The 57671-nt window shown below is 32.4% G+C and carries 49 protein-coding genes, 1 rRNA gene and 1 riboswitch (1 of these 51 running past the window's edge); of the genes, 45 read left to right on the top strand and 5 right to left on the bottom strand.

Annotated elements, in window-relative coordinates; all coding sequences use genetic code 11:
• The 28 genes from T537_RS0106890 to T537_RS0106745 all read left to right on the top strand — a co-directional run.
• Positions 1–696 carry the final stretch of a UDP-N-acetylmuramoyl-tripeptide--D-alanyl-D-alanine ligase gene (locus tag T537_RS0106890; protein ID WP_031556867.1) on the top strand. The gene continues 696 nt to the left of window position 1, outside the view, so the window shows 696 of its 1392 coding nt (coding positions 697–1392); its start codon lies off the left edge, out of view; it ends in the stop codon at positions 694–696.
• A 347-nt stretch (positions 697–1043) separates the two neighbouring features.
• Complete coding sequence (locus tag T537_RS0106885; RefSeq protein ID WP_081823264.1) at positions 1044–1490, top strand: DUF4143 domain-containing protein; 447 nt, start codon at positions 1044–1046, stop codon at positions 1488–1490.
• A gap of 144 nt (positions 1491–1634) precedes the next feature.
• Positions 1635–1710: riboswitch (cyclic di-GMP riboswitch) on the top strand.
• 334 nt (positions 1711–2044) lie between these two features.
• A complete protein-coding gene (locus tag T537_RS0106880) occupies positions 2045–3130 on the top strand; it encodes a hypothetical protein (protein WP_031556863.1) in 1086 nt (361 codons plus the stop codon).
• A gap of 110 nt (positions 3131–3240) precedes the next feature.
• Complete coding sequence (locus T537_RS0106875) at positions 3241–4587, top strand: InlB B-repeat-containing protein (protein ID WP_031556861.1); 1347 nt, start codon at positions 3241–3243, stop codon at positions 4585–4587.
• A 65-nt stretch (positions 4588–4652) separates the two neighbouring features.
• Positions 4653–5972, top strand: coding sequence for a hypothetical protein (locus T537_RS0106870; RefSeq protein WP_031556859.1), 1320 nt, complete (start codon positions 4653–4655; stop codon positions 5970–5972).
• Positions 5973–6416: 444 nt separating this feature from the next.
• Positions 6417–7544, top strand: coding sequence for an AAA family ATPase (locus T537_RS0106865; RefSeq protein ID WP_031556858.1), 1128 nt, complete (start codon positions 6417–6419; stop codon positions 7542–7544).
• Positions 7545–7850: 306 nt separating this feature from the next.
• Positions 7851–8450 carry a DUF1653 domain-containing protein gene (locus T537_RS0106855; RefSeq protein ID WP_031556856.1) on the top strand — a complete coding sequence of 200 codons (600 nt, stop codon included), beginning with the start codon at positions 7851–7853 and terminating at the stop codon, positions 8448–8450.
• Between the two features lie 18 nt (positions 8451–8468).
• Positions 8469–9842, top strand: coding sequence for a citrate/2-methylcitrate synthase (locus T537_RS0106850; protein WP_027438387.1), 1374 nt, complete (start codon positions 8469–8471; stop codon positions 9840–9842).
• Between the two features lie 76 nt (positions 9843–9918).
• Positions 9919–10956 (top strand): D-alanine--D-alanine ligase family protein, encoded by a 1038-nt coding sequence (locus tag T537_RS0106845; RefSeq protein ID WP_031556853.1) that lies wholly within the window; start codon positions 9919–9921, stop codon positions 10954–10956.
• Between the two features lie 68 nt (positions 10957–11024).
• The gene (locus T537_RS0106840) at positions 11025–11360 is read left to right on the top strand and encodes a DUF5640 domain-containing protein (protein WP_031556851.1); all 336 of its coding nucleotides are present in this window, start codon (positions 11025–11027) and stop codon (positions 11358–11360) included.
• A gap of 346 nt (positions 11361–11706) precedes the next feature.
• Entirely contained in the window at positions 11707–15780 is a 4074-nt protein-coding gene (locus T537_RS0106835) for a polysaccharide lyase domain-containing protein (RefSeq protein WP_031556849.1), read from the top strand.
• 222 nt (positions 15781–16002) lie between these two features.
• A complete protein-coding gene (locus T537_RS12855) occupies positions 16003–16179 on the top strand; it encodes a hypothetical protein (RefSeq protein ID WP_155895242.1) in 177 nt (58 codons plus the stop codon).
• Between the two features lie 11 nt (positions 16180–16190).
• The gene (locus tag T537_RS0106825; protein ID WP_051637179.1) at positions 16191–17231 is read left to right on the top strand and encodes an ATPase, T2SS/T4P/T4SS family; all 1041 of its coding nucleotides are present in this window, start codon (positions 16191–16193) and stop codon (positions 17229–17231) included.
• Positions 17232–18698: a hypothetical protein gene (locus tag T537_RS0106820; protein WP_031556845.1), complete on the top strand. Its 1467-nt coding sequence runs from the start codon at positions 17232–17234 to the stop codon at positions 18696–18698.
• A 286-nt stretch (positions 18699–18984) separates the two neighbouring features.
• Positions 18985–19326, top strand: coding sequence for a hypothetical protein (locus T537_RS0106810; protein ID WP_031556843.1), 342 nt, complete (start codon positions 18985–18987; stop codon positions 19324–19326).
• A 49-nt stretch (positions 19327–19375) separates the two neighbouring features.
• Complete coding sequence (locus T537_RS0106805) at positions 19376–19786, top strand: hypothetical protein (protein ID WP_031556841.1); 411 nt, start codon at positions 19376–19378, stop codon at positions 19784–19786.
• A gap of 54 nt (positions 19787–19840) precedes the next feature.
• Positions 19841–20464: a phosphatase PAP2 family protein gene (locus tag T537_RS0106800; protein ID WP_031556840.1), complete on the top strand. Its 624-nt coding sequence runs from the start codon at positions 19841–19843 to the stop codon at positions 20462–20464.
• A gap of 166 nt (positions 20465–20630) precedes the next feature.
• Positions 20631–22109, top strand: a complete 1479-nt coding sequence (gene xylB / locus T537_RS0106795) for a xylulokinase (protein WP_031556838.1) — start codon at positions 20631–20633, stop codon at positions 22107–22109.
• 21 nt (positions 22110–22130) lie between these two features.
• Positions 22131–22784 (top strand): fructose-6-phosphate aldolase, encoded by a 654-nt coding sequence (gene fsa / locus T537_RS0106790; protein WP_027438395.1) that lies wholly within the window; start codon positions 22131–22133, stop codon positions 22782–22784.
• 19 nt (positions 22785–22803) lie between these two features.
• Positions 22804–23991 (top strand): ROK family transcriptional regulator, encoded by a 1188-nt coding sequence (locus tag T537_RS0106785; RefSeq protein WP_031556836.1) that lies wholly within the window; start codon positions 22804–22806, stop codon positions 23989–23991.
• A 121-nt stretch (positions 23992–24112) separates the two neighbouring features.
• Positions 24113–25306, top strand: coding sequence for a pyridoxal phosphate-dependent aminotransferase (locus T537_RS0106780; protein WP_031556834.1), 1194 nt, complete (start codon positions 24113–24115; stop codon positions 25304–25306).
• Positions 25307–25317: 11 nt separating this feature from the next.
• On the top strand, positions 25318–26370 hold the full coding sequence (hisC, locus tag T537_RS0106775; protein ID WP_031556832.1) for a histidinol-phosphate transaminase: 1053 nt from the start codon (positions 25318–25320) through the stop codon (positions 26368–26370).
• Entirely contained in the window at positions 26370–26996 is a 627-nt protein-coding gene (locus tag T537_RS0106770; protein WP_027438399.1) for an epoxyqueuosine reductase QueH, read from the top strand. The genes hisC and T537_RS0106770 overlap by 1 nt, the downstream gene beginning before the upstream one ends.
• A gap of 107 nt (positions 26997–27103) precedes the next feature.
• Entirely contained in the window at positions 27104–27760 is a 657-nt protein-coding gene (locus tag T537_RS0106765) for a hypothetical protein (protein WP_242839166.1), read from the top strand.
• 3 nt (positions 27761–27763) lie between these two features.
• The gene (locus T537_RS0106760) at positions 27764–28447 is read left to right on the top strand and encodes a hypothetical protein (RefSeq protein WP_027438401.1); all 684 of its coding nucleotides are present in this window, start codon (positions 27764–27766) and stop codon (positions 28445–28447) included.
• Positions 28448–28499: 52 nt separating this feature from the next.
• Entirely contained in the window at positions 28500–29042 is a 543-nt protein-coding gene (yfcE, locus tag T537_RS0106755) for a phosphodiesterase (protein WP_027438402.1), read from the top strand.
• A 170-nt stretch (positions 29043–29212) separates the two neighbouring features.
• Positions 29213–29617 carry a hypothetical protein gene (locus tag T537_RS0106750; RefSeq protein WP_031556827.1) on the top strand — a complete coding sequence of 135 codons (405 nt, stop codon included), beginning with the start codon at positions 29213–29215 and terminating at the stop codon, positions 29615–29617.
• 111 nt (positions 29618–29728) lie between these two features.
• Positions 29729–31804 (top strand): EAL domain-containing protein, encoded by a 2076-nt coding sequence (locus tag T537_RS0106745; protein ID WP_031556826.1) that lies wholly within the window; start codon positions 29729–29731, stop codon positions 31802–31804.
• A gap of 94 nt (positions 31805–31898) precedes the next feature.
• On the opposite strand, the gene T537_RS0106740 is transcribed toward T537_RS0106745, so the two are convergent.
• Together T537_RS0106740 and T537_RS0106735 are read right to left on the bottom strand one after the other, a co-directional pair.
• Complete coding sequence (locus T537_RS0106740; RefSeq protein WP_027438405.1) at positions 31899–32222, bottom strand: cupin domain-containing protein; 324 nt, start codon at positions 32220–32222, stop codon at positions 31899–31901.
• Between the two features lie 18 nt (positions 32223–32240).
• On the bottom strand, positions 32241–33095 hold the full coding sequence (locus tag T537_RS0106735; protein ID WP_031556823.1) for a patatin-like phospholipase family protein: 855 nt from the start codon (positions 33093–33095) through the stop codon (positions 32241–32243).
• 166 nt (positions 33096–33261) lie between these two features.
• Here T537_RS0106735 and T537_RS0106730 point away from each other — a divergent pair, with 166 nt between their 5' ends.
• From T537_RS0106730 to T537_RS0106720, 3 genes are all read left to right on the top strand, one after another.
• Entirely contained in the window at positions 33262–34398 is a 1137-nt protein-coding gene (locus T537_RS0106730) for a glycoside hydrolase family 88/105 protein (RefSeq protein ID WP_031556821.1), read from the top strand.
• Positions 34399–34597: 199 nt separating this feature from the next.
• Positions 34598–35410, top strand: a complete 813-nt coding sequence (locus tag T537_RS13065) for a J domain-containing protein (protein WP_242839165.1) — start codon at positions 34598–34600, stop codon at positions 35408–35410.
• Positions 35411–35521: 111 nt separating this feature from the next.
• Positions 35522–36736, top strand: coding sequence for an LL-diaminopimelate aminotransferase (locus T537_RS0106720; protein WP_027438409.1), 1215 nt, complete (start codon positions 35522–35524; stop codon positions 36734–36736).
• Positions 36737–36882: 146 nt separating this feature from the next.
• Here T537_RS0106720 and T537_RS0106715 read toward each other — a convergent pair whose 3' ends face one another.
• Together T537_RS0106715 and T537_RS0106710 are read right to left on the bottom strand one after the other, a co-directional pair.
• Positions 36883–37707, bottom strand: coding sequence for an exodeoxyribonuclease III (locus T537_RS0106715; protein WP_031556819.1), 825 nt, complete (start codon positions 37705–37707; stop codon positions 36883–36885).
• A gap of 46 nt (positions 37708–37753) precedes the next feature.
• Positions 37754–39031 carry an HlyC/CorC family transporter gene (locus T537_RS0106710; RefSeq protein ID WP_027438411.1) on the bottom strand — a complete coding sequence of 426 codons (1278 nt, stop codon included), beginning with the start codon at positions 39029–39031 and terminating at the stop codon, positions 37754–37756.
• 176 nt (positions 39032–39207) lie between these two features.
• Between T537_RS0106710 and T537_RS0106705 the strand changes: the two genes are divergently transcribed.
• The 5 genes from T537_RS0106705 (at position 39208) to T537_RS0106685 (ending at position 45744) form a co-directional block, all read left to right on the top strand.
• On the top strand, positions 39208–40215 hold the full coding sequence (locus tag T537_RS0106705; RefSeq protein WP_031556816.1) for a deoxyguanosinetriphosphate triphosphohydrolase: 1008 nt from the start codon (positions 39208–39210) through the stop codon (positions 40213–40215).
• 35 nt (positions 40216–40250) lie between these two features.
• Positions 40251–42011 carry a DNA primase gene (gene dnaG / locus T537_RS0106700; protein WP_031556815.1) on the top strand — a complete coding sequence of 587 codons (1761 nt, stop codon included), beginning with the start codon at positions 40251–40253 and terminating at the stop codon, positions 42009–42011.
• A 234-nt stretch (positions 42012–42245) separates the two neighbouring features.
• On the top strand, positions 42246–43355 hold the full coding sequence (gene rpoD / locus T537_RS0106695; RefSeq protein WP_027438414.1) for an RNA polymerase sigma factor RpoD: 1110 nt from the start codon (positions 42246–42248) through the stop codon (positions 43353–43355).
• Between the two features lie 24 nt (positions 43356–43379).
• Positions 43380–44093 carry a class I SAM-dependent methyltransferase gene (locus T537_RS0106690; protein WP_051555001.1) on the top strand — a complete coding sequence of 238 codons (714 nt, stop codon included), beginning with the start codon at positions 43380–43382 and terminating at the stop codon, positions 44091–44093.
• Positions 44094–44133: 40 nt separating this feature from the next.
• The gene (locus T537_RS0106685) at positions 44134–45744 is read left to right on the top strand and encodes a nucleoside kinase (RefSeq protein ID WP_027438415.1); all 1611 of its coding nucleotides are present in this window, start codon (positions 44134–44136) and stop codon (positions 45742–45744) included.
• Between the two features lie 67 nt (positions 45745–45811).
• Here the strand turns inward: T537_RS0106685 and T537_RS0106680 are convergent, their stop codons facing one another.
• On the bottom strand, positions 45812–46672 hold the full coding sequence (locus T537_RS0106680) for a prephenate dehydrogenase (RefSeq protein ID WP_051555002.1): 861 nt from the start codon (positions 46670–46672) through the stop codon (positions 45812–45814).
• A 233-nt stretch (positions 46673–46905) separates the two neighbouring features.
• On the opposite strand from T537_RS0106680, the gene T537_RS0106675 reads away from it, so the two are divergent.
• The 9 genes from T537_RS0106675 to T537_RS0106635 all read left to right on the top strand — a co-directional run.
• Positions 46906–48015 carry a bifunctional glycosyltransferase family 2/GtrA family protein gene (locus T537_RS0106675; RefSeq protein WP_027438416.1) on the top strand — a complete coding sequence of 370 codons (1110 nt, stop codon included), beginning with the start codon at positions 46906–46908 and terminating at the stop codon, positions 48013–48015.
• Positions 48008–48991 carry a phosphodiester glycosidase family protein gene (locus tag T537_RS0106670; protein WP_081775493.1) on the top strand — a complete coding sequence of 328 codons (984 nt, stop codon included), beginning with the start codon at positions 48008–48010 and terminating at the stop codon, positions 48989–48991. The genes T537_RS0106675 and T537_RS0106670 overlap by 8 nt, the downstream gene beginning before the upstream one ends.
• Before the next feature lie 27 nt (positions 48992–49018).
• Positions 49019–50098: a hypothetical protein gene (locus tag T537_RS0106665; protein WP_027438417.1), complete on the top strand. Its 1080-nt coding sequence runs from the start codon at positions 49019–49021 to the stop codon at positions 50096–50098.
• Between the two features lie 194 nt (positions 50099–50292).
• Complete coding sequence (locus T537_RS0106660; RefSeq protein ID WP_031556807.1) at positions 50293–51849, top strand: putative polysaccharide biosynthesis protein; 1557 nt, start codon at positions 50293–50295, stop codon at positions 51847–51849.
• A gap of 102 nt (positions 51850–51951) precedes the next feature.
• The gene (locus T537_RS0106655) at positions 51952–54414 is read left to right on the top strand and encodes an ATP-dependent Clp protease ATP-binding subunit (RefSeq protein WP_027438419.1); all 2463 of its coding nucleotides are present in this window, start codon (positions 51952–51954) and stop codon (positions 54412–54414) included.
• Positions 54415–54500: 86 nt separating this feature from the next.
• Positions 54501–54914: a hypothetical protein gene (locus tag T537_RS0106650; RefSeq protein WP_027438420.1), complete on the top strand. Its 414-nt coding sequence runs from the start codon at positions 54501–54503 to the stop codon at positions 54912–54914.
• 90 nt (positions 54915–55004) lie between these two features.
• Positions 55005–56375 carry a DNA repair protein RadA gene (radA, locus tag T537_RS0106645; RefSeq protein ID WP_027438421.1) on the top strand — a complete coding sequence of 457 codons (1371 nt, stop codon included), beginning with the start codon at positions 55005–55007 and terminating at the stop codon, positions 56373–56375.
• Between the two features lie 21 nt (positions 56376–56396).
• Positions 56397–57032, top strand: a complete 636-nt coding sequence (locus T537_RS0106640) for a methyl-accepting chemotaxis protein (protein WP_027438422.1) — start codon at positions 56397–56399, stop codon at positions 57030–57032.
• Positions 57033–57513: 481 nt separating this feature from the next.
• Positions 57514–57671: ribosomal RNA gene (locus T537_RS0106635) — 16S ribosomal RNA — on the top strand; the annotation flags it as partial.

Here is a 57671-nt window from a genome sequence, read left to right as displayed (position 1 = left end):
GTAGAGGAAGTAAAGGGAACTAAGCCTATTTTCTTTGGTAAGGATAAGTCTAATGATATTTATGCTGATGAGATAGAAAGTCTTGGACTTGATGGTACAAGATTTAAGATGCACAATTTAAAGACATCAGATAATGTCAGTGATATTACTGTAGTTGTTCCAGTTCCAGGAAGTCACATGGTATTAAATTGTTTAGCAGCGGCAGCAGTCGCTTGTGAATTTGGTTTAAGTTCTAAGGAAATTATTGAAGGAATTGCGAATTTAAAGACAATAGCAGGTAGAAATAATATTATTAAGACAGAAGATTTAACAGTAATTGATGATTGCTATAATGCTAATCCTGTGTCTATGAAGGCCTCAATTGATGTAGTTAATATGGCTATAACAAGAAAGGTTGCAATTCTTGGGGATATGTTCGAACTAGGAGAAGACGAAAAAGAGCTTCATTACGGCGTTGGTGAATATATTAAGGATAAGGATATAGATATTGTAATTACAATTGGTGATTTAGCTAAGAATATCTATGATGGTATAGGCACTGATTCTAGTACTAAGGCTTATTATTTTAAGAATAAGGATGAATTTAACAAAGAAATCACTAATATCTTAAAGAAGGGTGATAGTATCTTAGTTAAGGCATCTCACGGAATGCATTTTGAAACAATAGTTGAGGACTTAAAGACTTTTAAATTTTAAATAAGGCGCAAAATTATGATGATCTAAAAGAAAGTTATTAGCTAAATAAAAAGGAAAGTCGGCTAGAGAAATCTAGTCGGCTTTTTTTGTTGTTAGAGATGGAGTGATATACATATTTTTACAATATTAATCTTCTATTTTTAGGATTATTTTAATAATTTTATGGGGATTTATGTATATTTTGGCTTTTTCAATATGGGGATTTATGTATTTTTTAGAGTTTTCAATATGGGGATTTGTGTATTTTTGAGCTTTATTAATATGGGGATTTGCGTTATAATAAAATCATAAGGAGGCTCAAACCATGAAGAATACTATCTTTACGTGCAAATGATCCTAATGTCGGAATGTCTTTAGACAAAGATTTGAAACGGTTTAAATTGTTTGCTTCTGATGTTGGATTATTTATAACACTAGCGTTCAAAGATAAGAAATATACGGAAAATATTATATATAGCAAACTACTTTCAAATAAGCTAGAAACTAATTTAGGATATATTTATGAAAATGTTGTTGCTCAAATACTAAGAACGAAAGGTAATAATTTATTTTATTATACTATGGAAAATACAACATCAAATCATATTTATGAAATAGATTTTCTTATCTCTGTTGGTAACAAAATATGTCCTATTGAAGTAAAATCAGGTAATTATAGAGCACATAAATCATTAGATATGTTTTGTGATAAATTTAGTAGAAGAATAAAGGATAAATATGTAGTTCATACAAAAGATTATAAACGTGAAAATGGAATAAACTATATTCCAATTTATATGTTACCATTTTTATAATTATTTATAAGATTAAATAGTAGAAATCTATCTATAAGTAAATCACAAAAATGCTCTCGGCTATATATAATATATAGTCGTGGGCATTATTTTTTATTTCTTGACATCCACCTTCCATCTCTATATAATATCTTTGCTAAGTAAATATATAAAAGGTAAAATAAAGGAAACTTTATGACACAAAACTAAAGGGGCTTTAAAATGCCAGCCAGTTGCTATAGATAAAAGTTCGCACATATTTTTATTAACACTAATAGCTTTTTACGTCATGGGTTCATGGCGTTTTTTTTATTTATCTAGTAAATTTATTTTGGTGAAATAAAAACCCACCACTAAGTTTACAAGAAGACTTAGAAAACCCACCACTAAGTTTACAAAAAAGTCTAAAAGGCAAAAAAGCTATATATAACTTTCTATCTTTCGCATTCAAAGTCAACTAGAGAAATCTAGTCGATTTTTTTTAGATATTTTTCAAAATCCACCAAAAAAACTTATATATTTAATGCAGAAAAGAACAAAACAGTTCTTTACAATATAATTATAAGGAGAAATTTATGAGAAAGAAAAAATTAATAACAACACTTTTAATTTCCACACTTGCCCTATCAAGTCTTTTAACAGCATGTGGAACAAAGAAAAATACATCAGAAAATGTAACAGAAGTTGTAACGGAAACAACTCCTGATACTCTTACAAGTGCAGATGGTTCAAGCGTTGAGGGCGTTGAACTTGAAGGACTTACATTTAATTCTTCAGAAGTTGAAGTAACTGCTGATATGACTACTGCAATTACAAACGCAGGTCTTGATGGCGGTTATACTACAGTCAAGTCATTTGATTTAAATATGACAGATGCTAATAACGAGAAGGTTCAGCCAAATGGAACAGTTTCTATCACTAAGACGTTAGATAAGTTAAATGCTCCAGAGGGCTATACAACAGAATATAGAGTTTATTACTACAACCCAGATACAAACACTCTTGAAGCTTGTAATACAACTTATGAAGATAACACCGTAACTTTTGAAACAACACACTTTAGCGTATATATGTACTTCTGTGTATGCTTTAATGTTGATAAGGATGTTGTAACTAATGTACTCACAACAGATGATGGTTTAAAGTTTTATACAGCTAGTGAATATGCAACATATATGCTTGAACAAGAACAAAAGAAAGCAGCCGAAGAAGCAGCTAAGGCTCAGGCAGAAGCACAGGCACAGGTTTCAAGCTCAAATAGTTCTTCTAATGTAACTACTAACTCAAATGCTAGTAATAATTCTTCATCTAATGAAGTTGCTAATGATACATCTAATTCAGTAGATATAAGCTCTAGTGATATTTCAGAAGGTTCAGCAACAAGCCCTTATATTACAGCTATTTCAATTCATGATGGTCGTGATTTAACAGATAGTTGGAAATTAACATGGGATGAATTAGAGCGTACTAGTAATCCACAAATATATTTCATGAGATATTCAGATGCTACTCCAACAGCTAAGGGTAGGTTTTATGTCTTTAATAAAGATAACACTATCGCTCGTATGGTTATGGCTTCTAGATTTGTACCAGAGGATGAAGGCTTTGAAAATGCACTAGCTTCTGTTTGGAAAACAGCCTTATTCTATGGAATAGACTAAATATTTATTATATATAGCTATCTCTTTTTGAGGTAGCTATTTTTTTATTTTAATCTTCTATATTTATTATGAGGTGATAATACTCAAAAAATAAATCTTAGGAGGTTAATATGATAAAAGCATGGCAATCACAAAAGGACAAAGGTCGGAAGTCATTAGTTCTAGTTACATTTATAATTATCTTATTATTCATAACAATTTCATCTAAGGTGGTTTACGCTCTAGATACAAGTAATGCAACATTTTATATTGGTATTAATCAAGAGGGCGGAAGTGGTTCATATACAATTACCTGGTATGATTCAGACGATAATGAAGCAAATATGCGTAGTGGTACATCTGCAGAAAAAGCTTGGAAGTCATTAGAGGAAAACGGTAGGGATACTTGGGGTAAGTTGACAGAAGATTTTTCTTTCGGACCTGAAGGTTATGATATTCCCAGTACATCTGTAAGTGGAAATTTTACTAGTCATACTCCATATCTTTATATTCAAGTAACTAACCCACCAGAAGGTAAAAGGATTGCAGGTGTTAGAGATGATTCAGGATATATGTCCACATATCAGCCAGATAAGTATTCAATACTTGTTGACTGTGGTATTTATGAAGGAGACTGGCTTGCTGATAAAAATGCAGGTCGCACTCCTAAAACTAGAGAAGATAATTCTGATTATACCATCACAATCGTTTGGGAAGATGATCCAGATCAACAAAAGGTTTTGAATGTAAATCCACTATATTGGACTGGCTCTTCATGGCAGGAATTTACAGATGGTTCATATGGTAATTTTAAAATATCTGATTCAAATGCATGGCAAAGCGATGTATATATGAACGTTACAAAAGGCTATACTTATTCTATTAATGCTACAAGAAGCAATAGAAGTAATGTCTATGTAGATAAGATTACTAAGGTGGAAAATGGTACAGAAACCAAAATTGGTACTACTTCTACTGGTGTACAGACTTTAAATGCAGATACAACCGTAAATATATATTATAAATTCACCTATGATGTTATATTTAACCCAAACCCAACAAGTGTAACGACAAAGAATATCTATGGTGATACCATTACAACAAATCCAACAGGTAGTGTAACAACTATTAAAAATGTTAAGGCTGGTAATAGTATAACAATGCCTAGTGCTAGTTCACTAACAAGAACAGGCTATGAATTTGTGGGCTGGTCAACAAATCCTTCTTATAGTTCTCTAAGTTTTAGTTCAAGCCTTGGAGGATTAAATAGGGTAGGTACAACTGTTACACCAAAATCATCAGGAGTGAATGTAAGTAATGGTACAACGATTACATTTTACGCAATCTGGAAACCTATCTCATATACAGTTCATTACGATATGAACCTTGCAAATGAGGAACAAATTCCAGATAAGAGAGTTCGTTTTGACGAAACGGTTACTGCACCAGATAGCGTAACTAGAGAAGAAGTTCTCTAAGTTTTAGTTCAAGCCTTGGAGGATTAAATAGGGTAGGCACAACTGTTACACCAAAGTCATCAGGAGTGAATGTAAGTAATGGTACAACAATTACATTTTATGCTATATGGAAACCTATCTCATATACAGTTCATTACGATATGAACCTTGCAAATGAGGAACAAATCCCAGATAGAAAAGTTCGTTTTGACGAAACGGTTGCTGCACCAAATAGCGTAACTAGAGAAGATTATGAGTTTAGAAGTTGGCAAGTCTATGATGGCTCAAATTATGGTGGATACACCAATAATACTAATACAGATCCAAGTGTCGGTATTGGTACAAAGTCATATATAAATGCTAATGAAAAAATTAAAAACCTTCGTAGTTCGGACGGAACAGTTACTTTAGTAGCAATATGGAAACATTTTACTGACGCTGATGGTAATGATATAGAGAAACCAAATGCTAATACAAGTAATTCAGATACACCTTTCGCTCCACAATGGAAGAATCAGGCAATTGATAGTCCTGCTGGATATTTTTATTATTCAGATACACCGATTGTTACAAGTCTTGGAAGTGTAAGTGCTAGTGGTACTCAAATTGGGTACTATTTAAATACTAATCAATCAACTAATTGGCAATATAAACGCCAGGCTTTATTTGCAAATGGCGACAAGGCAACTACATCTAGTTGGTATTACATAGATAGCTTTGGATATGATTATGTATCAAGTACAGATACAGGAAATGTTCAGACAGTAACTTCAGCTAGTTTCACATCTAATAAAGGAAAAGATGGCAAGAGCATATGTGGAACAGGCTATAATAATGTTACTTTAACAGGCGATAACTCGATGCTTATTAATCCTTGGGTTATTATGAGGGATGCTTGGCATGACTCACATATAAGTTATAACGAAACAACTACTTATCACGATACAGATGGTTATACATCTCTTATTGGTGATAATGATATACCAACACTTGAAGGTATAGATAAGCTAGAAAATATTGTGGGCCTTGATAAGTCTAATTTTACAGAATATATCGTAAGCCTTATAGGACATGACAATATCTCAGGTCTTAACTTAGACAAGTCTAGCATTGTAGTAACAAATTATGACAATTCACAAGTTGCTACAATAGGAAAAGCAGATAATCAAGAATTAGATGAATATAATAGATATACTCACATTGATTGGAGTAGCTTTGATGTTATGACGGTTAATCTTGAAAATTTTGCAGATAACTTATTTAATGGTGACTATGGTGTTACATATCACTTAGAAGATAATGTGGGAAATGTGTTAGACAATACAACTAATAGTTCAGTATTTGATTTAAAGGTTGAAGCTAAGACAAAGCAAGGCATAGATACAGCCGAAGCTGAATTACATTAAATAGAAAACAAAAGATAACAGTAGCTAGTGGTGCTAACAGTTCTATATTAGATAGATTAAGATACCACATAGTAGAAATTAATTAATAAGAAGTCGGCTAGAGAAATCTAGTCGGCTTTTTTGTTAAATATAACCCAATAGAGCTCGTAAACACGGGCTCTATTTTTATGTCACAAAATTTTAGGAGTGGCACGTATTAACGATGTAATAAAAAATACTTTTTTTATTTTGTGTCGACTTATAGTTGTCACAAAATTTTAAGAGTGGCACGTATTAGAGATGTGAATGAAAAAACGCATAAAAGATACAAAAAACATGTCACAAAATTTTAAGTTTGGCACTTATTTATAATATCAGCTTGAATATAGAGACTTTATGTTAAGTGAAGAGTCAAACGTACAATTCAAACTAAATGAATAATAATAAAGAAAGGTGGTATTCAAAATGGATATTAATAAAGATTTTAAAAAAGTGCAGGAACCCAGAGTCTTAACACTTGCAAGCATGGAATACGAAACAACAGTTAAGAACGAAATATATGAATGGTTTCAGAGAACACCATTTTCAGAGTTTTACAATGAGATTTCAAAACGTGTCATAGGTCAGGATTCTTTAAAATTAGTTCTTGCAAATGTGTACAATTACTTAAGTGGAGTGTTAAATGGAACTCCTATAAAAAACAACATGTTACTATCAGCCCCATCAGGTTGTGGAAAAACAGAAACATATAGGGCATTAAAGGATTATTTTAGTAAACAGATTCCTAGTATGTACGTTTATATTTATGACGTGTCAGCAATAACATCAAACGGATTCAAAGGACAAGATGCAAATTCAATCTTAATTCCATTTTTCCAAGAAGGAATTGAGAACCCAGTGGGAATCGTATTTTTAGATGAATTTGATAAGAAGATGGTGCCTGTTTTTAGCGGTACTGGGGAAAATGTTAATCGTGAAGTGCAATCTGGAATGCTCACTATCATTGAAGGCGGAGAGGTTCGTGGTCCAAAAGGATTAATGGTAAATACAGATAAATTAATGTTCGTTGGATTAGGTTCTTTTGACTTGTATCGAGAAAGCTGTAACAATAAGCCGAACCAAATTGGATTAGGCTCGGAATGGTCTGATAAAAATAAGGAGCACTACAAACCATTAACTCGTGATGATATGGTAGATGCAGGAGCTTCAAGTGAAATTATTGGACGTTTCCCATACATTGTGAACTATGAGCTATTATCTGAAGAATCAGTTGAAAAGGTTATTAAAAAGTGCGTAAATGAAGCTACAGAAAGCTTCAACTTAAACAAGCTCGTAATAGAAGAGCCCGTTCTTGAAAAACTAAAGAAAAGCGCCAATTCGAAATATGGTTGTAGATTAATTGAAGCAACTCTAAAAGAAATAATTCTAAAAGCGTATACTGAAGCGATGATAAATGCTCCTGGATATGGAAAGCTATCAATGAAAATAAAGGACATTAATGATGTAAAAACAAAATGGGGAAAGGCGGAATTTGAAAGACCAATCACGTTCCAGGAACAACTTGCTCGGGCTGTGGAGGAACTTGAAAAGTAATTAATGATTCTAAAGAAAGTGAGGGCGTATTACATGAAGATAAAATTAGGACGAGTTACACTTCATACGGGGATGTTGTTCAGTGAATTTCAAAACAAATTCCAAAACGCATTTCATTTGTCAAATCCATATGAAGTTAATGAAGCTCTTTTTTTATGCGTATTTGTCTCATTTTTTTGAATTCTATCTATCTATTTGTAAATATGTATATTTTATAGTAAAATATATTTAATTCATAATCGGTTTTTTGACAACTAAAAATTTATCTGATTGAAATTACTATATTCATTTTCGGGAGGAATAAAAATGGCTAGAGAATTAGTAAAAGGCGGATTTTATAAACATTTTAAAAATAAATTATACAAGGCAATTGATGTGGTTTATCACTCAGAAACAAAGGAAGCTCTTGTGTTATATCAGGCATTATATGGTGATTTTAAGCTATATGTAAGACCGATAGACATGTTTCTTAGTGAAGTCGATCACAAAAAATACCCAGAAGTTAAGGCAAAATATAGATTTACATTGGTAGATATTGATGCAGAGGGGAATGTATCTGATATAGAAGAAGACACAGCTAGTAAAACTAGTGCAAATGCAGGAAATACAGATTATATAGCCAATGAAACTAGTGCAAATAGCGAAGCTAGAGAGGATAATTTACTTGTATCTAATACTAAGCGTGTTGGAGAATTAGTTGAGAGATTCCTTGATTCTAAGGAATATGAAGACAAATTAGATGCATTATTACTACTTAGAAGCAATATTAATGATGACTTAATTGATCTTTTTGCTGAATCCCTTGATATTGTAGTAGATAAGGGGGATTTAAATACAAGGTTTAAATCATTAAAGTCAGTGCTTGAGGCACATACTAAGTATGAAGGAGCAAGGTTAAGGAGATAGAAAACTGGAGGGCAACTAATGGAAGTTACGGAAAAGAATTTTTCACAAATTACGCAGGATATAAAGGACTTGGCCACAAAAGCAAGAAATAATAATAAGATACAGGAACCACTTTATGAAAAATATCAGGTTAAAAGAGGACTTAGAGATTTAAATGGTAAGGGTGTACTTACAGGTCTTACAGAAATCAGCGAAATAGTTGCTAGTTATACAGATAAAGATGGAGTTTCACATCCTTGTGATGGAAAGCTTTATTATAGAGGCATTGATGTTGAAAATCTCATAGCTGGAATTACAAGTGAGAAAAGATTTGGTTTTGAAGAGGCAACATATTTACTTATGTTTGGAGAATTACCTAATCAAAAGCAATTAGAGCGCTTTACAGCTATGCTTGGAGATTATAGACAGATTCCTCCAAACTTTGTTAGAGATATTATTATGAAAAAACCAAGCAAGGATATAATGAATGCCCTTGCAAGAAGTGTACTTATGCTATATTCATATGATTCTAGGGCAGATGATGTCTCAATTCCTAATGTGGTTAGGCAAAGTATGCAGCTTATATCAGAATTTCCATTGCTTGCAGTGTATAGTTATCAGGCCTATAAGCAGTCAACTTTTGGAGGCAGCTTAATTATTCACGAGCCTAGACCTGACCTATCAACTGCAGAAAACATACTTCATCTATTAAGACCGGATAGCGAATATACTAAGCTTGAGGCACAATTACTTGATGTGGCATTAGTTCTTCACGCAGAACATGGTGGTGGTAATAATTCTACTTTTACAACTCATGTTGTTACATCATCAGGTACAGATACATATTCTGCTGTGGTTTCTTCCCTTGGTTCTTTAAAGGGTCCAAGACATGGTGGAGCTAATATAAAGGTTGTTAAGATGTTTGAAGATATTAAAGAACATGTTAAAAACTGGGAAGATGAGGATGAATTAACAAGTTATCTTGACGAAATTCTTCATAAAAAAGCTTTTGATAAAACTGGACTTATTTATGGTATGGGACATGCAGTTTATTCCCTTTCAGATCCAAGAGCTAGAGCTTTTAAGGGTTATGTAGAGAAGCTTTCAAAGCAAAAAGGTAAAGAAGATGAGTATCGTTTAATGACTAATGTTGAAAGAATTGCAGCTGAATTAATTGCTAAGGAACGTAAAATCTATAAGGGTGTTTCAGCTAACGTGGATTTTTATTCCGGTTTTGCATATAAAATGCTTGGACTTCCTATGGAACTTTACACACCTATTTTTGCTATTGCAAGAATATCTGGATGGAGTGCTCATAGAATCGAGGAATTAATTAACTGTGGTAAAATTATTAGACCTGCTTATATGAATGTACAGGATAGAAGGGAATATATTCCTTTAAAAGATAGATAGTGAACAAAAAGGACATTTAACTAGTTACATTGAACAAAAAGGACACAATAAATATTTATAAAAGTAGAGGTGGAATATGAATATTGTTGTTTTATCTGGTGGAGTTAGTAGTGAACGAGACATTTCTTTGTTAAATGCACAAAATATCTGTCAATCTTTAAGAAGACAGGGGCATAATGCTAATATTCTTGACTTGCTTTATGGAATTGATGATTCAAGAGTAGATAATTTTTTTACAGAGAATAACAGCTTGCTTGACGAAGTAATAATACTTAAAAATAAGACTGCAACTGTTAAAGATGAAGTAGAAAAGAGAAAAAAATACAGACAGGGAATATTTGGCAAAAATGTTATTGAGTTATGCATGCAGGCTGATTTATGCTTTATATGTGTAAGTGGCAAGGTTGGTGAAGATGGCCATCTACAAAGTGTCTTTGATTTATATGATATTAACTATACAGGCTCTGGTCAGATGAGTTGTCTTTTATCTCTTGATAAGAGTTTAAGTAAGAAAGTTCTTGTTCCAGGTGGAGTGGTTATGCCTAAGGGCTTTACCTTAAAGAAGGGTCATAGGGCTGAATATGTACCATTTCCTTGTGTGGTTAAGCCAAGTATGTCAGGCTCAAGCATTGGAGTTTCTATTGTAAATAACGATGAGGAATTCCAAAGAGCTATTGGGGATGCCTTTGCTCTTGATGATAATATTATTGTTGAAGAGTATATTAAGGGCCGTGAATTTGCTGTTGGTTTCCTTGAAGGTAAGGCTCTTTCCATTATGGAAATAAAATATACTGGCAACACAGGCTTTAATTCCCATAAGAACAAATGGGATCCAGATTTGGAAAATGAAAAGGTGTGTCCTGCAAAACTAGATGAGGATACCACAAGAAAAATGAAGAGAATTGTGGAGAAAGCTTGTGATATTCTTGGAATTGAACATTATGCTAAGGCAGATTTAATAATGAGTGAAGAAGGAGATATTTATCTTCTAGAAGTAAATAGTCTTCCTAATATGTTAGATACCAGTGTTTTCCCTAATATAGCGGCAGCAGATGGAATACATTATGATGAATTAATAAGTAGAATTATTAAAATGACAAGAAGATATGTGTAAAAATCCTAGACAAGATAGAAAAAAATATGTATATTAAAGCATGTCAAAAAATTTATTGGAGGATAAAGATGAATAAGTTAAAGAAGATTTTTGCAATGAGTTTTTGCACAGTAATGCTTTTTGCTTTAGTTGCATGTAAAGGAAACTCATTAGTGGGAACATGGTCAGGATCTGAGGATGATATTTCTTACACATTCGTATTTGAAAAAGATGGTAAGGGCTCACTTGATTTAAGCGGAGTTTCAATTCCATTTGAATACGAAGTTAAAGATGATGAAATCACAATTAAGATGACTTTACTTGGACAGACTGAAGAAGATAAGTATCAGTACAAGATTTCAAAGAATAAATTAACTATTACAGATGAGACTAATGAAGTTATTGAACTTACAAAGCAGAAGTAATAAGGAATAATGTATATAATTTTTAAGGGGCTAATGTAAATCATTGGCTCTTTTTTTTATAGGTAATAATGCACTATTAAAATCTTTTCAAAAAAGGATTAATGGTAAATTTGCCTAAGACCGATTATTGCTAAAAATACCCCCATTAAAGTGGGTGGAGACTGTTTATGTGCAAAATGTATAATATTTATGTCGGGGAAATGTATTCCTTGGTTAATTTATCTAGTAAGGTGTTTATGGAGCGAATATTATAAATGGGGTGGCATTACATAAAGCTTTTAAACACCGCTAGATATATTTTTTAAAATTTTTGTAGAATTTGACTAAAATATTAGGGAGGTAATTTATGTCAAGAAACAAAAAGAAGTACAAAGCAGTAAGGGTTGCCGCTTCTTTAATGTCCGCTCTTATGGTGACAAGTATGTATCCAAGCATTGGCTACATAGGTGCTTTATCACCAATAACAGCAGTGGCAGCAACAACTGATACTAAGGAATCTAAACTCACATGGACATCACAGGATTTACTTGCAACGGTAGGTGTGGATTCAGATTCTAATCTTGTTTTACGAGGAGAGGGCTGGTCTAGTAATACAGCAACAGATGATAAGACCTTTGCAGATGGTTTTTCTGCAATAGGAGAGAACGCTAAGGCAGGTTCTGCTAAAGCAAGTACCAATGGAAAGAATGCAACTGGTACAATACCTGATGGTGGTTGCTATTTAGAATATAAGGCAACAGCCAAAGGAAGTGTTTGTATTGATGCTAAGATTGGTAAGGGTAAGACATTTTATGTTGTTGACTCAGATGGAAATATTGCTACAAAATTTGAGAATACAGGAACTTCTTCAGCATTTGAGTCAGTGGAATTTAGTGTAGAGGAAGGAAAGACATATTATGCTTATTTAGCAGGAGCAACAGCTCAAATTTGGCAGGTAACATACAATCCAGTTTCAGATGCTAAGCAGACACCTTGGGATGAAGTAGAGGCACCATATGTTACAGGCATTGATGAAGATGGAATGGATTTAGTTGTTAATTTTGAGGGTACTGTAGATAAGCTAGTTGGTGCAGATAATTTACAGGTAACACTTTATTATGAATCTAATGGTACATATTATGAAGTGGATACAGTAGCAATTAAGAATAATACAACTAAGAGCGCAAGATTTACACCTCTTTGGAGTGGAAACTATAAGGCAGTGGTAGCTGCACAACGTAGTGGAGAGGCAGTTAAATATTCTAATGAATTTGTAAAAACTGGCTATGTTTTAGCAGTTAAGCAGCCAGTTATTGAATCAGTTATTTCTAATGGAGATGGAACTGTGTCAGTTGACTGGATGAATTTAGAGGATGCTGATAGCTATGAATTATTAGCAAAAAGTGCAGATTCATCAGATTTTGTTAGCTTAGTTAAGACAGAAAATGCTAACGCTAAAGTAAGTCTCCCTGCTGGTAGTTATGATTTTAAGGTATTAGCAACAAGAAATTCTGACGGATATGTTGCTGAATATGTAAAATCAGGTGTTGAGGTTAAGAACACTGAATTTAGAACATGGAATATAGCAACAATTGGTTCTGCACAGGAAACTAATGCTGTAATTACTGACAAGAATGGAGATGTAACAAGCATTAATATTTCTTCAAAGGATGAGGCAGAAACTAAGATTGGCCATGTAGGAAATGTTTGTGATGTGTCTAATACAACAGGAAACATTGAAATTAAGGGTGCAAGTAATGGTAAGATTTCTGATGGTGAGGAAGGATTTCAGTATTACTATACAACAGTAAATCCTAATGAGGAAAACTTCGAACTTTCAGCTAATTTTGAAATTACAGATACATCTTTAACACCAGATAACCAGACAGGTTTTGGTATTATTGCTTGTGATATGGCTGGATATAACTTCTTTGGAGCACCAGATTATGTTCATAAATATTTTAATTCAGTTTCAACACAGATGTATTCAAGCAAGGGACAGTTTATTGGTCAGAGAATAATTACAGGATATACATCTACTGATACAACAAGCTATGATGGTGTAACTCGTAACACAATTCAGAATAAAGCTAATGGTGAGAAAGTAGATTTTAGTGTTGGTAAGACATATAACTTTACATTAAAAAAGACAAATGATGCATGGGAATCATATGTAAATGGTGTAAAATTATCTAATTCAGATCTTTCATGCCTTTCAGTTCAGGAAGATGGCTCAATTACAGTAGGTGTTTTTGTAGCTAGAAAGGTATCTGTAAAGATTAGTGATATTAAATTTACAACATCTAGTTCAACAGGTGTTGGCCAGGGTAAGGAAGCAGAAAAAATAAATCCAAGTGCTAGAGTATATTCAACAAATATCTCTGCAGTAAAGGATTACGAATTTATTTATTCACCTACAGTTTCTGGTAACGTAAAGGTCTTTAACGTAGATGGAAGTGTGGCTTATGAAGGTCATTTAGATGCAAATGAAGTTTTAAGAACTAATGTAACACTTACAGGAGCATCAAATCCTATTAAGTATGAGTTTACACCAGATGCAAATCAGGACCTTACATCATATGATGTATTACAGGGTCAGATTACAGTAAATTATAAGACTGTTGGTAATGTAAATGATATTCTTTATGTATCACCAGATGGTAAGTCTAGTGCCACAGGTACTAAAGATGATCCATTAGATGTACAGACAGCTGTTAATTATGCACAGCCTGGTCAGTATATCTTGTTATTAAATGGTAGCTATAAGGGCAATCAGTTAAAAATTGCAAGAAGTAACTCAGGTACAAAAGATGCTCATATTAAGTTAGTAGCTGAAACACCAAATAAAGTTATTTTTGAAGGAATGGGAATTAGCTTAACAGGTTGCTATTGGGATATTTATGGAATTTATGTTCATAAGCCATCTGCTGTAGGAATCCAGATTGGTGGTAACTATAACACAATCGAAATGTGTACAGTAGAAGGCTCAGGAAATACAGGAATTCAGATTAGTCGAAATGATGGTGCTGAAAGAGAAGCTGGTATGAGTGGCTTATTATGGCCTTCATATAATTTAGTAAAGAACTGCGAATCATTTGATAACTGTGATAGCGGAAGAAACGATGCAGATGGTTTTGCAGCTAAGTTAACATCAGGTGTTGGTAATGTGTTCTATGGTTGTATTGGACATAACAACATCGATGATGGTTGGGATTTATTTGCTAAGACTATTTCTGGTGAAATAGGTATGGTTCAGATTATTAACTGTGTAGCCTATAATAATGGCTGGTTAACAACTGATGATACAACAGCTCCAGGATATGTATTTGGTGAAGGTAACGGATTTAAGCTTGGTGGCTCTTACATGAAGGGTGGTCACGAACTAATTAATTCAGTAACATTTGCTAATAATGGTAAGGGTATAACATCTAATAGTTGTCCTGATTGTAAGGTATTTAACTGTACATCATATGGCAATGCCCTAGGAGATGACTCTTATTACAATGTTGGTCTTAACACAAAGGCTAGCTTACTTAAGGAATGGGATGTAAAGGGTCTTATTTCAGTAACAACAACAGCTAATACAACAACTTCAGATTTAATTCCATTTTCACTTGTAACAGATACTAACTATATCTTTGATGGTGAGAGTGCTCATAATAATAAGGGTGTTGTAGTTAGTGATGATTGGTTTGAATCAACAGACACTTCTGTTCTTCCAACAAGAAATGAAGACGGAACAATTAATATGCATGGTTTACTTGTATTAACAAGTAATGCAGCAGCTGGAACAGGTGCTAAGCTTGATGTAACATCAGATAATGCTAAATCACTTTATCCTGAATTTAAGTCAGATAGAGTTACATATCAGATTATAGATGGTGCAAATCAAACTATTAATCTAGGCGATAGTTTAACAGTTAGATCAGAAGCTGATTTTGCTAAATTTGACTATGTATCAATTGATGGTATAAAGCTTGATGCTAAGGATTATACAGTTGAGAGCGGTTCAACAATTGTTACAGTAAATGCTGATTATTTAAAAGCACTTGAAATGGGAAATCACGTAATTGTAGTAGGCTCTACTGATGGCGATGCAACAACAAGCTTTGTTCTTAACAATACTGCTACAAATCCTGATGATAATAAGGAAGATGCAGGAAATACAGGAAACACAGATAATAAAGATAACACAGGAAATGCAGGAAACACAGATAACACAACAATTCCTTCAGATGCTAAAGAAGAAGGAGAAGTTGCAGCAGATAATGCTAGTGTTTCAAATACAGTAGATACAAATACAAAGACAGATGCTAGCACAGTAGCAGCAGACACAACAAAGACTGCAGATGCAAGTCCAATTATACCTATTAGTATCTTAGTTCTTAGTTCAGGAATGGCGCTTCTTTTACTAGGAAAGAGATCTAAGGAACTCAATTAAATATGGTTTTATCTTATAATCATAGACTTCCAAATTATGAGGGGCACTTAGGTGCCCCTTATTTTTTTATGAATTAATAGGACTAATTATTTTTTTATCTTTACTTTAAATTAATCGTATGATAACATTTCTTTTAGAAAAGCTTTTCTAATCTTTTTTCTTAAGGTTAATTCTTAAACCTATGTTCCCAATTTTTATTTTTTATACAAAAGGAGAAATTATATGCATGAAATAATTGAACATTACGGTAAGGTTATTATTGCCTTGGCAGGAGTTTTGGCTGCAACTATTTTAACAGCAGCAATTGTGTCTATTGTAAGTACTAAGACTAAGACAGCAGTAGATAATATTTCCTACGAACAACAAATACTAAATGCTGTGGAAGTTGAGACAAAATAAAGAGGTTTTATATGATTAATGAAGAACTAAAAGAAGTTCTAGCAAATAGGAAGAACGAGTTATTTAGTGAGTTAATCGATGAAATTAATGATGAAAATATAACTGATATTGAATGGGACGGCTATAATTTATGGATTACAAAACTTGGTGAGGGATGTAAAATTTCTTCAAAGAAACTATCAGATCGATATGTTGATAATTTAAGTATCAAGTTGGCTAATATTATGGAAGTCCCATTTAATAGAATTCATCCTATTCTAGAAGCTAATACAAAAACTTTGCGTATTTCAATTTGGCACGAGTCTAGAAGTTCTAAAAAAAGTGTCGCCATTAGAAAAATCCCAGAAAAATTAAGGTTTGGACATGAGAGTCTAATAGAAAGTAATTATATAAGTGAGGAGCTACTTAATCTACTTGAAAATAGTGTTATAGCGCATTTAAGTACTGTAATAGGTGGACAGCCTCATGCAGGAAAAACAGAACTTTTAAAGTATCTATCCACTTTTATTCCAGCCTACGAAAAGGTAGGAGTATATGAAGATAATCAGGAAATCCATTATAGAAAACTAAATCCAAATAAGAAATGTGTTGAATTTTACGTGGATAACAAGGTTTCATATGCAGATATTATAAGGGCTGGTCTAAGGCATAATATAGATTGGATATTACTTTCAGAATCAAGAGGCGATGAGGTATTAGATCTGTTAAATAGTTTATCTACAGGAGCTAATTGTATGACAACCATGCATCTTGATGATATTCGCGATATGCCAGATAGAATGTTTAATATGCTTCGTAATTCCGGTGTGTCTGATAGATTCATAAATAATATTTATAAGTATATAGATTTAGTAGTCTTAGTAGAATGTGATAAGTATGAAAAAAGAAAGGTCACACAGGTAGGTTTTTTAAATAGAGACAAGAATAATGAATGTGTAGTTATCTATGATAATGGTGAAATTATTAATAAAAATCTACCAGAAAAAGTTAAATTTAAGTTCTTAAGATATGGAATTACTGATCCATTTAAGAAATACAAAAGAGAGGATTAAATGAAAAAAATAATAAGATATTTCTCATTTAAGAGCCTTATAAATGATAATCTAGAGCTAAAGGATTCTTTTAAACTAAAGGTATATATTAGATTTCTTTTAGGATTTTTTGTACTTGGAATAGTTGCAGGTTTGCTTTTTCAATTAAATCTAATATGCATAGGCATTATTGTTTTAAGTGAATTTTTCATGGTGCCATATATAATCAAAAGGATTTATAGTGCTAAGTATAATGAGAAAAAATTTAGAGATGTGGATATATATCTTCACCAAATGCTTTATTCTTTTTCTAGATCTCAAAAAATAGATATAGCATTAAAGGACACTTATAAAATAGCTGAGGGAGAGTTAAAGGAATGCATAAAAAAGGCCATAAACGAGCTTTCTTTTGGAGTCAGTGAAGATGTATATAAGGATGCTTTTGAAATAATCGAGGCTAAATATGGATGTGACAGAATGAGAGCTTTGCATAGATATTTATCCTTGGTTGAAACTAAGGGTGGCAGGTATAAAAAATCCCTACAGGTGTTAAATATGGATTTTGATGCTTGGGTTAGTGGAGTTTACAAATTTATTAGTGAATTAAAAAAGATAAGAACAGATACAATTATAGGAGTTGTAATTAGTATAGGACTTGCTTTAGTCACGTCTACTTTATGTATTATGCTTGGAAAATTTGGACAGATTATAAATATAACAAAGAGCTTAGAATATAATATATCAACCACAGCTTTTTTAATAGGATGTCTAATTTTTACAACCTGGACTATTGGAAATTATAAGGGAGATTTTTTAAGCAATCAAAGAACAGATAAACAAATCTTAGTTAATTATAAAAATGCTTTTAAGATTGATTTAAAAAAGCTCTATCTAAAAAGCTTACCACTGCTTTTCGTACTTTTACTAGCTAGCATAATTCTGTTTTTATTTAAGTTTAAGATATATGCCATTTATTTTACTATAGCCTTGTTACTTGTCTTAATTCATCCAATAAGGCTTAAACAAAGGGCAAAAAAAATTGCGCTTGATGACTTAAGAGATGGCTTTACTTGTTGGCTAAGAGACTTAAGTTTAGGACTTTCAAGAGCACCTTTATATGTGGCATTAGAACAGTCATATAAGGAATGTCCTGTGATTTTAAAGGAAAATTTGAATGTGTTTTTGAATAAATTAGACATGGAGCCTATGGCTGTTGAACCCTATTATGAGTTTTTAAGTGAGTTTGATTGCCTTGATGTATTAACAGCTGTTAGAACTCTTTATTCCATTAATGATATGGATAGCGAAAGCGCGGATGAAACAATTAATATGTTAGTTGAAAGAAATAATGAATTAGCCCTTAAATTTGATGGCGATAAATATAAGAATATTACAAGCAGCTTAAGGTTTTTAGAATATTTCCCAACCTTTTTAGCAGCAATAAAGATTTCTATAGACTTAATTTTAGTAATTACAATGTGCTTGTAGTTGATGGTAGCTTTGTAAATGCAGTAGTAAAGAAAGGACATGTATGGAAAATATTTTAGAAGAATTTGGTTCGTGCCTGGTCGCAATTATAATGGGAAGTTTTGTTGTGGGGCTATTTGTTAAGGTTTTAATAGGTATGTAATATGGATGAGATTATAAAAAATTATGGTGAGGTAGTGGTTACATTACTTGGTTTAGCTCCAGCTTTTGTGCTACTAAATTACACTATATTAAAGTTAGGGGCTTGTGTTTTAACCATACTCCCCTAAATGAGTTAAGGATTTTTATGAAAAGTGTATTAGAGAGTTATTTTTATTTATTGGTAATAACTTTGATAGTGATATTCTCAATTGATCTTATTATGATTAATCAAAGGGTTTCAAAGATTAATTCCCTTGCAAGATATACAGAAAGCCTAATAGAAATTAATGGAGAAGAAGGCTTTAAAATGGCAGAGGAATTAGCTAGTAAAAACAATGCTAGTATAAGTTTTGAGTATTATGATTCTACAGAGGATTACCTATATTATGAATATACTATTAATTATAGGATTATAGCTGGCAGCTTTAAGATTAATAAAATATCAAGCTTAGAGGGATTAGTTAGATATAGAGCCTATAAAAAATAGAGTATATAAATTAAGAATTATATGCTAAGTGCTTTTTTTGGAGGTTTATTTGAGAGTAATTATAAGCTGTTCTAGTTTAGTATGTGTACTCTTTTTATGCGTAATGATTAATAGCGTAATTATTGATAAAAATGTAAAGCAGGGTGAATTAATCAGGTGTCTAGATAGTAGCATAGAGTATTCTTTTGATGTGGTTTGTAATGATTATAAAGACAATCTTATAAAGATACTATTTGAAAATAAAGAGTTAATGGCTTATGAATTAAGGCAAGAACTTGAAAGCGTATTAGAAGAGAGAACAAATTATAAATGTTTATATGACATAAGAATTACAGATATAGATTTATTAAGAGAGCAGTGCAGCGTAAGAATAAATATGACATATAATGTTGCATTTAATAAAAAGGAAACATATTGTTATAGAAAAAAGCTAGACGCAGCTAAATTTCAATTTGACTAAACAATAGCTATAGCTTAAGATTAGTGGGTAAAAACAAAAAAGAGGAGGCTTTTAATGGATCAATTTTTTAATACCCTTAATGGTAATGAAATTCCAATTCTTAAGTGGTTTGCTAGCTTACATAATCCAGTAACAGACCCAATAATGTATGTTATAACAAAATTAGGTGATAAAGGTATATTATGGATTTTATTAGGTTTACTTATGCTTACAGTGTTACCTAAGAGATATAGAAAGGTAGGACTTACAGTAGCCCTTGCTTTAATATTCTCTGTTATTATGTGTAATGGTGTTATGAAAAATGTCTGTCAAAGAGTGAGACCTTTTAATTTTGATAATTCATTATTTGATACGCAGCTATACAACGTGTTTGCATCAATTGATGATTGGTCATTCCCATCAGGTCATACATCTGCTTCATTTGCTGCTGCCTTTGCTATTATTCTTTGGAATAAAAGAGAAGGCGTATGTGCAATGATTATGGCTGCATTAATAGCACTTTCAAGATTATATCTTAACGTTCACTATCCAACAGATGTGTTAGTAAGCTTAATTCTTGGTTCTATTTATGGTATTTTAGCTTATTTAATTATTAAAGCAATTCTTAATAAGTCTGAAAAATTAAAAGCTATTTTTATAAATGGTGAAAACTACAAAACAATTTTTACAAAAAAATAAGCTAATGGTTTCTAAATGAAACTTACAAAAGGATGCATTTTTTATGCATCCTTTTGTAGTTATAAAATAATTTTTAAAAGTGATTGAATGACTATTCTTAAAGTGCTAGAATAAAATTAGCTTTTATAAAAGCACTTTCTAAAAGTAATATTATATGGGAGGTAATATGAAATTTATAGGTATTGATCTTGGTACCTCTTCGGTTAAGCTTTTGCTTATGAATGAGGCGGGAGAGATTCTTAATTCTGTTTCTAGAGAATATCCAATTAGTTTTCCAAAGCCAGGTTGGTCTGAGCAAAATCCAATAGATTGGTATAATGAAACAATTAAGGGAATTAAGGACTTAATTAAAGGGGTTGATAAGGCAAGCATTAAGGGATTAAGTTTTGGCGGACAGATGCATGGCCTTGTTATTCTAGATGAGAAGGATGAGGTTATTAGACCTGCAATTCTTTGGAATGATGGTAGAACAATTAAGGAATGTGAGTATCTTAATAATGAAATTGGAAAGGATAAATTAAGTGAGTATACAGCTAATATAGCCTTTGCTGGTTTTACTGCACCTAAGATTTTATGGCTTAAGAATAATGAGAAGGAAAGCTATGATAGAATTAGAAAAATCATGCTTCCTAAGGATTATTTAGCATATCGACTTACAGGAGTTTTTTCAACTGATGTATCAGATGCTTCAGGTATGCTCTTGTTTGATGTAAAAAATAGAAAATGGTCTAAGGAAATGCTTGATATTTGTGGTATTTCTGAAGATGTTATGCCAAGAATTTTTGAAAGTTATGAAAAAATCGGAACACTTAAAGAAGATGTGGCAGATGAGCTAGGACTTGGGTGTGACGTGGTAGTTGCAGCAGGTGCAGGGGATAATGCGGCAGCAGCTGTAGGTACAGGTACAGTAGGGGATAGTAAATGTAATATTTCCCTTGGTACTAGTGGAACAGTATTTATTTCAAGTAAGGAATTTGGAGTAGATAGTAAGAATGCACTTCATTCTTTTGCTCATGCTGATGGAAGTTATCATTTAATGGGATGTATGCTATCTGCAGCTTCAACTAATAGTTGGTGGATGGATAAGATACTTAATACTAAGGAGTATGGAAAGGAACAAAGCACAATAGGGGATGATGACCTTGGTAACAATCATGTCTATTTTTTACCATACTTAATGGGTGAGCGTTCACCACATAATGATCCTAAGGCAAGAGGCGCTTTTATTGGTATGACTATGGATTCAACAAGAGCTGATATGACACAGGCGGTATTAGAAGGTGTGGCATATGGACTTAGGGATTGCGTTGAGGTAGCAAGAGCACAAGGTATTAATATACAGGAAACATATCTTTGCGGCGGTGGTGCTAAATCTGAGCTTTGGTGCAAGATAATAGCTAATGTATTAAATGTTAAGGTTATTAAGCCAGTAAGTGAAGAAGGCCCATCCATGGGGGCTTGTATGCTAGCTATGGTTGCTTGTGGTGTTTATAAAAATGTAGAGGAAGCAGTAACAAAAATTGTTAAATATAGTAAGAGCTATACTCCAGATGAGCAGATAGTCTCACGCTATAATGAAAGATATAAGGAATTTAAGATGCTTTATCCAGCACTTAAAGATAGTTTTGCAACAATGATAGATTAAGATTTTAGGGAGGAAGAAAAAATGAGATTTTTTATTGACACAGCTAATGTAGAGGACATTAAAAAGGCTAATGATATGGGAGTTATTTGTGGTGTTACTACAAATCCATCACTTATTGCTAAAGAGGGAAGAGACTTTAATGAAGTTATAAAAGAAATTGCAAGCATTGTTGATGGACCTATTAGTGGAGAGGTTAAGGCAACTACAACTAATTCAGAAGATATGATAAAAGAAGGAAGAGAAATTGCTAAAATTCATCCTAATATGGTTGTAAAAATACCTATGACTGTTGACGGATTAAAGGCAACTAAGGTATTATCTAGTGAGGGAATCAAGGTAAATGTGACTTTGATTTTTACAGCAAATCAGGCTTTACTTGCAGCTAGAGCTGGTGCAACTTACGTTTCTCCATTCCTTGGAAGACTAGATGATATTTCACAGCCAGGTATTAATTTGATTGAAGATATCGTAGCTATTTTTGCTAATTATGATATTAGTACTAAGATTATTGCAGCAAGTGTACGTAATCCTATTCATGTTACAGACTGCGCACTTGCAGGTGCAGATATTGCTACAGTTCCATATAAAGTAATAGAGCAAATGGTTAACCACCCACTTACAACTGCAGGTATTGAGAAATTCCAAAAAGATTATATCGCTGTTTTTGGTGAATAAAAAATAAGAGAGGTGTAGAATGTTAACTTCAGAAAAGCTTACAACAACTGATGTAAAAAGAATTAATAAGAATAGAGTGTTTAGACTAATTCATTATTCAGGAAAGGTAGCAAGACAGGAACTTTCAGATGCACTAGATTTATCACTTCCTACAGTTAACCAAAATCTTAAGTTACTTAGTGAGGAAGGCTTAATAGAGTATTCTGGTAATTTTGAGTCAACAGGTGGTCGTAAGGCTCAGATTATTATGGTTGGCAAAAGTGCTAGAGTAGCAGTTAGTGTTAATCTTACTTCTAATGGGATCAGGGCATGTCTTGTAGGTTTAACTGGAGAAGTAATAGACGAGATTAGCTTACCAGTTCGTATTAAGGGTAATGATTTTGATGGAAATATTGCTAACATGGTTAACAAATTAATAGAAAAAAATAGTATCCCTAAAAAGTGTGTACTTGGTGTTGGAATTACAGTACCTGGTATTTTAGATAATGACAATAAGGTGATATTAACAGCTCCTACTATGGGTCTTAAAAATTACGAGGTAGAAAAATTAACAAAGGGCCTTAAATATAAGACTATTGTTATTAATGATGCTAGAGCTCATGCTCTTGCAGATTATTGGAAAACTAAGAGATTAGAAGCATCTAAGTTAATTAACATGCGTAATTTTGATGAGAAAAAACTTGTTGATAATGATTATAGCTGTGTTTATCTTATGCTTAATGAAGGCGTTGGTGGTGCTTTTCTTGAAGGAGAAAAAATAAAGGCAGGTTTTCATAATAGAGCTGGAGAAATTGGACATATGACAATTCATGCCAAGGGTAAGAAGTGTTATTGTGGACATGAGGGTTGCTTTGAAGCTTATGTTTCTTCAAGAAATCTATCAACAGATCTTAATATGACTCTTGATGAATTTTTTACAAAATTAAAGAGTGGGGATGCTACTACATCTAAGATTTTTGATGAATATCTTGATAATTTAGCAATAGGTATTAATAACCTTTATGTTATTAATGATAGTGAAGTATGTATATGCGGTCCAGTTGCTGATTATATCAGAGAATATGAAGATGACCTTAAAGAAAGACTTATTGCATTTTGCCCATTTGAGACAAGTGCATCTTATCTTAAATTCTCAGTTAGCACTGAAAATGAAGCTAGCTTAGGCGCTGCAATTATGTTTTTAATAGATTTTATTGCATCAATCTAATATTTAAGACTATAATATCAGACAGGAGAGAAATCTCCTGTCTTTTTTATTATCTAGAATAGTGGCTTTTTCTATTTAATAAATAGTATATGTAGTAAATTAAAAAAATGGAGGAAGAATTATGATAGCAGAGTCAATGGTAGCTTTAGTTAAGGGAAGTTCTGTCATTAGAGCTATGTTTGAAGAAGGTAACAGATTAAGTAAGATTTATGGCAGAGAGAATGTATATGATTTTTCTTTAGGAAATCCCAATGTAAGTGCTCCAAAGGAAGTTAATGAGGCAATTCTTGATGTTATTAATAATGAGGAATCTACACTTGTCCATGGATATATGAGCAATGCTGGATTTGAAGATGTTAGAGAGGCTATAGCAGATTCAATAAATAAAAAATATGATACAAGCTTTAATGCATCTAATATTATTATGACTGTAGGGGCAGCAGGTGGCTTAAATACTATATTAAAGACACTTCTTAATCCAGGGGATGAAGTGATTTGTTTTGCTCCTTTTTTTAGTGAATATAAAAATTATGTGTCTAATTTTGGTGGAAAATTAGTTGTGGTTCCAGCTAATACTAAGGATTTTATGCCAAATTTTGATGAATTTATTAGACTAATTAATAATAAGACTAAGGCTGTAATTATTAATAATCCTAATAACCCAACAGGGGTTATTTATGGTGAAGATGTTATACAAAGACTTAGTGATATTTTAAATAGTAAGGCGAAGGAATTATCTACTGATATTTATATTATTTCAGATGAACCATATAGAGAATTGGCATATGATGGAGCTACTGTGCCATATATAACTAAGTATTATAACAACACTATTGTTGGATATTCTTATAGTAAGTCTCTATCTTTACCAGGGGAGAGAATTGGATATTTAGTAATTCCTGATGAGTTAACAGATTCAAGTGAAGTTAAGGCGGCTGCCAGTGTGGCAACAAGAATTTTAGGATTTGTTAATGCTCCATCCCTAATGCAAAGAGTTATAAAAAAGACTCTTGATGTGGATTTAAGCAAGAACATTGCTATTTATGACAAGAATAGAAAAGCTTTATATGAAGGCCTAACAAAATTAGGATTTGAGTGTGTTAAACCACAGGGAGCCTTTTATTTGTTTGTTAAGTCTCCTGTGGAGGATGAGAACGAATTTTGCAATTCAGCTAAGAAATATAATATTTTAATGGTGCCAGCCACAAGCTTTGGATGTAAGGGTTATGTAAGAATTGCTTATTGCGTATCTTATGACACAATAATTAATTCCTTACCAAGTTTTGAAAAACTAGCAAAGGAATATTCTTTATAGGAGGTTTTTATATGAAAGCATGGGAGAATAATATTAGAAAGGTTGTTCCATATACACCTGGAGAGCAGCCAAAATTAAAGAATATAATTAAGTTAAATACTAACGAGAATCCATATCCACCATCACCTTTAGTGTTAGAGGAATTATCTAAAATGGATTATGAAAAATTTAGACTTTATCCAGATCCTGAAGTTAAGGAATTAAATGTGGCTATTGCTAACTCCTTAGGGGTTAGTGAAGATATGGTATTTACAGGAGTTGGCTCAGATGATGTAATCTCTATGATTTTTATGACATTTTTTAACTCTGATAAGCCAATTCTTTTCCCTGAAATATCTTATTCTTTTTATAGTGTATGGGCTAATTTACATAGAGTGCCATATGAGACTGTAAGACTAGATGATGATTTTAATATAGTGGTTTCGGATTTTAATAAAACTAATGGAGGTATAATTTTTCCAAACCCTAATGCCCCAACATCTAAGTATTTAAGCCTAGATTTAGTGGAGGAAATAATTAAGAATAATAGTGAAAGCATAGTAGTTGTTGATGAAGCATATATTGATTTTGGTGGTGAATCAGCAATTGGTTTAATTTCAAAGTATGACAATTTGTTAGTTGTTCAGACTTTCTCTAAGTCAAGATCAATGGCAGGACTAAGAATAGGCTATGCTATTGGTAATAATAGATTAATTGCTGCACTTAATGATGTGAAGTTCTCGTTTAATTCATATACTATGAATATGGCAGCTATTAAGCTTGGAACTGCGGCAATAGCAGATAAAAAATATTTTGAAGAGTGTTGTAGTAAAATTATAAAAACAAGACAAAGAACAATGGCAGAATTAGAAAAACTAGGCTTTTCATTCCCTGATTCAAAGTCTAATTTTATTTTTGCAACACACAAAAACAAAAAAGCAGAAGAGATATTTGTGAAATTAAAGGAGAAAAATATTTTTGTAAGATACTTTAAACAGCCAAGAATAGATAATTACTTAAGAATTACAATTGGAACAGATTCACAAATGGATGCTTTAATAACTGCATTAAAGGAGATTTTATAATGGCAATTCCATTTAACCAAAGAAATTTTCAAAAGGAACTTGATAAATTTATAGTTGAATTACAAAAAGAGGAAAGAGTACCAACACTTTTATTACATAGTTGTTGTGCCCCATGTTCAAGCTATTGTATTGAATATCTATCCAATTACTTTAAACTAACAGTTTTTTATTATAATCCTAATATTTCTTATGAGGAGGAATATAAAAAAAGAGTCGAAGAAGAAATTCGTTTTATAAAGGAATTTAAGACTAAATATCCTGTAGAATTTATAGAAGGGGATTATGAGACAGAAAAGTTTTATGAAATGGCAAAAGGACTTGAAAACTGTCCTGAAGGCGGGGAAAGATGCTTTAAGTGTTATGAACTACGTTTAAGAAAGACAGCAGTTCTAGCTAAAGAAAAGCATTTTGATTATTTTACAACAACTCTAAGCATTAGCCCTTTAAAATCAAGTGTTAAGCTTAATGAAATTGGATTAAAATTACAGGAAGAATATGGTGTGCCATATTTACTTTCTGATTTTAAGAAGAAAAACGGCTACAAAAGATCTATTGAACTTTCCAAGGAATATAATCTTTATCGCCAGAATTTCTGCGGCTGCGTGTATTCAAGGGTGGAAAAATAGTGCTTTAAACTTGAAAAAAAGACGACAAAATGTTATATTTTAAATAGTTTAACTCATTAATCGTATTTATTTTTTATGATTAGTTAAAATATATGGAGGAAATGAATATGGCAAAGAAGAATGGCTTTTTAAAATTTGTCGCTGTTACAGGTGCACTTGTGGCAGCAAGTAAGGTGGCTTACGATAAATACAAGGAAACTAAGGAAAAATTTGTTAAAGAAGAGAATGATAGCGTAGATGCTGAAATCAGAAAATATAATGCTATTGCCGAAAAGAAGATTGTTGAAATTGAAGATGAGGAATTTGTAGGCTGTGAACTTAAATCAGTTGCTGCTAAGACTACTCTTGACTTAGGTTTAGCTGTTTTTGAAAAGGATGTATATGTTAACTTCTCAAGTGTATGCAGTAATGTAACAATTATTTTACCAGAGGGTGTTAATGTTGTATGTGATGTTGATAGAATCTGCTCTGGTGTTAGAAATCTTGTTGAGAATTCTGATGAAGATGGAATTCATACAGTTTATATAATTGGTAAGGCAGTTGCTACTAGTCTTGAGGTTATTCCAGTTGATTTCTATGTTGACGATGATGATGTTGAAGATATAGATGATGATTTTGATGAAGATGCAATTTTTGCTAATGAAGATGAACCAGAAATCAAGGTTATTAATAAGTCAGTTGAAACAGAGTCTAGTGATGAAGATAAGGAAGATAAGGAAGATAAGGAAGAAACTGAAGAAGTTAACTTAGAAGAGGTTGAATAATTCATGATAAAGAACAGGGATAGGATAATTAATTATTTTAATAGCTTACCTGATTCTAGTGTTGTGGCAGTTAATTCTTTATATGAAGAAAAATTTACTAAAATGAGTCAGGATGCTTTTTTCCGAGCAGTGGAAAGAATTGCTAAAGACGGTATAATAGTAAGACTAAGTAAGGGCTTATATGTTAGACGAATAGAGGAAGGTTTAACCAAAGAAGATATACTTCTTAATTATTTCTTTGGAGATGAGAATGATAGTGGTATGTTTATTGGTATGAGACTTTACAATAAATATTCACTAACAAGCGCCAAAAGCGATATTATTGAGCTTTATTCTAATAAGATAAAGAGCAATGTAAGTAAGATTGACAATCTCATTATAAGAAGACCAGAGGTTGAACTTGATTTTGATAATACAAGAATCATAGAAGCACTTGAAATTTTGCAAAACTATCATAATATTCCTGATCTTAATAAGCTAAAATTTGCAAGATATGTCAAGGGCTTTGCAAGAGGATATAAGGATGAAGCTGCATTAATTGTATTAGACAATATGAAATATAAGAAAAATACAATTGCTTTTCTAAAAAAGATTCTTGATATGTATAAGGTTAAGAACTCACTACAGAAATATTTAAGTTATGCTAGTGATTATAAGATTCCTACAGTACAAAAATTAGCAAGATAAATTTTTAGCAGGAGTAAAATCCTGCTTTTTTTAAATTTAAGGAGATAATAATATGGATAAAATAATGATTGCATCAGATATACATGGTTCAGCTTATTATTGTAAAAAAATGATTGAAAGATATAAGGCTGAGAAGGCAAAGAGACTAGTTTTACTTGGTGATATTTTATACCATGGACCAAGAAATGATTTACCTAAAGACTATGCTCCTAAGGAAGTTATAAAAATGCTTAATCCCTTAAGAAATGAGATTATTTGCGTAAGAGGAAATTGTGATACAGAAGTAGACCAAATGGTATTAGATTTTAATTGCTTATGCGAACAGGCATTTTTATCAGTTAATAATAGGGATATTGTTATATGTCATGGCCATAAATTAGATGAGAAAAATATCCCAGCACTTAAGGATGGGGATGTGCTTTTATGTGGTCATACTCATGTACCAAAGTGTGAAAAGAAAGACGGGATTACATATATGAACCCAGGCTCTGTATCAATTCCTAAGGAAAACTCTCCTCATGGATATATGATTTTAGAGGATAAATTTGTCTGGAAAGATTTAGATGGTAATGTATATATGGAGGAAAGCTTATAGTCTTTTTATTAGAACTTTAGGATTTTAATAATACCTTTGGCCCTCTTTAGAATTATAAGGAATATTTTATTTTTATTTAATTGTATTTAGACAGTTGTGTGGTAGAGTATTTACTGTAGTTATCTTTACAGAGGAGATAAATAAACCGATTATGGTGGAGGTATTCTTAAATGAATGAGTTTAGAAATAGATTTATAAGGTTTATGTATGGAAGGTACGGCATGGATCAGCTTTCCAAATTTACATCTATATTGTGCATGACATTACTTGTATTGACACTTTTTATGCATAATGGAGTTGTTTATACAGTAGCAATTTTGCTTTTAATTTATACATATTTTAGATGCTTTTCAAGAAACATTTCTAGAAGAAGTAAGGAAAATCAGAGATATCTTAATTTTTACTATAAGTGTCAAGGTAAGTTTAACTATGTAATAGCAAGAATTAAGGACTCTAAGACACATAGGATTTTTAAATGTCCAAATTGTTCACAAAAAATCAGAGTACCAAAGGGCAAGGGAAAAATTAGTATTAAATGTCCTAAGTGCCGAATCGATTTTATAAAAAGAACATAGACAAATAAAATAAATTTATATTAAGGATTAGAACAAAACCCCACTTATATGGGGTTTTATTTTTTTGAAATTTTGATATTATGTATACTAAGAAATTCTTTAGGGGGAGTCATGTTTAAATTATCGGATTTCTTTGAAAAATCTGTTATTATACAGGCCTTAAGACAGGCAATAATAATGTGTATACCTATTCTTTTAATAGGGTCCTTTAGTTTGGTTTTTAGGGTATTTCCTAATAGACATTATCAGATTTTTTTAGAAAACTTTCAAGGTGGAATAATATTACATTTTCTAGATGATATTTATCGTATAACAATTTTAACGCTTGGGGTGTATATTACTCTTGCTTTATCAATAAGCATTGTTAATACTGCATGCCGTAAGGAGAATAGAAACTTTAGCTTGGTTTTTGTAAGCTTAATGCTATTTTTCTTATTTAGTGGTGTTTTTCATATGAAGGGAAATGCTGTTGATTTTATGGGAGAGAATGATATTTTAGTATCCTTACTTACGGTATTTTTCTCATATACCATGTTTAATATTATTGATAAGTACGTAAAGGTGAGTTTTAAGTTATATTCAAGTGGGGCAGATGCTTCCTATACTCAGATGCTTAATATGTTGCCTAAAATCATTATAACTTTAATCTGCGGTTTTTTATTATATTGCATCATGGTATTTACAACAGGAGAACACTCTCTTCAAAATCTTATTACGAATTTTATGTATTCAATCATTAAAAAGGGAAATAGTAAATTTACAAAGACACTGATATTTGCACTTTTCCAGCTATTTATATGGTTGTTTGGCATACGTAAATTTAATATTATTTTTCCAGGATCAACACAAAGTCTTATAAGTAATCCATGCACAATTAATTCTCATACTGCTTGGAATGTGTTTGCTTCAATGGGTGGTTGTGGTTCAACAATGTGTCTTGCCATAGCAATCCTTATTTTTGGAAAAAAGAATACATCAAAAAAACTTGTAAGATTATCAAGTATACCTATATTTTTTAATGTTAACGAGTTATTGTTGTTTGGTTTACCTGTTGTATTAAATCCAATATATATTATTCCATTTATCATTGTACCAATTGTTAATTACGGAATAGCATTTTTAGCTTCGTATTTAAGTATAATCCCTCAGACTCTTAATTATGTTGAATGGACAACACCGCCAATAATTAGTGGCTTTTTTTGCACAGGAAATATTTCAGGTTCACTTATACAGATAATTAATTTAGCAGTGGGAATACTTATTTATACCCCTTTTGTCATCTATGCTGATAAAAAGTCTTTAGAACAGGAAAACAAAATGGTTGCAGATCTAATTTGCCAGTATAAGGAATTAGAGGAAAGTGGAGAAGGCGGAAATGTACTTTGCTTAAAGGGCATATATGGAGTGCTTGCAAGAACGCTAGCTGATGAAATAAAGTGTAAAATAGACAGAAATGAGATTAATCTTAAGTACCAACCTCAGTTTAATAATAAAAATGAGTGTATTGGAGTTGAGAGTTTATTGTCTTTAGAATACTCTAATTATGGTAAACTTTACACCCCATTTGTTATTGGACTTACTAAAGAGATGGAGTATCAAAGCAAGCTAGAAAAAGCTATTTTTATTGTGGCCCTTAATGACTGTAAAAAAATAGTTAATAGCCTTGGACCTAATTGTAAGATAGCCATTAATATAACGGGAAATTCAATACAGACACAGGAGTTTGAAGAATTTTTAGTTGAAATGGCTGATAAATACAAGGACTACATAAAAAATATATTAATTGAAATCACAGAACAAGACAGTTTAAAGATAGATGAAGAACTTATTTCAAGATTAGAGCGTCTTAAAAAACTAGGTTATAGTTTTGGTATTGACGATTTTTCAATGGGAAGTACATCTATAAGATATCTAAAATATAATATCTTTGATTTGGTAAAAATTGATGGCAACTTAAGTAAGGATGTTGTTAATAATGAACGAAGTAGAGATATTGTAAAGGTAATGGCTGGTTTAACTAACAGATTTGGAATTGATATATTGGCAGAATATGTAGAAGATAAAAAACAAAAAGATATTTTGGAAAAAATTGGCTGTTATGAATATCAAGGATATTATTTTAGCCAGGCAGTAAACCTTAATGAATTAGATAATGTTATTGAAAATGTAAGTAATGCCGTATATTAAAACTGGCTTAAAACTGGCCTTATAAATAAAGACTGAGCTTTATGTAAACTAAACCCCTTCTTAACAGATAGTTAAGAAGGGGTTTTCATTAATCTTATTTTAAAAAGTCATCTCTTTTTGGATTAAATACATCAACTAAGATGCCCTCTTTTAGACATGTTACACCATGAAGTGAATTACTTGGCATATATACACTGTCTCCTTTATTTACAACCTTAGTTTCTCCATCGATTGTAAATTCAAAACTACCTTCAGCAATATAAGTTATCTGAAGATGTTCGTGGGTATGAAAGTTACCCTTTGCCCCTTTTTGAAAGTGAATTTCACACATCATAAGTTCATCAGAATAACTTAGAATTTTTCTTTGAACCCCTGGTTCGCAATCAGTTGCAGTAACGTCCTTATTAAATACAAACATAAAAAATCTCCTTTTTAATTAGTTTATTTCAAAAAATTCCTTAATCTTATCAAATTGTTCATAAGTCTGATTATATCCATCGTTATATAGAGATAAAATCTTTGTTTTGTCTTTTTCGGTACGCTTAAATCCCTTAGTTGACACTGGTCGCATTACGTATAATTTACCTTCTTTTTCAAGTCTATCCACTCTTTCAAGCTGTCTGTTGTATTTAGAAGCTCTAGTAAGAAGATCTCGTGCTAATTCTGGTTTATTCTTGTAAAGTTTAGCAGTTGATTTAGTAATGCTTGATGTGTTTTTCTTATAGCCAGGTTCTCTTGTAAGAACAACTAAGACCTTATCACAACCATCGGCAAGGGCTTTTTCAACTGGGATTGAATCAGATAAGCCACCATCCATATATTCAGTTCCATTTATGTTAATAGTTGGGAAGAATACAGGAAGAGCACATGTTGCCTTTAATACCTTGTTAGTTCTATCAAGTCCTGTGTATGGAAGATATTCAGGTTTTCCAGTTTCCACATTAGTAACAACGCATAAATATTCTCCCTTGAATCTTTTAAAAGCATCATAATCATATGGTACAAGTTCATTTGGGATTGTTTCATAAGCAAAATCAAGACCGTAAAGAGATCTGTTATTTGGAGCTATCATATTAGTAAGTCCCATGTATCTTTTGTCGTCTCTGTAATCCATTATGATCTTTAGATTTCTTCCAGGTTGACATGATGCGTAACTAACTCCGTAGGCTGCACCTGCAGATACACCAATTATATAATCAGGTAAAAAATCTAGTTCGTTTAGAGCATCCATAACGCCACAAGAAAATATAGATCTAAATGCACCACCTTCAAAAACTATTCCTCTTTTCATGTTATACCTCCAAATCTTGTATGGTATAATTTTCTGACATAATTTAGGCAATGTCAAGTAAATTAGGGCTTTTTACTATCTTGATATTTTATATCGTATAGGGTAAAATGAGGGAGTTGATTGGTAGTTTTGACAATCAAATTTAGGGAGATTTAAGGAGAAACAAATGGACATCATAGTAAAGTATATTGACGGGCTAATGGAAAGAAGCACACTTGATACTCCAGCTTGGAATATTGAGAAGTTAAAGGCAGGAATTAAGTCAAAGTGGAATTACATCGATGGCGTTATGATTAAGGCAATTTTAGAGATGTATTCAATCTCTGGTGATAAGAAGTATCTTGATTTTGCAGATAAATTTATTGATCATAGAGTATTTGACGATGGTAGCATTGACGGATATAGTATTGGTGAGAAGAATATTGACAATGTTAATGCTGGTAAGACTTTATTCGAATTATACGAACTTACAGGTAAGGAAAAGTATAAGAAAGCTATTGATTTAGTATATTCACAGATTGAGATTATGCCAAGAACTAAGTCTGGTAATTTCTGGCATAAGGATATTTATCCAAATCAGGTATGGCTAGATGGTATGTATATGGGCCAGCCATTTTACATGGAATATGAAACTAAATTCAATAATAGAGCTAACTATGATGATATTTTTGGCCAGTTTAAATTCGTGATTGAGAATTTAAGAAATCCACTTAATGGACTTTATTATCATGCAATTGATACAAGCAAGGAAGCTTTTTGGTGTGATAAAGTAACTGGACTTTCACAGAATATTTGGCTTAGAGCAATTGGCTGGTATGCTATGGCTCTTCTCGACACACTTGATAAAGTTGATAATAAAGATCATAAATATGATGAAGAATGTAACATGATGAAGGAAGCATTTGTAGATCTCATGGATTCTATGCTTAAATACCAGGATGAATCAGGTATGTGGTATCAGGTTGTTAACTTTGGTGGCATGGATAAGAACTACCTTGAAACATCTGGTAGTGCCATTATGGCTTATGCCCTCCTTAAGGGTGTTAGACTAGGATTCTTACCAGAAAGCTATAGAGAATATGGTGAGAAGGCCCTAAAGGGTATTGAAGAAAGATACCTTAAGGCTAATGAAGATGGTACAATTTCCCTTGATGGCATCTGCTTAGTAGCAGGTCTTGGTGGTAACAATAGACGTCCTGGAACATATGACTACTATATGTCAGAACCTATTGTTAAGGATGATGCTAAGGGTGTTGGTCCATTCCTTTTAGCTTACACAGAACATTTAAGATATACAAAATAGATCAATTAAACATAAGTTTACTAGATAAGAAGAGGCATAATTAATTTTGTCTCTTCTTTTTTGATGTAGAGAAAATCACATTACATCTTGGCGTGGCAAATATACAAATTTATCTTTACTATTAAAAGTAAATATTGACTAAAAACTAAATTAGTTTTAACATAAAGTTAATAATTGATCGTAAAAAACGGAGTGAATTATGCAAGAAAATTATAAGACTAATTATTATGGCAATTCTAATATTGAGAATTATGCCAAGAATGTTGCGGTCAGAATTGCTATGGCTTCAGGCGTAAATGAATTTGATGATGCTAACCTAGAAACAAATCTTAAAGATAAGAATATAGCTCAAATTAAATGGAAAGATGATACATATAGAAGTGTCAACAAAAGTGCTGTTAAGAAAGAAGTTAACACATCAAATATTGAGACTGAATATAATAATGTGACAGAGAAGATACAAGACGAGGAAGTTAAGTTTACATCTGACCCTGAGACGATTAAGACGCACGATAAGACTAAAGAATTTAGAGAGCTTAGTGAAAAAGAGCAAAAAAAATGGCTTTTTACAGAACATGTGCGTCTACAGGAATTAGATAAGACACTAGAGGATGAACGTAATCTAATTGATATTCAAAAGCATATGCTAGAACGCCAACAAAGTAAGAATATGCTTCTTAAGCAGCAATTAGAGAATCAGAAAAAATTATATGACCAGAAGTGGCAGATATTAGAAAAACAAAATAGACAATTAACAGTTGATAAGGAACGATTTGAAAGAGAAAAACTTGTTTTTAAGGACAAGGTATATAGAGAAGCAAGAAAGACAATGGTTAATGCTGATGGGGTTAAGATATTCTTTAAAGGAGTGCATGATTTAGAAACTCTAAAAAAGAGATATAAGTCCCTAGCTAAGATTTATCATCCTGATAATATGAGTGGTGATAAGGATATTTTATTAGCAATTAATACAGAATACGAGAGATTATTAAGATTTTATCTTGATGCTTAAAGCTATATTAGAAGCAAGACTTTATATATTAAGGTCTTGCTTTATTTAGTTGCAACTAACCTTTTGTGGCTTTATAATAATTTCATTGTAGTAAAATGTTAGGAGGACTCTATGTTTAAGATTAACGAGAATTATTTAAAGCTTCCAGGAAGTTATCTTTTTTCAACAATTGCTAAGAAGGTTAACACATATCAATTAGCTAATCCTGATAAGGAAATAATTAGACTTGGTATAGGAGATGTAACTCTTCCTTTATCACCTGTAGTAATTGATACTCTTCATAGTGCAGTAGACGAAATGGGTAAGAAAGAGACATTTAAAGGTTATGCACCAGATTTAGGATATGAGTTTTTAAGAGATGCAATTGCAGATTTTGATTATAAGAGACGTGGAGCTGATATAAAGGCTGATGAGATTTTTATTTCAGATGGTGCTAAATCAGACTCAGGTAATATTGGTGATATTTTTTCTGTGGACAATAAGATAGCAGTTTGTGATCCAGTTTATCCAGTATACGTTGATACTAATGCAATGGCAGGTAGAACAGGAGATTACCTTCCAGATCTTGGTAAGTGGTCTAATGTAATTTATATGCCATGTACTAAAGAAACTAATTTTGCACCAGAATTACCAAAGGAAACTCCTGATATTATTTATCTTTGCTTCCCTAATAATCCAACAGGTGCAACAATTACAAAATCAGAATTACAGCGTTGGGTAGATTATGCCAATAAGGTTGGCGCAGTTATTATTTATGATGCAGCTTATGAGGCATATATTTCAGAAGATGATGTAGCACATACAATTTATGAATGTGAAGGCGCAAGAACATGTGCTATTGAGTTAAGATCATTCTCTAAGAATGCTGGATTTACAGGAACAAGACTTGGCTTTACAGTTATTCCTAAGGATTTAAAGTGTGGAGATGTAATGCTTCATAGTCTTTGGGCTAGAAGACATGGCACTAAATTTAATGGTGCACCATATATTATACAAAGAGCTGGTGCAGCAATTTACACAGAAGAAGGACAAAAGCAGACTAAGAGCATGATTGATTACTATATGAATAATGCTAAAGTGATTTTAAAGGGTCTAACAGATGCAGGTTACACAGTTTCAGGTGGTGTAAATGCTCCATATATTTGGTTAAAGACACCAGATAATATGACAAGTTGGGAATTCTTTGATTACTTATTAGAAAAAGCTAATGTAGTAGGTACACCAGGTTCAGGATTTGGTCCAAGTGGTGAAGGCTACTTTAGACTTACAGCTTTTGGTTCATATGAGAATACAATAAGAGCAATTGATAGAATTAAGGCATTATAATTAATGTATTATAATAAAGAATATCTACAATATTAATATTTATGATATGAATATTTATGATATGAATATAATAAAAGCTAGGAAGATATTTCTTCCTAGCTTTTTTATATCCATTAATTACTATCTATTAATTACCATCTAATAAATTAATTAAGCTCTAAGAAAATTGGAGCATGATCTTGTCTTTCCCCTGAGTCAATCATTTCAGAGGAAACAAGTCTTTCTTTTAATCTATCACTAATTAAAAAATAGTCAATTCTCCAACCTGAGTTGTTTATTTTACTAGTTTTAATTCGCTGTGACCACCAAGAATAACATCCCTTTTCATCTGGATGAGTATAGCGGAAGCTATCTGTAAAGCCTTTAGCTAATAGATTAGTAAAGCCTTCTCTTTCTTCATCAGTAAAGCCTGCTGACATATGATTAGATGCAGGGTTAGCAAGATCAATTTCTGTATGAGCTACATTGTAATCACCACAGGCAATAACAGGCTTTTCTTTATCAAGATTAGCTAAATAGTTAGCATAGCATTTATCCCATTCTTGACGCTCTTTGAGGCGCTTAAGGCCATCTCCTGCATTAGGAGTATATACAAGGTTAAAGAAATAATCCTTTAGTTCAAGGGTAATCATTCTACCTTCATCATCCATAGTTTCTGGGGCACCAATCTTAGGGAAATCTGCCTTAACATCCATGCCCTTCTTATATAAAACCATAGTTCCAGCATAGCCCTTTCTTGCAGGTGGGCATGAACTTACCCATTCATAGTCATAGTCAGGGAAGAAGTCATTAAGTGCAGCTTCTTGTTTTTTATTCATACCTGTTGTTGGAAGTTTTGTCTCCTGAATTGCAATAATATCTGCATCTTTACTTGCAATTGTCTTTAAAACTTCTCTTGTAAGAACCGCTCTATTACTATCACTTGTAATGGCAGCGTTTAATGAATCTATGTTCCAAGAAATAAATTTCATGAATTATGTCTCCTTTAATTTTTAATATTTAGAGCCTACTGACTGATTATTTTTTAGAATCTTCATTCTTTGTTGTATCAAGAAGTTTTAAAATAATAGATTCAGCTCTTTTTGTAGAGGCTTTTTCTATAAATAACCAGACATTATCAATTGTTAATTTATCGCCAGCTTTTGGAATTCTATCTAATTTTTCAAGAATTAATCCACCAATAGAGTCGTTATCTTCTGATTCAAGGTGAAGATTTAGGTAATCATTTAAATCATCTAGCTTAAATGAAGCATCAACACGATAAGTGTTACCTCGAATCTTATATATACCTTCCCTTTCATCAGTATCATATTCGTCTCTAATTTCGCCAACAATTTCTTCAAGTAAGTCTTCAGTTGTTATCATACCTGCAGTTGAACCATATTCATCAAGTACGATTACAATACTTGTTGAATTAACTTGCATTTCGCGGAATAATTCTGAAGTGTTTTTTTGTTCAAATGTATACCGTACATCTCGCATAATATTACGTATATTAAACTCACCATTTTGAGGAGTGATAATTAAATCCTTAATATTTAAGATACCAATAATATTATCTGAGTCCTTCTCATAAACTGGTAATCTTGTGTACTGTGTCTCTCTAAAAACTTCTAGAACCTCTTCATAACTTGCATTTACATCAACTAATTCCATATCGATTCTTGGAATCATAACATCTTTAGCTGTAGTATCGCCAAAATCAAAGAGATTATAAATGATTTTTCTTTCATCGGATTCAATAACCCCTTCTTCGTGGCTTACCTTAACAATAGTTCTTAATTCGTCTTCAGTAATTTTACCATCTGCCGAATCGTCTTTAATTCCAATAAGTCTAAGGAAAAATCCAGAGATATTATCAATTATCCATATTACTGGTGTGAATACAAACATAAGAGCTCTAATAATTGGAGCGTATAAAAGAGATAATTGTAAACAATATTTAGTTGCAGCATTCTTAGGTGTTATCTCACCAAAAATAAGTACAAAGACCGTTAATATACCTGTTGCAATACCTGTAGCAAAATTTCCCCATACTCTAATTGTAAAAGTTGTAACAAGAGCAGAACAAGAAATGTTTACAATGTTATTTCCTACTAAAATCGCACTTAGCATTTTAGTCTGATTATCAAGAATTTTAGTTACAAGAATAGCTTTTTTATTATTCTCATCTACAAGTTTTCGTAATTTAATCCTATTTACTGTTACAAAGGCAGTTTCTGCAGATGAGAAAAAACCTGAGAGTAAAAGTAAAACAATAATAGTTATTAATTGGATCGTACTATGGGAATCCAAAATTAGTTCCTCCTAAAAAATATTTTTAATTAATTGTACGGTTTTATACTAGATAAGTCAAGGAATATACAATTTCAAAAAACAATTTGAAAATAAAAAAGGAAATAAAAACTTCTTGTTGAATAAAGTAAGTGTAGGGTTTTTTAAATGTTTATTCAGAAAGTGAAGGTACTAATATGAATATTCGAGAAAGACAGGAACAATTAGAGCATGAAATTCTATCTCCCTTTGCTTCATTTTCAGACATGTCTAAGGGAAGAGATAGATATGAGGAAGCATGCGATATAAGAACAATTTATCAAAGAGATAGGGACAGGATTATACACTGTAAATCTTTTAGACGACTTAAGCATAAGACACAGGTTTTTCTTGCACCTGAAGGGGACCATTATAGAACAAGGCTTACACATACCTTAGAGGTTTCCCAGATAGCAAGAACTATAGCTAGAGCCTTAAGACTTAATGAAGATTTAACAGAGGCAATCGCCCTAGGTCATGATTTAGGACATACACCCTTTGGACATGCAGGAGAAAGGGTGCTTAATTCAATCTGTCCCCTAGGATTTGCTCATTTTAGACAAAGTGTTAGAGTGGTGGAATTCCTAGAAAAAGATGGTAAGGGATTAAATCTAACTAAGGAAGTTAGAGATGGTATTCTAAATCATAGAACCTCAGGTAATCCTAGTACACTTGAGGGAAAGGTAGTTCGTCTCTCGGATAAGATTGCTTATATTAACCATGATATTGATGACGGTATTCGGGCAGGAATTATTTCAGAGAGTGACATCCCTAGAGAATTTACAGAGATACTTGGTAATACCACAAAGCAGAGGCTTAATACTCTTGTTAATGACATCGTTATTAATAGCCTTAATGAGAATGGTATTTTTATGTCTGATAAAGTGGGGAAGGCCATGAAGGAATTAAGGGAGTATATGTTTACTAGTTTATATTTAAATCCTGCTGCCAAAAAGGAAGAGGAAAAGGCCGATAAACTAATTACAGAACTTTATGAATATTATATCCACAATATTGATAAGCTACCAATTAATTATAAGAAATTCATAACTGATTTTAATCAGAAGGAAGAACAGGTGGTATGCGATTATATTGCGGGAATGTCAGATCAATACTCAATAATGAAATTTAAAGAGATATTTGTTCCAAAGTCATGGAAAGACTAGACATTGCTAAATTTTTATGAGAGGTCAACAAATATATGTACTCACGTGAAGTAATAGAGGAAGTACTTAGTAAAACTGACATTGTAGACCTAGTATCAAGTTATGTTAAACTAAAAAGAAGTGGCAGTTCCTATATGGGTTTATGTCCATTCCATAATGAAAAATCACCATCCTTTAGTGTATCAGGCCAAAAGCAGCTTTATCACTGTTTTGGTTGTGGTAAAGGTGGTAATGCAATAACATTTGTTATGGAATATGAGAATTACACATTTTTAGAAGCTGTGGAAATGCTAGCTACAAAGGCAGGAGTAGCATTGCCTGAACAAAAATACTCCTACGAAGATAGAAAAGACAAGGATATAAAGACTAAGCTATTAGAGATAAATAAAATAGCAGCAACATATTATTATCACTGTCTAAAATCAGAACAGGGTATTTCAGGACTAAATTATTTATCTGGCAAAAGAGGGCTAGATGATAAGACAATTACAAATTATGGATTGGGTTTTGCACCAATATCCTCAGGGGGCTTATATAAGCTTCTTAAAGAAAAAGGTTATACAGATGATATTTTAAAGGAATCTGGCTTATTTACCTACGATGCAAAAGTTCATGAGAAATTTTGGAATAGAGTTATTTTTCCAATAATGGATGTTAATAATAAAGTTATAGGATTTGGTGGACGAGTTATGGGAGATGCCAAACCAAAATACTTAAATTCACCAGAAACTAAGCTTTTTGATAAAAGTAGAAATCTTTATGGATTAAATGTTGCAAGAAGTTCAAGAAAAGGGAACATGATTATATGTGAAGGATATATGGATGTAATATCTCTTCATCAGGCTGGCTTTACACAGGCAGTGGCATCCCTTGGAACAGCGCTAACACCGGGACATGCAAGACTACTAAAAAGATATACAGATACTGTACTTATAACATACGATTCTGATGAGGCAGGAACTAAGGCAGCACTAAGAGCCATTCCATTGCTTGCAGAGGTAGGGCTTAATACTAAGGTAATTAATATGAAGCCTTATAAAGATCCAGATGAATTTATTAAAGCACTTGGAGCAGATGCTTTCCAGGAAAGAATAGATAAGGCAACTAATAGCTTTATGTTTGAAGTATCTATTGTAGAAAAAAGATATAATAGATCAGATCCAGCAGAAGAAACAGCATTTGAAAAAGAAGTTGCTAATATGTTCTTACGATTTAGTGAAAAGCTTGAAAGGGACAATTATATTAAGGCAGTATGTAATAGCTTTGTAATACCTCTTGAGGGAATGCAGATGATGGTTGCTAACCTTGGAAATAAGATGGGAATTGTAAATGGCGCTAAATATAATGCAAGTGAGCCGAGTACAAGCGCTCCAAAAAAGAAAATAGAAAGTGGAGTAAGACAGGCAGAAAAATTGTTACTTACATGGCTTATTAATGATGTATCAATCATAGACAAGATTTCCAATGTTATAAAGCCTGAGGATTTTATAGATCCTCTATTAAATTCTGTTGCAACAAAGCTTTATGATCAGATAAAAATGGGAAATCCAAATCCTGCTTTAATAGTAGGAGATTATACAGATGAATCTGATGCAGCAATAGTAGCAAGTCTTTTTTCTTCTGATTTAGATGAGAATTTAAGTAAGCAGGAAAGAGAAAGAGCGCTTAATGATATTGTAAGAAAAGTTAAGAAAAACAGCTTAGATACTGAGTTTAATACAGTTACAGATGCTATAAGAATGCAAGAAATAATTAAAGAACAACAAAAACTAAATGAGATAAACATTAGATTATAAAGAAGGAAAGGGGTATTAAATACCATGGCAACAAAGAAAAAGGAAGAATTAGTTGAAGAAGAAGTAAAGACAACAAAAAAGACAACTGCTAAAAAGACAACAAAGAAGTCAGAGACATCAGAGGAGACAAAAAAGACTAAGACAACAAAAAAGACAACTACTAAGACAGATGAAAAAAAGACAACTGCTAAAAAGACAACAAAGAAGTCAGAGACACAAGAAGAGTCTAAGAAAATGACTAAGGAAGAGCAGCAGGCTAAATTTGTAGAACGTCTTGAAGAAATTGTTGCAATTGCAAAAAGAAAGAAGAATGTCCTTGATTATCAGGAAATTATGAATCATTTCCAGGATGTTGAGCTTGAAGCAGAAGGCATGGAAAAGGTATTTGAATATCTAGAGAAGAAGAATATCGATGTTAAGATGAATGAAGACGAAGACGATGATGATGATTTATTACTTGATGATGACGACGATATCGATATTGAAAAAATTGACCTTTCAGTTCCAGACGGTATTGGTCTTGATGACCCAGTAAGAATGTACCTTAAGGAAATTGGTAAAGTACCTCTTTTATCAGCAGATGAAGAAATCGAATATGCTAAGAGAATGGAGGAAGGAGACGAGGAAGCTAAGAAGCGTTTAGCAGAAGCTAACTTACGTTTGGTAGTATCAATTGCCAAAAGATATGTAGGACGTGGAATGCAGTTCCTTGATCTAATCCAGGAAGGTAACTTAGGTTTAATTAAGGCTGTAGAAAAATTTGATTACACTAAGGGTTACAAATTCTCAACATATGCAACATGGTGGATTAGACAGGCTATTACAAGAGCCATTGCTGATCAGGCTAGAACAATTAGAATTCCAGTTCATATGGTAGAGACAATTAATAAATTAGTTAGAGTTCAAAGACAGTTACTTCAGGAATTAGGTAGAGAACCAAGCCCAGAAGAAATTGCAGAAGTTATGGATTTACCAGTTGAGAGAGTTCGTGAAATCCAGAAGATTAGCCAGGAACCAGTTTCTCTTGAAACACCAATTGGTGAGGAAGAAGATAGCCACTTAGGTGACTTTATTCAGGATGATAATGTTCCAGTTCCAGCAGAGGCAGCAGCTTCAACACTTCTTAAGGAACAGCTTGTAGAAGTACTTGGAACACTTACAGAAAGAGAGCAGAAAGTATTAAGACTTCGTTTTGGTATGGACGATGGAAGAGCAAGAACTCTTGAAGAAGTAGGTAAGGAATTTAACGTTACAAGAGAGCGTATTAGACAGATTGAAGCTAAGGCTTTAAGAAAGCTAAGACATCCAAGTAGAAGTAAGAAGTTAAAGGATTACCTTGACTAAGATTAAAAAGATTTTTGGAGTTTTATGAAGGTTAATATTTCTAAGAGATTAAAGGCTGTAGCAGAATCTGTTAGTGAATGTGAGGTTGTGGCAGATATAGGTTGTGACCATGGTTTTTTACCAATTTATCTATTACTTACTAACAGAGCTAAGAAGGCTATAGCTATGGATTTAAGAAAAGAACCTGTAAGAAGAGCTGGCGAGCATATCGCCAGCTTTAATTTATCAGACCGTATACAAACAAGACAGTCTAATGGATTAGAAGGACTTAAAAAGGGCGAGGTCGATACAATAACAATTACAGGTATGGGCGGAATGCTAATGAGAGATATTCTAAAGGCTGGTAAGGATAAACTAGAATATGGCAATAGATTTGTATTTAGCCCACAGTCAGATGTTGATGCATTTAGAAAATATCTAGATGATAATGAATTTGAAATCACCAATGAACAAATAATTTTTGAAGCCCCTAGGTTTTATATGATAATAAATGCCACTTATAAAAAGGGTAGCAAAATGAACTTATCAGATTTAGAACTACGATTCGGTAGGGATTTTAATAAAAGGGATAGCAAAGTTTTGCAAGACTTTTTAAATAGAGAGATGTATAATAATGGTATATTATGCGGACAATTATCAGATGAAGTCAAAAAGGGGAATCTAGCAGTGGTTCCTAGATTAGAATATCTAAACAAGGAACAGACATTTAGACAAAAAGCACTTGATATGATTAAATAAGGCCCTTTTTTACTTATATGAATTACGTGGAGGTGGACTTATGAGTACATTAGTAGAATTAGTAGCAAAAAAACAGCAGGAGTTAGATGAAACTATTATTCTAGTAAAAGTTAATGGTAAATTAAAAGAAATTTATGATAAAGAAATTACAGATGAGAAGATAGAATATATAACAACTAAATCATCTATTGGAATTGATACATACAAAAGAAGTGTATTAATGCTTATGTTAGCTGCTTTTAATAACATAGATAAGAATAAGGAATATGGAAGTGTAAGAGTTGAATATTCAATTGCTAAAGGATTTTTTTGTGACACAACTAATAAAAAACCAATAACAGCCAAATTCTTGACTAGTCTTAAAAACGAAATGAATAGATTAGTTAAAGCGGATATGACTATAAATAAAGAGACTTATAGTACAAGTAATGCCCTAAAGCTATTTAAAGAAAAAGGCATGCAAGACAAGGTTAGACTATTTAATTACAGAAGAAGTTCTGTAATTAACGTTTATGAATTAGATGGATTTGTAGATTATTATTATGGCTTTATGGCTCGCTCTACAGGTATTTTAAAGTATTTTGATTTATACCAATTTGCCCATGGATTTGTGTTACAGTTACCAACAAAGGAGAATCCTGAGCTTGTTCCAGAATTTATTCCACAGATAAAGTTAGCTAATGTATTAGATCAGTCTACAAAGTGGGCACATATGCTTGATTTAGACACTGTTGGTGCATTAAATGATCATATAAGAGATGGTAATATTGGCTCTTTAATACTTGTGCAAGAAGCATTACAAGAGAAGAAGATAGTGGAAATAGTCAATCTAATAAAAGAAAGACCACAAACAAAATTTATTATGATTGCAGGTCCAAGTTCATCGGGAAAGACAACTTTTTCTCATAGATTATCAGTTCAGTTAATGGCAAGTGGATTTAAGCCACATCCAATAGCAGTAGATGATTATTTTGTAGAAAGAGAACAGACACCAATAGATGAAAATGGCGATCCAGATTATGAATGTTTGGGAGCAATTGATACTAAATTATTTAATGAGCATATGACAAAGCTTTTAAATGGTGAGGAAATAGAAAGACCAAGATTTAATTTTAAGACTGGTAGGAAAGAATATAACGGTGAAAAATTAAAACTTGGAAAGGATGATATTCTTGTAATTGAAGGAATACATTGCCTTAATGATAAATTATCATACACACTTCCAGTTGAAAGCAAATTTAAAATTTATATTAGCGCCTTAACTCAGTTAAATGTTGATGAACACAATAGAGTGTCAACAACAGATGGACGATTAGTTAGACGACTAGTTAGAGATTATAGAACTAGAGGGGCTAATGCTAAGAAGACATTATCTATGTGGGAGTCTGTAAGACGAGGTGAAGAAAGAAATATTTTCCCATATCAAGAGGAAGCAGATGTAATGTTTAATTCAGCAATGCCTTATGAATTATGTGTACTAAAACCAATTGCAGAACCTTTGTTATTCTCTATAAGAGAGGATGAACCAGAGTACCAGGAAGCAAAAAGAATGCTTAAATTCTTAGATTACTTCCTTCCGTGCAATGCGGATAATGTTCCAATAAATTCAATCTTAAGAGAATTTGTTGGTGGAGGATGCTTTAGAGTTTAACAAATAAAAACCAACCCAAAGGCTAGAAAAATCTACCTAAGGGTTGGTTTTTTACACATATTTATAATTATAGCTTTGGCTTATCTTTCTTATAATGTCTAGAAAATTCAAAAAGCGATGCCACATAACCTGGTGTCTGATTGTCTAAATTATTCTTAATTTCATTTAACACATCAATATATTGATCTAGTAGTTTTGAAATAGCAGTTGAATTACTAATACAAATCTGTTCCCACATTTCAGGAGAACTCTCGGCAACTCTAGACATATCTCTAAAACTACCAGCAGCAAGACATTGCATATGGTGTTCAGGATCATCATTTTCCGAAACCACCTTAACAAGTGCAGTTGATATTAAGTGAGGCAAGTGACTAATTCCTGCTACAGTTCTATCATGGGTTTCATAATCCATAATAAGTGGTGTGGCTGTAGTGTCTTTTATAAATTTTTGAAAACGTGATAATTGAGCCATAGTTGTCATTGCGGTAGGTGTAATAATGTATTTAGCATTATTTAGAATTGAAGAAGAAGAATATTCGTAACCTGTTTTTTCAGAACCAGCCATTGGATGACCGCCAATAAAACAAGAATCCATCCCAAGATTTGACACTTCTTTATGAATAATAGTTTTAACACTTCCTACATCAGTTACAATACAACCAGGCTTAATAATGCTTTTTAGCCTACATAAGTAACTTGTAATTGTAACAACAGGTGTGCAAAGAATTATGTAATCGCATTTACTAAAATTATCATCAAGACATTCACAAGCTAAATCAACAACTCCGTCTTCTTTTGCTTTAAGAATAGGCTCTATGCGTCTGCTTGTGGCCATAATCTTGTATGAATTCTTAGATTCTTTTAGTGCATGAGCAATTGAACCAGCAATTAGCCCAAACCCAATAAAACCAACAATTGTGTCTTCCATATCATACTCTCCATTTTTAATTTTTTTCCCTCTTAAATGCATAGATTATAGAGAAAAACTAATCTATGACATTTTAACACTTTAAAGCATTAATTGCAAACAGTACATATATAAAATGTGTGTTTATAATTTGTTGCATTTAAAGTACTTTTATTATATCATTCTATGGTGTGATTGAATAATACGAAGTATTATTTTTGGGAAAAAGAGGTTGTAGAAATGAGGAGTGAAGTATGAAAAACACAATAATTGTTCCATCATATAACCCTGATGAAAAACTAATAGACGTCGTTAATGGCCTAGTAAATAGGGGCTTTGATGATATCTTAGTAGTGGATGATGGAAGTGATAATAATCATAAAGAACCATTTAAGGTCGTTAAAGAGATAAAGGGTGTTACTCTTTTGGTTCATGAAGTTAATAAGGGAAAGGGAAGAGCCTTAAAGACAGCTTTTGAATATTTTCTAGCTAATCGAAGAGGTTATAGTGGTGTTATAACTGTTGATGGAGATAATCAGCATAAAGCAGAAGATGTGGAAAGATGTCTTGATTTAATGAATAGGGAAGATGTCCTAGTTTTAGGAGTAAGAGATTTTTCAAAGGATGATATACCTGCTAGAAGTAAGTTTGGTAATAATCTTACAAGTGGTATATTTAAGACATTTTGCCATTTAAAAATAACTGATACTCAGACAGGTCTAAGGGCAATTCCAACTAGATTTATTAAGCCTTTACTTGAAGTATCAGGGGAAAGATATGAATATGAAACTAATATGCTTCTTGCAATGAAGTCTCTTGAAATTCCTTTTAAAGAGCTTTCTATTAAGACAGTTTACATTGATGATAATGAATCATCACATTTTAATCCTATAAAGGATTCAATTAAGATTTATAAAGTTATTTTTGCATATTTTTTCAGATCAAAAGCGTTTAAATATACATTAAGTTCTATTACATCATGGATGATAGACAATATTTTATTTAATCTTATTTCATTCCTTTTACTTGGAATTTTAGTAGTTGACGCAAGAATACTAATAGCAACAGCAACAGCAAGAATTTGTTCATCAATATATAATTATTTGGTTAACAAAAACCTTGTATTTAATTCTAAAAATAATGGAATCAAGACCTTTGTTAGATATTATATCTTATGGTTAATTATCCTTTGTTGTTCTTTTGTAATTGTAGATGTGTTTGTAAGAATGTTAAATTTAAATAGCTTCTTTACAGGTCTTTGCAAGATTATAGTTGATTTATGCCTATTCCTTGCAAGCTACAAGGCTCAAAAACAATGGGTTTTTAAAAAAGAAGAAGTTAATGGAGAGTGTATAAATGAGTAAGAAAATTATAAGAAATATTTACAGAGTTGTGCTTACTGTTTTAGTTACACTAGCTATTTTGCTAGCCTTTCTTTATGGCGTTATGGCAATGTTAGTATATGGTCCATCAAAGACAGCTAGAACAGAATTTGTTCTTTCAGTTAGAGAGACATCAGCAATTGGTTTTTTAGCTAATATGTTTGTTTCTAAAGAAGAAATAGCTAAAATCGAAGAGGAGAACAGTATTAAGGATACAGAGGATATTACTGATGCAGGCCTTGTTAATACTGAAAGCCTTAAGGGCTCAGATAATATCGAAGTGGTTGATATTAAGGGAAGTTCATTTAAGGGTAAATTAATGATAGTAGATGACCCAAGCAGACTATTTGTTGGTACTGTAGAAACATTTTGCGAAGGTGATGGCGCTGTAGTTGCAGATATAGCTGCTAGATATGGTGCGGTTGCAGGTATTAACGGTGGTGAGTTTGTTGATGGTATAACAACATATACAGCTATGCCAGTTGGCCTTGTTATGGTTAATGGAGAAGTTCTTAATGGAAATGATACAGATACATATCATGTAACAGGAATTTCTAATGACAATAAATTGGTAATTGGTAATATGACTAAAGCAAAGGCAATTGAACTTGGAATAAGAGATTGCGTAAGTATTAGTAATACAATAGGCCCATTCTTAATTGTTAATGGAGAAATGCAGGATGTTTCAGGAACAGGCGGTGGCCTAAATCCTAGAACAGCTATAGGACAGACAGCAGATGGTAAGATTTTATTGCTTGTTGCAGATGGTAGACAGATAACAGGTATGGGAGCTACATTTGCTGACTTACAGGATATTATGGCTCAGTATGGTGCAGTTAATGCATCAGTAATGGATGGTGGTACATCAACACAGATGTATTACAATGGTTCAGTAATTAATAATCCATATTCACCAACAGGACCAAGATCTTGTCCAACAGCGTTTTTAATAAAATAAGATATTAATAATTAAGGGGAATTAAATATGGAAAATAAAGTAAATAAGAAGAGAAAAAAGAGATTTAATTTTAAAAGATTCCTTTTTATTTATTCAATGGTATTAATTGCAGTTGCAGTAGTAACTTTAGTGGTCCTATTTGTTTTTTTAAAGGACTATGAAAAAAGCATGCCTGTAAATGAAATGAAGACAATAGTTAATCAAGTAAAATCAGGTAAACTTGATAAGCTTATGAATAAATCAGACATTCAGTTTACAGAATTTGAGACAGAAGATAGCTTTAAAGAGGATGTAAAGGAATTAACAAAGGATAACGAAATTACATATTCTAAAAAGCTTGGTGAATATAGCGCACAAAATCCTGTGTATGTTGTAAAAGCAGGAGATACAGCAATTTGTAAGGTCGCACTAAAGACTAAGAAAAAGGGTGGCTTTTTTAATGAATGGCAGCTTGATAATGTAAAATTTGGCAGCTTTAGTGATGATAATGAATTAAAGATAAATGTACCAAGTGGAAGTAAGCTTTATATTAATGATGTAGAAGTTTCTGAAAGTTATCGCACAGAAACAGCAGTTAATTTTGAACCATGCCTTAATGTTTCAAAATATGTTAAAGCACCAACTAATGATGTTTATACAATAACTGGCTTAAATGTTGAGCCAGAAGTTAAGGTAGTTTTTAAAGATAAAGAACTTCAGACAGGCAAGGATAAGAATACAATCACTGCTTATTATCCAGAGGATGAATCAATTAAGGATACAGCCTCAAAGTTAGGTTTAGAAGTCCTTGAGTGTTATGGTAAATATATCATAAACAGAGGTAGCCTAGATACTTTATCTGGATATATGGTAGGCAAGGCAAGAAGCTATGTGGAGAATATTCCTGCTGTTTGGGCATTCCTTGTAGGTAAAAAATTTACATATGAATTTAGAGATGAGCAAACTAGCAATTTAAGAGTATATTCTAGTGATTGTTTCTCAATAGATGTTTCATGTAATCTATATGTTGATTGGACAGATGGTAATAAGACATATGAAACAGCATATACATTTACCTTTGTTAAAGTTAAAGACAAGTGGAAAGTCGCAGATTTAGAGGTTAAATAAGTCTAACGTAGTGTAAGTTAATTTTAAAAATAAAGCTCTATTATGGGGGAAACCTTATAATAGAGCTTTTTTATAAATAAAAGCTTAATTGGTATTAAAAAAAATTACATAATATGTTATTCTAATAATCGTTATAAAATGCGACAAAACTATTATTTTAAATAAAGCTAATAAAAACAAAGGAAGTATTTAAAATGGAAAAGAAAAACAACTTTTTAATTCATGGTGGAATACTTGCAATTGCAGGAATTCTAGTAAGGATTATAGGAATGCTTTATAGAATTCCTGTAGTTAATATAATTGGTAGTGAAGGAAATGGTATTTATGGAGTAGCATATAATGTTTACAATATAATGCTTGTATTATCTTCATATGGTTTACCAATGGCAGTATCCAAATTAGTCTCTCAAAGATTTGCTAAAGGAGAATACAAAAGTGCCAAAAGAGTATTTAATTACTCAATCACAATAGGAATAATAACTGGCGGATTGGCAGCAGCCTTCTTATATTTTGGTGCGGATTTTATTGAAAATGTAGTTTATTCAGGGAACACACCAGGTCTTGCGATCCCTTTAAGAATTCTTTCGCCAACAATATTTTTTGTAGCAATTCTTGGAGTAGTTAGAGGATTTTTCCAGGGCCAGGGAACAATGATTCCAACAGCAGTTTCACAGATTATAGAACAGATAGTGAATGCTGTAGTAAGTGTTCTTGCAGGATATTTATTAATGAATGCATATAAGACATCGGTTAATAGATCGGCATATGGTGCAGCAGGTTCTACACTAGGAACTGCACTTGGAGCATTATCTGCCTTATTATTTATGCTATTTCTTTATGCAATTTATAGACCAAGATTTAAGAAGATGGTAAAAAAAGATAAGCATACAGATAATCAACCAGCATCTAATATTTATAAGATTATTATCTGCACAATGATTCCTATTATACTTGGTCAGACTTTTTACCAGATTAGTGCAGTGTTTGATGATATTTTATTTAGTAATTTATCAAGAACAGTAATTGATAGTATAACAATTGACTTAGGAACATATAGTTCATGCTATATTTTACTTATTAGTATTCCACAAGGCGTGGCTTCTGCAATGTCAGCATCTATGTTACCAGCAATGGTTTCATCCTTTACAGAAGGGGACATAACTAAGGCCAAGGAAAAATTAAACAAGACAATAAAGACTAATATGTTTATTGCAATACCTTCATTTATAGGTTTAGTGGTATTAGGACAGGGTATTATAAGAATGCTTTTTTCTAAATATAATAGTTTAGAAGGAGCTACAATGCTTAAAATCGGAGCAGTATCTGTTGTTTTTTATACACTTTCAACAGTTTCAAGTTCAGCATTGCAGGCTATAGATAAGATGAAAGTACCAGTTTATCACTCAGCAATTTCATTATTAATTCATATAATTTTAGATTATATTTTACTAAGGTTTACAGGTCTTGGAATATATGGATTAGTAGTTGGTAATACATTATTCCCATTAGTAATTGCAGTTCTTAATTTTAAAACTCTTTATATGGAAATTGGATATAAGTTACCACTAGTAAAGGCATTTGCTAAACCAGTTATAAGTGCTGTTATAATGGGCTTTTTTGTATCATTTACATACACTCATGGATTAGATTTAGTAGGCTCTAATTTTGTAGCCGTAGTGCTTTCATTAATGGTTGCAGCAATTACATATTTTGGTCCATATTATCTATTAAAGAAAAAGACAAGATTATAGTTTAAAATATGTTTATTATTATTTAATTCTTTATTTGTTGGGATTTCTTAATTAACGTGATATAATAACTTTAAAAGTTTGATAAAAAAGAAAGGGATAAATATGTTGGGCAAATATACTAATAAAGCCAAAGAAAGCTTACAGCATGCTAAGGATATGGCCTCAATACTTGGCCATGGTTACATTGGCTCTGAGCATATACTCCTCGGCTTAATTAAAGCTGAAGATAGTGTAGCCTCATCAGTTTTAATAAATAATGATATTACAGAAGATAAGATAATAACATTAGTTAATCAGCTTATTGCACCTGATAATATTGTAAATCTTAAGGAACCAGCTGGCTTTACACCTAGAGTTCGTAGAATTATAGAGAATGCAGCTAAGGAAGCAACAAGATTTAATGCAGAATTAATTGGAACAGAACACATTTTAATAGCATTAATTAAGGAAACAGATTGCGTTGCAGCAAGACTTGTTAATACATTAGGTGGTTCAGTTAAGAAGATATATACAGACACACTTACATCTATGGGAATAGATTCATCTAAATATAAGGATGAATTTACACAAGGACGTAGGGCTTCTTCTAAGAAAAGTCAGACACCAACACTTGATCAGTATTCAAGGGACTTAACAGTGCTTGCAGCAGAAGATAAATTAGATCCAGTAATTGGTAGGGAGAATGAAATTCAAAGAGTAATTCAGATACTATCAAGAAGAACTAAGAATAATCCTTGCTTAATAGGTGAACCAGGTGTAGGTAAGACAGCAATAGTAGAAGGATTAGCTTTAAGAATAGTAGAGGGTAACGTTCCAGAGACAATTAAGAATAAGAGACTCTTAACTCTTGATTTATCAGCAATGGTGGCAGGCTCTAAATATAGAGGCGAATTCGAAGAAAGAATAAAGAGAGTTATTGCTGAAGTAAGAGCAGATGGCAATGTTTTACTTTTCTTAGATGAATTACATACAATAATTGGAGCAGGCGGAGCAGAAGGTGCTATAGATGCATCTAATATTTTAAAACCATCCCTTGCAAGAGGTGAAATACAGTTAATAGGTGCAACAACTCTAGAAGAATATAGAAAGCACATTGAAAAAGATGCAGCTCTTGAGAGACGTTTCCAGCCAGTAAAGGTAGAAGAACCATCAGTAGATGAAGCAATTCTAATTCTTAAAGGCCTTAAGGAAAAATATGAAATGCATCATAAAGTAACAATCACAGATGAAGCAATAACTGCAGCAGTTAAATTATCTGATAGATATTTAAATGATAGATTTTTACCAGATAAGGCAATCGACTTAATTGATGAGGCTTCTTCAAAGACAAGATTAGATGCTTTTGTAATGCCAGATGATATTAAGAAGCTTGAAAAAGAAATAGTGGAAATATCAGAAAGCAAGGAAGAAGCTATAAAAAAGGAAGCTTACGAAGAAGCAAGTCATTTAAAGAAGCAGGAAAGCAAAAAGAAAGAGAAATTAGAAAAACTAAAGGCTAATTGGGAAGAAGAAATGAAATCAAGCCATTTAGTTGTGGACGAGGATGAAATTGCTAATGTAGTAGCAATTCAAACAAAGATACCTGTTTCTAAAATTGCAGAAGCTGAATCTGAAAAATTAATGAAGTTAGAAGAAACACTACATGCAAGAGTGGTAGGACAAAGCGAAGCAGTAACAGCTATTTCTAAGGCAATTAGAAGAGGTAGAGTAGGACTTAAAGATCCTAATAGACCAATTGGGTCATTCCTTTTCCTTGGACCTACAGGTGTTGGTAAGACAGAATTATCAAAGGCATTAGCTCAGACAATGTTTGGAACAGAGAACTCTCTTATAAGAGTAGATATGTCCGAATATATGGAGAAGCACACAGTGTCTAAGCTTATTGGTTCACCTCCAGGATATGTAGGATATGATGAAGGCGGTCAGCTAAGTGAGAAGATAAGAAGAAACCCTTATTCAGTTGTTCTTTTTGATGAAATAGAAAAAGCACATCCAGATGTATTTAATGTATTATTACAGGTACTAGATGATGGCCATATTACAGATTCAACAGGCCGTAAGGTAGACTTTAAAAATACAATCATAATAATGACAAGTAATGCAGGTGCAGAGAATATCGTAGAACCAAAGAACCTAGGCTTTAATTCTGGAACAACTAAAGAACAGGATCACGAAAGAATGAAGGGAAAAGTAATGGACGAAGTTAAGAGAATGTTCAGACCTGAATTCTTAAATCGTATAGATGATATAATTGTATTCCATATGTTATCTAAGGAACAGATTGGAGAAATCGTAGATATTATGATAGCTAATCTAAATAAGAGAATTATGGAACAGATGAAATTATCTATAGAATTAGATGATAAAGCAAGAGAATGGTTAGCCAATAAAGGCTATGATCAAAAATACGGCGCAAGACCACTTCGTAGAACAATTCAGAATGAAATCGAGGATACTCTAGCAGAAAAAATTCTTGATGGAGAAGTAGGTATTGGCAATAGAGTAAAGGTTAGTGTTAAGGAAGATAAATTGCACTTTACACTAAAAAGAGGGAAAAATAAATAAAACCAATTTGTTAAATAGAATTATATAGAATTGGGATAATTAATATTGTATAATTTAGATATAAAGAAATATAGGAGGATAATTAAATGTCAGTTGTTAATGAATTACTTCGTTCAGAGAGTGATGGTACATTAAGTTTTGGTAACTACAAGTTGGATACTAAATCTAAACTATCTGATTTTGAGCATTTAGGCGATACTTATAAGGTAAAGACATTTAATGAAATTACTAAATTGGAGAGAAATGGTTCATTTGTATATGAATCAGTACCAGGAACAGCAGTTAGTAATTTTAAATTCACAGAAGGTGGTGTTGAGTTTAAGGTAGAAGGAGCAGAAGATGCACAGATTACACTTGAACTTGAAGAAGGTTCTTCCTACAATATTAAAGTAAACGGCAAAGATGCTGGTTGCATGGAGACTAATATGGGCGGCAAGCTTGTTTTGTCAGTTGGTTTTGAAGGAGATAATCCTGTAAGTGTAGAGATAGCTAAGGCTTAAGAGATTCAATTTAATATTAAATCTAAGGCAGTTTTAAAATGCTTCGTATTAGAAGCGTTTTGACTGCCTTTTATAAATTAGGGAGGTAATATGGCAAAGGCTAAAACAACAGCATTTTTTTGTAAGGAATGTGGAAACGAATATTCTAAATGGTTTGGACAGTGTCCATCATGTAAATCTTGGAATACATTAGTAGAACAGCCAGCACAAACAAAGAAAAGCACAAGTACAAGGGGAATAGTAAGCGCAATAAATACAGATGCAAAGATAGTTCCATTAAAAAGTATAGACCTAGAAGAAAAAGATAGAATATCAACAGATATGAAAGAATTAGACAGGGTTTTAGGGGGAGGAATAGTACAAGGTTCCCTTTGCCTCCTAGGTGGTGATCCAGGTATAGGAAAATCCACATTGCTTTTACAAATGTGTTATAACTTGGCAAATAAAAACATAAAAGTATTATATATATCCGGTGAAGAGTCCCTAAAGCAGATAAAACTAAGAGCTGATAGAATCGGTGAATGCAAGGGAGAATTAAATGTATTATGCGAGACCAATCTTAATAACATAGAAAATGTATTGACGGAACATAAACCGGAACTTGTAATAATAGATTCAATTCAAACAATGTTTAAAGAAGAAGTAAATGCAGCACCAGGAAGCATATCCCAGGTAAGAGAGTCTACACAGACACTTTTACAACTGGCTAAAGGGCTTAATATATCGATTTTTATAGTAGGCCATGTAACTAAAGAGGGGGTTGTGGCAGGACCAAGAATGCTTGAACATATGGTGGATACAGTGCTTTATTTTGAAGGAGATAGGTATGCATCATATCGACTACTTAGAGGCGTAAAAAATAGATTTGGTTCGACTAATGAGATAGGTGTTTTTGAAATGCAGGAAAAAGGTTTAGTAGAGGTGCCAAATCCGTCAGAATATATGTTAAATGGACGCCCAGAGGATTCATCAGGTTCTGTAGTAGTTTGCCTTATGGAAGGTACAAGACCTTTAATGGTAGAAATACAGGCTCTTGTGTGTGATTCTAATTTTGGTATGGCAAGAAGAACGGCAGCGGGAATGGATTATAATAGAGTAAATCTATTAATGGCAGTACTAGAAAAAAGAGCGGGAATTCATTTATCAGGAAGTGATGCATATGTAAATATAGCAGGAGGAATAAAGGTAAATGAGCCAGCTCTAGATTTAGGCGTAGTTTTAGCCTTAGTTAGTTCTTTTAAGAATAAGGCAATAGACTCCAAAACTGTTATATTTGGGGAAGTTGGTTTATCAGGAGAAGTAAGAGCGGTTTCCCAGGTACAACAAAGAATAAATGAAGCAATAAAATTAGGATTTGAAAATGTGATATTGCCAATGGTATGCTTGAAAAATATTAAAAATAGTGATAGAATAAATTTAATAGCAGTAGGAAACGTGAATGATGCAATAAAATTACTATAAATTTAATATTGGAGGGTGCGCATGGAAAAAGATGTACTTGCAGATGATTTGACAAGAATCCTTAATGGGCTTGACGATTCACAAGAACGTTTGGAAAAACACGCATTTGATGTTATTAATTCATCAGATACATCTCTAAATTTGGTTAAAGAAAGTATTTCAAGCGTAGAAGAAATTTTAAAATTGATTGAAACGTTAAACAACGTAGTTGAGGAATCATCAGCTAAAATTAGAGAATTAGAAGAATTATCAAGAAAAATTGAAGAGTTTGCAGGAGTAATAGGCTCAATTGCTAAAAAGACCAATATATTATCACTTAATGCATCAATAGAGGCAGCAAGAGCAGGAGAACATGGTCAAGGCTTTGCGGTAGTAGCAGGCCAAGTAAGAGATTTAGCAGCACAGTCAGCCAAATCATCAAAGTTAATTACAGATACTATTGTTCAGGTGCAGTCTTCAGTATCAGAAACAGTTACATCTATGAATACAATATTTGAAAATTCTAAGGTGCAAAAAGAGAAGGCAGATAGTGTAGGACAGGTTTTAAATAAAGTAGTGGATGCAGCGTATATAGCAAATAACGAAGCAAGAAATATAGAAAATGAAATAGCATACCAAAGAGAAATAACAGATCAGGCTAAGGATGTTTTAAAATAATAGTAAAGAGAAAAGGCATTTTAAAATAATAGTAAAGAGAAAAGGCATTTTAAAACAATAGTAGAGAGCAAAGACATAAAAAGCCAAAAAAGCCCTAACCAAGCGGTGTTGGGGCTTTTTTTAACTTCGAAAATAAATGTCTAAACAAAAGAAAAAGATTGAAATATAAAATATAGTAAAAAAATTGCAGAAAAAATGCGAAAAAGGTGTTGACATAATAAAAGGGAGGTGATATTATATACAAGTCGCTGCGATACAGCAGCAACACAAAAACAAAACAAAGCCAGTAAATACAAGGCTTTGAAGATATAGAACCTTGACAACTGAACAGAATGACAACCTTGAAAATTCTTTGAAAAAATTCAAGCGAGTTAATCAATCGTTAAACATAAGTTTAGAAATGATTATCCTTATAACAGTAATGTTAAACGGAAACGAAACTATTAAGCTAGTTCGTTCAGAACTAAGCTAAGGTAAAACTTTTTATGAGAGTTTGATCCTGGCTCAGGATGAACGCTGGCGGCGTGCTTAACACATGCAAGTCGAACGAAGCAACTTATCACGATTCCTTCGGGATGACGATTTGTTGACTGAGTGGCGGACGGGTGAGTAACGCGTGGGTAACCTGCCTTATACAGG

This window comes from Lachnospira multipara LB2003 (assembly GCF_000702205.1).
Classification (GTDB): domain Bacteria; phylum Bacillota; class Clostridia; order Lachnospirales; family Lachnospiraceae; genus Lachnospira; species Lachnospira multipara_A.
The sequence above is the reverse complement of the archived record's forward strand: the minus strand, read 5'-3'. Positions and strand labels throughout refer to the sequence as shown.

What these genes read in the sequence shown, in the direction of transcription:
- T537_RS0106885 (WP_081823264.1), top strand. Translation starts at nt 1,044, where the DNA reads ATGTCTTTAGACAAAGATTTGAAACGGTTTAAATTGTTTGCTTCTGAT.
- T537_RS0106880 (WP_031556863.1), top strand. Translation starts at nt 2,045, where the DNA reads ATGAGAAAGAAAAAATTAATAACAACACTTTTAATTTCCACACTTGCC.
- T537_RS0106875 (WP_031556861.1), top strand. Translation starts at nt 3,241, where the DNA reads ATGATAAAAGCATGGCAATCACAAAAGGACAAAGGTCGGAAGTCATTA.
- T537_RS0106865 (WP_031556858.1), top strand. Translation starts at nt 6,417, where the DNA reads ATGGATATTAATAAAGATTTTAAAAAAGTGCAGGAACCCAGAGTCTTA.
- T537_RS0106855 (WP_031556856.1), top strand. Translation starts at nt 7,851, where the DNA reads ATGGCTAGAGAATTAGTAAAAGGCGGATTTTATAAACATTTTAAAAAT.
- T537_RS0106850 (WP_027438387.1), top strand. Translation starts at nt 8,469, where the DNA reads ATGGAAGTTACGGAAAAGAATTTTTCACAAATTACGCAGGATATAAAG.
- T537_RS0106845 (WP_031556853.1), top strand. Translation starts at nt 9,919, where the DNA reads ATGAATATTGTTGTTTTATCTGGTGGAGTTAGTAGTGAACGAGACATT.
- T537_RS0106840 (WP_031556851.1), top strand. Translation starts at nt 11,025, where the DNA reads ATGAATAAGTTAAAGAAGATTTTTGCAATGAGTTTTTGCACAGTAATG.
- T537_RS0106835 (WP_031556849.1), top strand. Translation starts at nt 11,707, where the DNA reads ATGTCAAGAAACAAAAAGAAGTACAAAGCAGTAAGGGTTGCCGCTTCT.
- T537_RS12855 (WP_155895242.1), top strand. Translation starts at nt 16,003, where the DNA reads ATGCATGAAATAATTGAACATTACGGTAAGGTTATTATTGCCTTGGCA.
- T537_RS0106825 (WP_051637179.1), top strand. Translation starts at nt 16,191, where the DNA reads ATGATTAATGAAGAACTAAAAGAAGTTCTAGCAAATAGGAAGAACGAG.
- T537_RS0106820 (WP_031556845.1), top strand. Translation starts at nt 17,232, where the DNA reads ATGAAAAAAATAATAAGATATTTCTCATTTAAGAGCCTTATAAATGAT.
- T537_RS0106810 (WP_031556843.1), top strand. Translation starts at nt 18,985, where the DNA reads ATGAAAAGTGTATTAGAGAGTTATTTTTATTTATTGGTAATAACTTTG.
- T537_RS0106800 (WP_031556840.1), top strand. Translation starts at nt 19,841, where the DNA reads ATGGATCAATTTTTTAATACCCTTAATGGTAATGAAATTCCAATTCTT.
- xylB (WP_031556838.1), top strand. Translation starts at nt 20,631, where the DNA reads ATGAAATTTATAGGTATTGATCTTGGTACCTCTTCGGTTAAGCTTTTG.
- fsa (WP_027438395.1), top strand. Translation starts at nt 22,131, where the DNA reads ATGAGATTTTTTATTGACACAGCTAATGTAGAGGACATTAAAAAGGCT.
- T537_RS0106785 (WP_031556836.1), top strand. Translation starts at nt 22,804, where the DNA reads ATGTTAACTTCAGAAAAGCTTACAACAACTGATGTAAAAAGAATTAAT.
- T537_RS0106780 (WP_031556834.1), top strand. Translation starts at nt 24,113, where the DNA reads ATGATAGCAGAGTCAATGGTAGCTTTAGTTAAGGGAAGTTCTGTCATT.
- hisC (WP_031556832.1), top strand. Translation starts at nt 25,318, where the DNA reads ATGAAAGCATGGGAGAATAATATTAGAAAGGTTGTTCCATATACACCT.
- T537_RS0106770 (WP_027438399.1), top strand. Translation starts at nt 26,370, where the DNA reads ATGGCAATTCCATTTAACCAAAGAAATTTTCAAAAGGAACTTGATAAA.
- T537_RS0106765 (WP_242839166.1), top strand. Translation starts at nt 27,104, where the DNA reads ATGGCAAAGAAGAATGGCTTTTTAAAATTTGTCGCTGTTACAGGTGCA.
- T537_RS0106760 (WP_027438401.1), top strand. Translation starts at nt 27,764, where the DNA reads ATGATAAAGAACAGGGATAGGATAATTAATTATTTTAATAGCTTACCT.
- yfcE (WP_027438402.1), top strand. Translation starts at nt 28,500, where the DNA reads ATGGATAAAATAATGATTGCATCAGATATACATGGTTCAGCTTATTAT.
- T537_RS0106750 (WP_031556827.1), top strand. Translation starts at nt 29,213, where the DNA reads ATGAATGAGTTTAGAAATAGATTTATAAGGTTTATGTATGGAAGGTAC.
- T537_RS0106745 (WP_031556826.1), top strand. Translation starts at nt 29,729, where the DNA reads ATGTTTAAATTATCGGATTTCTTTGAAAAATCTGTTATTATACAGGCC.
- T537_RS0106740 (WP_027438405.1), bottom strand. Translation starts at nt 32,222, where the DNA reads ATGTTTGTATTTAATAAGGACGTTACTGCAACTGATTGCGAACCAGGG.
- T537_RS0106735 (WP_031556823.1), bottom strand. Translation starts at nt 33,095, where the DNA reads ATGAAAAGAGGAATAGTTTTTGAAGGTGGTGCATTTAGATCTATATTT.
- T537_RS0106730 (WP_031556821.1), top strand. Translation starts at nt 33,262, where the DNA reads ATGGACATCATAGTAAAGTATATTGACGGGCTAATGGAAAGAAGCACA.
- T537_RS13065 (WP_242839165.1), top strand. Translation starts at nt 34,598, where the DNA reads ATGCAAGAAAATTATAAGACTAATTATTATGGCAATTCTAATATTGAG.
- T537_RS0106720 (WP_027438409.1), top strand. Translation starts at nt 35,522, where the DNA reads ATGTTTAAGATTAACGAGAATTATTTAAAGCTTCCAGGAAGTTATCTT.
- T537_RS0106715 (WP_031556819.1), bottom strand. Translation starts at nt 37,707, where the DNA reads ATGAAATTTATTTCTTGGAACATAGATTCATTAAACGCTGCCATTACA.
- T537_RS0106705 (WP_031556816.1), top strand. Translation starts at nt 39,208, where the DNA reads ATGAATATTCGAGAAAGACAGGAACAATTAGAGCATGAAATTCTATCT.
- dnaG (WP_031556815.1), top strand. Translation starts at nt 40,251, where the DNA reads ATGTACTCACGTGAAGTAATAGAGGAAGTACTTAGTAAAACTGACATT.
- rpoD (WP_027438414.1), top strand. Translation starts at nt 42,246, where the DNA reads ATGACTAAGGAAGAGCAGCAGGCTAAATTTGTAGAACGTCTTGAAGAA.
- T537_RS0106690 (WP_051555001.1), top strand. Translation starts at nt 43,380, where the DNA reads ATGAAGGTTAATATTTCTAAGAGATTAAAGGCTGTAGCAGAATCTGTT.
- T537_RS0106685 (WP_027438415.1), top strand. Translation starts at nt 44,134, where the DNA reads ATGAGTACATTAGTAGAATTAGTAGCAAAAAAACAGCAGGAGTTAGAT.
- T537_RS0106680 (WP_051555002.1), bottom strand. Translation starts at nt 46,672, where the DNA reads ATGGAAGACACAATTGTTGGTTTTATTGGGTTTGGGCTAATTGCTGGT.
- T537_RS0106675 (WP_027438416.1), top strand. Translation starts at nt 46,906, where the DNA reads ATGAAAAACACAATAATTGTTCCATCATATAACCCTGATGAAAAACTA.
- T537_RS0106670 (WP_081775493.1), top strand. Translation starts at nt 48,008, where the DNA reads ATGAGTAAGAAAATTATAAGAAATATTTACAGAGTTGTGCTTACTGTT.
- T537_RS0106665 (WP_027438417.1), top strand. Translation starts at nt 49,019, where the DNA reads ATGGAAAATAAAGTAAATAAGAAGAGAAAAAAGAGATTTAATTTTAAA.
- T537_RS0106660 (WP_031556807.1), top strand. Translation starts at nt 50,293, where the DNA reads ATGGAAAAGAAAAACAACTTTTTAATTCATGGTGGAATACTTGCAATT.
- T537_RS0106655 (WP_027438419.1), top strand. Translation starts at nt 51,952, where the DNA reads ATGTTGGGCAAATATACTAATAAAGCCAAAGAAAGCTTACAGCATGCT.
- T537_RS0106650 (WP_027438420.1), top strand. Translation starts at nt 54,501, where the DNA reads ATGTCAGTTGTTAATGAATTACTTCGTTCAGAGAGTGATGGTACATTA.
- radA (WP_027438421.1), top strand. Translation starts at nt 55,005, where the DNA reads ATGGCAAAGGCTAAAACAACAGCATTTTTTTGTAAGGAATGTGGAAAC.
- T537_RS0106640 (WP_027438422.1), top strand. Translation starts at nt 56,397, where the DNA reads ATGGAAAAAGATGTACTTGCAGATGATTTGACAAGAATCCTTAATGGG.